Origin of the sequence: Bacteroides fluxus YIT 12057 (assembly GCF_000195635.1) — a bacterium.
GTDB classification, from domain to species: domain Bacteria; phylum Bacteroidota; class Bacteroidia; order Bacteroidales; family Bacteroidaceae; genus Bacteroides; species Bacteroides fluxus.
In genome coordinates this window covers 1-40,615 of sequence record NZ_GL882615.1, presented here as the reverse complement: position 1 = coordinate 40,615, position 40,615 = coordinate 1, and the positions used below count along the sequence as shown (strand labels likewise).

The 40,615-nt window shown below is 46.8% G+C and carries 41 protein-coding genes, 1 tRNA gene and 2 pseudogenes; 12 read left to right on the top strand and 32 right to left on the bottom strand.

Annotated elements, in window-relative coordinates:
• Both HMPREF9446_RS04315 and HMPREF9446_RS04310 read right to left on the bottom strand, forming a co-directional pair.
• The coding region (locus tag HMPREF9446_RS04315; RefSeq protein WP_009124200.1) for a nucleoside-diphosphate sugar epimerase/dehydratase at positions 1-545 on the bottom strand (545 nt) is incomplete at its 3' end.
• Positions 546-728: 183 nt separating this feature from the next.
• Positions 729-2,054: a PhoH family protein gene (locus tag HMPREF9446_RS04310; protein ID WP_039968537.1), complete on the bottom strand. Its 1,326-nt coding sequence runs from the start codon at positions 2,052-2,054 to the stop codon at positions 729-731.
• Positions 2,055-2,225: 171 nt separating this feature from the next.
• Between HMPREF9446_RS04310 and HMPREF9446_RS04305 the strand changes: the two genes are divergently transcribed.
• On the top strand, positions 2,226-3,479 hold the full coding sequence (locus HMPREF9446_RS04305; RefSeq protein ID WP_039968534.1) for a bifunctional folylpolyglutamate synthase/dihydrofolate synthase: 1,254 nt from the start codon (positions 2,226-2,228) through the stop codon (positions 3,477-3,479).
• Here the strand turns inward: HMPREF9446_RS04305 and HMPREF9446_RS04300 are convergent.
• From HMPREF9446_RS04300 to dnaN, 7 genes are all read right to left on the bottom strand, one after another.
• Positions 3,447-3,821 carry a RidA family protein gene (locus HMPREF9446_RS04300; RefSeq protein WP_009124197.1) on the bottom strand — a complete coding sequence of 125 codons (375 nt, stop codon included), beginning with the start codon at positions 3,819-3,821 and terminating at the stop codon, positions 3,447-3,449. The two genes, HMPREF9446_RS04305 and HMPREF9446_RS04300, sit on opposite strands and share 33 nt — an antisense overlap.
• Before the next feature lie 227 nt (positions 3,822-4,048).
• A complete protein-coding gene (locus HMPREF9446_RS04295; protein WP_009124196.1) occupies positions 4,049-5,749 on the bottom strand; it encodes a serine protease in 1,701 nt (566 codons plus the stop codon).
• Positions 5,750-5,846: 97 nt separating this feature from the next.
• The gene (gene rlmB, locus HMPREF9446_RS04290; protein WP_009124195.1) at positions 5,847-6,596 is read right to left on the bottom strand and encodes a 23S rRNA (guanosine(2251)-2'-O)-methyltransferase RlmB; all 750 of its coding nucleotides are present in this window, start codon (positions 6,594-6,596) and stop codon (positions 5,847-5,849) included.
• 83 nt (positions 6,597-6,679) lie between these two features.
• Positions 6,680-8,341 carry a DNA repair protein RecN gene (gene recN / locus HMPREF9446_RS04285; protein WP_009124194.1) on the bottom strand — a complete coding sequence of 554 codons (1,662 nt, stop codon included), beginning with the start codon at positions 8,339-8,341 and terminating at the stop codon, positions 6,680-6,682.
• Between the two features lie 71 nt (positions 8,342-8,412).
• On the bottom strand, positions 8,413-9,636 hold the full coding sequence (gene coaBC, locus HMPREF9446_RS04280) for a bifunctional phosphopantothenoylcysteine decarboxylase/phosphopantothenate--cysteine ligase CoaBC (RefSeq protein ID WP_009124193.1): 1,224 nt from the start codon (positions 9,634-9,636) through the stop codon (positions 8,413-8,415).
• Positions 9,637-9,656: 20 nt separating this feature from the next.
• Positions 9,657-10,427 carry a 3'-5' exonuclease gene (locus tag HMPREF9446_RS04275; RefSeq protein WP_009124192.1) on the bottom strand — a complete coding sequence of 257 codons (771 nt, stop codon included), beginning with the start codon at positions 10,425-10,427 and terminating at the stop codon, positions 9,657-9,659.
• Between the two features lie 138 nt (positions 10,428-10,565).
• Positions 10,566-11,690, bottom strand: a complete 1,125-nt coding sequence (dnaN, locus tag HMPREF9446_RS04270; RefSeq protein ID WP_009124191.1) for a DNA polymerase III subunit beta — start codon at positions 11,688-11,690, stop codon at positions 10,566-10,568.
• A gap of 164 nt (positions 11,691-11,854) precedes the next feature.
• On the opposite strand from dnaN, the gene HMPREF9446_RS04265 reads away from it, so the two are divergent.
• A complete protein-coding gene (locus HMPREF9446_RS04265) occupies positions 11,855-12,223 on the top strand; it encodes a DUF3127 domain-containing protein (RefSeq protein ID WP_009124190.1) in 369 nt (122 codons plus the stop codon).
• Positions 12,224-12,318: 95 nt separating this feature from the next.
• Here the strand turns inward: HMPREF9446_RS04265 and HMPREF9446_RS04260 are convergent, their stop codons facing one another.
• The 5 genes from HMPREF9446_RS04260 to HMPREF9446_RS04240 all read right to left on the bottom strand — a co-directional run bounded on the left by HMPREF9446_RS04260 (position 12,319) and on the right by HMPREF9446_RS04240 (position 17,754).
• Entirely contained in the window at positions 12,319-13,965 is a 1,647-nt protein-coding gene (locus HMPREF9446_RS04260) for a hypothetical protein (protein WP_039968552.1), read from the bottom strand.
• Between the two features lie 72 nt (positions 13,966-14,037).
• Entirely contained in the window at positions 14,038-14,802 is a 765-nt protein-coding gene (locus HMPREF9446_RS04255; RefSeq protein WP_039968529.1) for an MBL fold metallo-hydrolase, read from the bottom strand.
• Positions 14,803-14,843: 41 nt separating this feature from the next.
• Positions 14,844-15,845 (bottom strand): UDP-N-acetylmuramate dehydrogenase, encoded by a 1,002-nt coding sequence (murB, locus tag HMPREF9446_RS04250; RefSeq protein WP_009124187.1) that lies wholly within the window; start codon positions 15,843-15,845, stop codon positions 14,844-14,846.
• A gap of 85 nt (positions 15,846-15,930) precedes the next feature.
• Positions 15,931-16,779 (bottom strand): DUF4348 domain-containing protein, encoded by an 849-nt coding sequence (locus HMPREF9446_RS04245; protein ID WP_009124186.1) that lies wholly within the window; start codon positions 16,777-16,779, stop codon positions 15,931-15,933.
• A gap of 18 nt (positions 16,780-16,797) precedes the next feature.
• Positions 16,798-17,754, bottom strand: coding sequence for an NAD-dependent epimerase/dehydratase family protein (locus tag HMPREF9446_RS04240; protein ID WP_009124185.1), 957 nt, complete (start codon positions 17,752-17,754; stop codon positions 16,798-16,800).
• 155 nt (positions 17,755-17,909) lie between these two features.
• On the opposite strand from HMPREF9446_RS04240, the gene kbl reads away from it, so the two are divergent.
• Complete coding sequence (gene kbl / locus HMPREF9446_RS04235; RefSeq protein WP_009124184.1) at positions 17,910-19,097, top strand: glycine C-acetyltransferase; 1,188 nt, start codon at positions 17,910-17,912, stop codon at positions 19,095-19,097.
• A gap of 92 nt (positions 19,098-19,189) precedes the next feature.
• Here the strand turns inward: kbl and HMPREF9446_RS04230 are convergent, their stop codons facing one another.
• From HMPREF9446_RS04230 to HMPREF9446_RS04190, 9 genes and pseudogenes are all read right to left on the bottom strand, one after another.
• Complete coding sequence (locus HMPREF9446_RS04230; RefSeq protein ID WP_009124183.1) at positions 19,190-19,672, bottom strand: ferritin; 483 nt, start codon at positions 19,670-19,672, stop codon at positions 19,190-19,192.
• A gap of 164 nt (positions 19,673-19,836) precedes the next feature.
• Positions 19,837-20,997, bottom strand: coding sequence for a diaminopimelate decarboxylase (lysA, locus tag HMPREF9446_RS04225; protein ID WP_009124182.1), 1,161 nt, complete (start codon positions 20,995-20,997; stop codon positions 19,837-19,839).
• Between the two features lie 26 nt (positions 20,998-21,023).
• The gene (locus HMPREF9446_RS04220) at positions 21,024-22,343 is read right to left on the bottom strand and encodes an aspartate kinase (protein WP_009124181.1); all 1,320 of its coding nucleotides are present in this window, start codon (positions 22,341-22,343) and stop codon (positions 21,024-21,026) included.
• A gap of 74 nt (positions 22,344-22,417) precedes the next feature.
• The gene (locus HMPREF9446_RS04215; RefSeq protein WP_009124180.1) at positions 22,418-23,113 is read right to left on the bottom strand and encodes a cell division ATP-binding protein FtsE; all 696 of its coding nucleotides are present in this window, start codon (positions 23,111-23,113) and stop codon (positions 22,418-22,420) included.
• Between the two features lie 58 nt (positions 23,114-23,171).
• Positions 23,172-23,783, bottom strand: coding sequence for a bifunctional phosphoribosyl-AMP cyclohydrolase/phosphoribosyl-ATP diphosphatase HisIE (hisIE, locus tag HMPREF9446_RS04210; RefSeq protein ID WP_009124179.1), 612 nt, complete (start codon positions 23,781-23,783; stop codon positions 23,172-23,174).
• Between the two features lie 68 nt (positions 23,784-23,851).
• Positions 23,852-24,607: an imidazole glycerol phosphate synthase subunit HisF gene (gene hisF / locus HMPREF9446_RS04205; RefSeq protein ID WP_009124178.1), complete on the bottom strand. Its 756-nt coding sequence runs from the start codon at positions 24,605-24,607 to the stop codon at positions 23,852-23,854.
• 75 nt (positions 24,608-24,682) lie between these two features.
• Positions 24,683-25,414 (bottom strand): 1-(5-phosphoribosyl)-5-[(5-phosphoribosylamino)methylideneamino]imidazole-4-carboxamide isomerase, encoded by a 732-nt coding sequence (gene hisA, locus HMPREF9446_RS04200; RefSeq protein ID WP_009124177.1) that lies wholly within the window; start codon positions 25,412-25,414, stop codon positions 24,683-24,685.
• Positions 25,415-25,502: 88 nt separating this feature from the next.
• Positions 25,503-26,093 (bottom strand): imidazole glycerol phosphate synthase subunit HisH, encoded by a 591-nt coding sequence (gene hisH / locus HMPREF9446_RS04195; RefSeq protein ID WP_009124176.1) that lies wholly within the window; start codon positions 26,091-26,093, stop codon positions 25,503-25,505.
• Between the two features lie 79 nt (positions 26,094-26,172).
• Positions 26,173-26,367 (bottom strand): annotated as a pseudogene (locus HMPREF9446_RS04190) (ACT domain-containing protein); the annotation flags it as partial.
• Between the two features lie 361 nt (positions 26,368-26,728).
• Between HMPREF9446_RS04190 and HMPREF9446_RS04185 the strand changes: the two are divergent.
• Positions 26,729-26,802, top strand: a tRNA-Asp gene (locus tag HMPREF9446_RS04185).
• A gap of 180 nt (positions 26,803-26,982) precedes the next feature.
• On the opposite strand, the gene HMPREF9446_RS04180 is transcribed toward HMPREF9446_RS04185, so the two are convergent.
• Positions 26,983-27,861, bottom strand: a complete 879-nt coding sequence (locus HMPREF9446_RS04180) for a phage tail tape measure protein (RefSeq protein WP_009124174.1) — start codon at positions 27,859-27,861, stop codon at positions 26,983-26,985.
• 45 nt (positions 27,862-27,906) lie between these two features.
• Between HMPREF9446_RS04180 and HMPREF9446_RS04175 the strand changes: the two genes are divergently transcribed.
• The gene (locus tag HMPREF9446_RS04175) at positions 27,907-28,254 is read left to right on the top strand and encodes a hypothetical protein (RefSeq protein ID WP_009124173.1); all 348 of its coding nucleotides are present in this window, start codon (positions 27,907-27,909) and stop codon (positions 28,252-28,254) included.
• Positions 28,255-28,265: 11 nt separating this feature from the next.
• Here the strand turns inward: HMPREF9446_RS04175 and HMPREF9446_RS04170 are convergent, their stop codons facing one another.
• From HMPREF9446_RS04170 to HMPREF9446_RS18120, 5 genes and pseudogenes are all read right to left on the bottom strand, one after another.
• A complete protein-coding gene (locus HMPREF9446_RS04170) occupies positions 28,266-28,550 on the bottom strand; it encodes a hypothetical protein (protein ID WP_009124172.1) in 285 nt (94 codons plus the stop codon).
• Positions 28,550-28,858, bottom strand: a complete 309-nt coding sequence (locus HMPREF9446_RS04165) for a hypothetical protein (protein WP_009124171.1) — start codon at positions 28,856-28,858, stop codon at positions 28,550-28,552. Before HMPREF9446_RS04165 ends, HMPREF9446_RS04170 begins: the two co-directional genes overlap by 1 nt.
• 3 nt (positions 28,859-28,861) lie before the next feature.
• Complete coding sequence (locus tag HMPREF9446_RS04160) at positions 28,862-29,110, bottom strand: hypothetical protein (RefSeq protein ID WP_009124170.1); 249 nt, start codon at positions 29,108-29,110, stop codon at positions 28,862-28,864.
• A 61-nt stretch (positions 29,111-29,171) separates the two neighbouring features.
• Positions 29,172-29,606 carry a hypothetical protein gene (locus HMPREF9446_RS04155; RefSeq protein ID WP_245532240.1) on the bottom strand — a complete coding sequence of 145 codons (435 nt, stop codon included), beginning with the start codon at positions 29,604-29,606 and terminating at the stop codon, positions 29,172-29,174.
• A 156-nt stretch (positions 29,607-29,762) separates the two neighbouring features.
• Positions 29,763-29,966 (bottom strand): annotated as a pseudogene (locus HMPREF9446_RS18120) (hypothetical protein); the annotation flags it as partial.
• Positions 29,967-29,969: 3 nt separating this feature from the next.
• On the opposite strand from HMPREF9446_RS18120, the gene HMPREF9446_RS19275 reads away from it, so the two are divergent.
• From HMPREF9446_RS19275 to HMPREF9446_RS04130, 5 genes are all read left to right on the top strand, one after another.
• Positions 29,970-30,104, top strand: coding sequence for a hypothetical protein (locus HMPREF9446_RS19275; protein WP_262360185.1), 135 nt, complete (start codon positions 29,970-29,972; stop codon positions 30,102-30,104).
• 4 nt (positions 30,105-30,108) lie between these two features.
• The gene (locus HMPREF9446_RS04145; protein WP_009124167.1) at positions 30,109-31,413 is read left to right on the top strand and encodes a phage portal protein family protein; all 1,305 of its coding nucleotides are present in this window, start codon (positions 30,109-30,111) and stop codon (positions 31,411-31,413) included.
• A gap of 59 nt (positions 31,414-31,472) precedes the next feature.
• Positions 31,473-32,711, top strand: a complete 1,239-nt coding sequence (locus tag HMPREF9446_RS04140) for an LPD3 domain-containing protein (RefSeq protein WP_009124166.1) — start codon at positions 31,473-31,475, stop codon at positions 32,709-32,711.
• 98 nt (positions 32,712-32,809) lie between these two features.
• Positions 32,810-33,412, top strand: coding sequence for a phage virion morphogenesis protein (locus tag HMPREF9446_RS04135; RefSeq protein WP_009124165.1), 603 nt, complete (start codon positions 32,810-32,812; stop codon positions 33,410-33,412).
• Positions 33,409-33,876 (top strand): hypothetical protein, encoded by a 468-nt coding sequence (locus HMPREF9446_RS04130; protein WP_009124164.1) that lies wholly within the window; start codon positions 33,409-33,411, stop codon positions 33,874-33,876. Before HMPREF9446_RS04135 ends, HMPREF9446_RS04130 begins: the two co-directional genes overlap by 4 nt.
• Here HMPREF9446_RS04130 and HMPREF9446_RS04125 read toward each other — a convergent pair.
• Positions 33,863-34,102 (bottom strand): hypothetical protein, encoded by a 240-nt coding sequence (locus HMPREF9446_RS04125; RefSeq protein ID WP_009124163.1) that lies wholly within the window; start codon positions 34,100-34,102, stop codon positions 33,863-33,865. The genes HMPREF9446_RS04130 and HMPREF9446_RS04125 overlap by 14 nt on opposite strands.
• A 198-nt stretch (positions 34,103-34,300) precedes the next feature.
• Here HMPREF9446_RS04125 and HMPREF9446_RS18940 point away from each other — a divergent pair, with 198 nt between their 5' ends.
• Together HMPREF9446_RS18940 and HMPREF9446_RS04115 are read left to right on the top strand one after the other, a co-directional pair.
• Positions 34,301-34,492: a hypothetical protein gene (locus tag HMPREF9446_RS18940; RefSeq protein WP_009124162.1), complete on the top strand. Its 192-nt coding sequence runs from the start codon at positions 34,301-34,303 to the stop codon at positions 34,490-34,492.
• A gap of 134 nt (positions 34,493-34,626) precedes the next feature.
• Positions 34,627-34,836, top strand: coding sequence for a DUF4248 domain-containing protein (locus HMPREF9446_RS04115; RefSeq protein ID WP_009124161.1), 210 nt, complete (start codon positions 34,627-34,629; stop codon positions 34,834-34,836).
• 99 nt (positions 34,837-34,935) lie between these two features.
• Here HMPREF9446_RS04115 and HMPREF9446_RS04110 read toward each other — a convergent pair whose 3' ends face one another.
• Together HMPREF9446_RS04110 and HMPREF9446_RS04105 are read right to left on the bottom strand one after the other, a co-directional pair.
• Positions 34,936-36,918 carry a RagB/SusD family nutrient uptake outer membrane protein gene (locus tag HMPREF9446_RS04110; RefSeq protein WP_009124159.1) on the bottom strand — a complete coding sequence of 661 codons (1,983 nt, stop codon included), beginning with the start codon at positions 36,916-36,918 and terminating at the stop codon, positions 34,936-34,938.
• 22 nt (positions 36,919-36,940) lie between these two features.
• Positions 36,941-40,141 (bottom strand): SusC/RagA family TonB-linked outer membrane protein, encoded by a 3,201-nt coding sequence (locus tag HMPREF9446_RS04105; RefSeq protein WP_009124158.1) that lies wholly within the window; start codon positions 40,139-40,141, stop codon positions 36,941-36,943.
• Between the last annotated feature and the right edge of the window lie 474 nt (positions 40,142-40,615).

The following is a 40,615-nucleotide window of genomic DNA, read 5'->3' as shown; positions in this document are numbered from 1 at the left end:
CGCAGGCGGTAGTGGTTACGCAGGTTCACACGCAAGGCTTTGGCGATGTTCACGCCCGCTTCCTTGGCACCGTAGATGAAAACGTTGGCGCTGTGGGTACCGTCAAAGTTCATGGCCTCAAAGAACGTCTTGACAACCACACGGGAACAGGCCATCATGGCAAAGCTGATAATATAGGACATGAACAGCACGCTGACCGGAGCCTGATTGACATTCATATAACTCTCAGCCAAGACACTGGCAATCATCAGCAGTGCATACGACACCGTCAATGAAACAAAAATGCGCATGATATCCACAAAAGAGGAAAAACGCAGTACATTGGAGTAGGTACGGAAAACCCGGAAAAAGACAAGGTTGACAACAACCGTCCATAAAATCGTTTTATCAATAGTGGATGATTCCAGGAAAATGCTTCTGAAATCATATCGGAGTGCATAAGCCAGAAGACTGGATATGACGATGATAAATACATCAATCAACAGAATAGTCCATATCGGCAACACCTTTGCAGAAAGATACCGATGAAAAAAATTTCGCTTCATTTCGCTTGACAGTTTTGTTTTTAGGCGAGGCAAAGATACACTATTTTGGCAAAAGGGAGCAACAAATAGATAAAAAAATGTTATAATAAAAAATTATCGTCCGCAATGAAACTGTCCCGTCTTTTCCCAGAACTTGAGAAGAGACGGGACAGAAAGCTTACAAGCTACAAATTCTCACTCAACCTACATCAGGTTACTCGCCAGTTCGCTCAACTGGCTACGTTCACCTTTCACCAAATTAACATGGGCAAACAGGCTCTGGTCTCTCATGCGGTCTATCATATAGACAAGCCCGTTGGACTGGCTATCCAGATAGGGTTGGTCAATTTGTTGGATATCACCGGTAAACACCATCTTCGTACCCTCACCTGCGCGGGTAATGATAGTCTTTATTTCATGTGGAGTCAGGTTCTGGGCTTCATCAATGATACAATAGGTCTCACTCAGGCTACGCCCGCGGATAAACGCCAACGCCTCAATCACCAGTTGTTCACTTTTCTGCATATCCTCAAGGCGTTTTATCTCACTGGAATTGGAGGCGAACTGGTGCTTGATTACATTCAGATTATCGAACAAAGGCTGCATGTAGGGAGCCACCTTTTCATTGGCATCACCGGGCAGGAACCCCAAGTCCTTATTGGATAAAGCCACGATGGGGCGTGCCAGAAGAATTTGTTTATAGTCGGCCAATTTGCCAAGAGCGGCTGCCAAGGCAAGCAACGTTTTTCCGGTTCCCGCCTTACCCGTCAAAGCCACCAGCTTGATATTGGGGTCATTCAACACCTCGAAAGCAAAACTCTGTTCGGCGTTGCGCGGCTCGATACCATAGTTCTTGGTCTTGTTCACCCGGCAAACAGAATGGGTGAAAGGATTATAGCGGGCAAGCACACTGTTGCGGTCACTTTTCAAGACAAAACACTCATTGGGACGAACAATATCCTTGAAATCAAACTCATGGATGTCCAAACCTTCCTTTGAAGAATAAATGCGGTCTATCAAGGAAGGATCAACCCCTTCGAACACTTCACTCGACTTTTCGAATATATCTACATTCACTACCTTATCGTTGATGTAGTCTTCGCATAGCAGACCGATGGAGCGCGCCTTCATGCGCAAATTCACATCTTTCGTGACAAGGATGGACTTCATCTTCGGTTTCTTTTCCGCAAGCCAATCCGCTACAGCCAATATCTGATGGTCGGGAATACGCTCGGGAAAAGAATCCTGTACCCGGGGAGAATCTATCTTACCGGCTACCACAAACAGGCGTCCCAGGCCTTCGCCCAAGGGAGCGCCCTTAGTGAAAAGATTGTCATCGGTAATCAAGTCCAATTCGCGGACAAACTCACGCGCATTAAAATTAATCTGTTCGTTGCCTTTCTTGAACTTGTCCAGTTCCTCAAGGACTACAATGGGAAGATAGATGTCATTCTCTTGGAAATTCTTCAAACAATTATAATCGTGAAGGATTACATTCGTATCAATCACAAAGTTTTTCTTAGCTCCCATACTCGATAGATTTAAATAGTTTATATCTTCAGATAAGATAGGCTGCGCCTCATTAATAAAAACAAGCAAGCTTCTTTTGTATTGATTTCGGTTTACGCTATCTTTGTTGTCTCTAAAGATAAACAAATAATCGTGGTAAAAGGATCGCATCCTTGTTAAATATTATAAAAGATGGACTATCAGAACACTTTAACATACTTATATAACAGTGTACCCATGTTCCAGCAAGTGGGTGGCTCGGCATACAAAGAGGGACTGGAGAACACACTGGCTTTAGACGCGCATTTCGGGCATCCGCATCGTTCCTTCCGCAGCATACATGTGGCAGGAACAAACGGGAAAGGCTCCTGTTCCCATACCCTTGCCGCCATATTGCAGGAAGCGGGCTATCGGGTCGGGCTATATACTTCTCCGCATTTAGTGGATTTCCGTGAACGTATCCGCGTCAACGGGGTGTCCATACCGGAAGAATATGTCATCCGTTTTGTGGAAAAAGAGCGTGGCTTCTTCGAGCCTCTGCATCCTTCCTTCTTTGAATTGACCACCGCCATGGCCTTTCGCTACTTTGCCGACGAGACAGTGGATGTAGCCGTCATCGAAGTAGGGCTCGGAGGACGGCTGGACTGCACGAACATCATCCTGCCGGACGTATGCCTCATTACAAACATAAGTTTCGACCATACCCAGTTCCTGGGAGATACACTGGCGAAAATCGCAGGGGAAAAAGCCGGTATCATCAAAAAGAGAATTCCTGTGGTCATTGGAGAGACTACCCCTGAAACCAGACCCGTGTTTCTGCAAAAGGCGCATGAGGCAGGAGCTCCCATCTATTTCGCAGAAGAGAATGACCGTGAAGACTATCCTGGATTGGAATGCGAGTTGAAAGGGCTCTACCAGGCAAAGAATACCCGGACCGTACTCACCGCTCTCCCGCTTTTGAAAGAAGCCGGTTTCCACCTGGATGAGTCTTCCGTACGCAGTGGCTTTGCCCATGTCACCGAACTGACCGGACTGATGGGGCGCTGGCAGAAATTGCAGGATGCCCCTACCCTGATTTGTGACACCGGGCACAATGTGGGAGGCATCTCCTACATCGTGGAGCAACTCAGGCAACAGCCATACCAACACTTGCATATCGTAATGGGCATGGTGAATGACAAGGATATCCGGGGCGTATTGGCCCTGCTTCCCAAAGAAGCCACTTACTATTTCACCAAGGCCAGCGTGAAACGGGCATTACCGGAAACCGAACTGAAAGAACTTGCTTCCGGTGCCGGACTTCAAGGTTCCTGCTACCCGGATGTCCCTGCCGCCGTACGGGCTGCGCAACAAAAAAGCCTCCCGGAAGATTTCATCTTCGTAGGAGGCAGCAGTTTTATTGTGGCTGATTTATTAGCGAACCGCGATGCACTCAATCTCCACTAAGGCATCTTTGGGCAACGCTTTCACGGCAACAGCCGAACGTGCGGGGAAAGCACCGTCAAAATAAGTGGCATATACCTTGTTCATATCAGCAAACAGTGACATGTCTTCCAAGAATACGGTGGTTTTCACAATGTTTGCCATGCTCAACCCTGCTTCTTCGAGAATGTGCTTCACATTCTCCAAAGATTGGCGGGCTTGTGCTTCGGTACCTTCCGCCATCACACCGGTAGCTGCATCAATAGGAAGCTGACCTGAAACAAACACCATTCCATTGGCTTCGATAGCCTGGCTATAAGGACCGATAGCACCCGGTGCCTTCTGGCTGCAAATTACATTTTTCATTGTTTTCTAAATTTATTAAATTAATAATCAGTTTATTATGTGATCCGGTATAAAAAAGTTCCAAAGCGGATGCAGTATTTCAAAATACCGTGCATTTATTAAACAAATACACAAAAGAAATTCACTCATAACCTGTTTATACCTAGACTTAACTTTATGTGGAAAAAAGGGGGAGTTTCCCCAATAAAGGCCCTGCTTGAGAAAACAGAGCCTTTATTTTTTATTCCTTATTTACAATGCTTCTCAATCAATGCGTCCACATTTGTATCTCCCAATTCCTTCGCCTTGGCAAAGCTTGCGCAAGCTTCACTTTTCTGCTTCATCTGAATCTGCGCAATGCCCATCAAGCGGTAAGCTTCGGCATACTTCGGATCTACCTCCAAGGCAGCCTTCAAAACATTCAGCGCATCTTCGTTACGCCCTACACGAATATTGACCACAGCCAACTCTGCACGGTAGGTCAAGTCTTTCGGATTCAACTCAATGGCTTTTGCCAAATCGTCCAATGCACGCTGGTATTGCTTCGCTTTCAGAGCAGCCTGTTCACGATAATAATAGAACAAATCGTTGACATTACCGTTCACAGCCTTAAAGTAAGCATCGTAATCCAGCATGGCACTACGCGCCTGTCCGGCATTCATGCGGGCTTGCGCACGTTCCAGCAAATAAGGAGCCGCCGCTTCCGTATAGGGTTCCGTGAAACGGACCATACAACTGTCCATCAGAGCCAGCACTTCCTCAGCAGGCGCCTGCATCATTTCCTTGGTTTTGGCTGCACTGAAGAAAGTAGCGGCAGACGCGAGATTGGATTTATTCACCTTATCATAGCTTGCATAGGCTGCCGGATAGTCTTGCTTGGCAAACAAGATATCCCCCTCCTGCTGAACATAGACGGGAAGTTCCTCAATGGCAATCGCCTTTCTTATCTCTTCCAAAGCCTTGTCCAACGTCCAGTCCTTATAAACCTTTTCCGGTTTCCCCAATTGATAGTTATAAATCATCTTGGCACGGTTGAAGTAAGCATCATCTTTCTTTTGAGCCACCTCCAGAGCCTTGTCCATATCCGCTGCCACCTTATCCATAGACGCTTCATCCACCGACAGGTACAGCTGTTGGGAGGCACGGCGCAGATAGCCGTCGGCACTGTTGGGATACAGGGATATAAAGTCATTCAGCACTTCCATATATTTCTCCGGAGCCAATTGGGAAGAAGCCATATAAAGGAAGACCAACGCCTGTTCTTCCGTATCCGGCAAAGCTTTCTTGATGCCGATACCCTTCAATGCCATATCTCCGTATGACAAAGCGCTGACATTTTGTGCCATCGCAAAGTTGGCGTCAATGGCATAACAGACAGTAGCCGTATCTTGTCCGGATGATTTCTGGGCCAGTCCGAACACTTGCCCGTCGGCAGTCATTACCGGACAACTGACCATCTTATCCTTCAAGTGCATGTCAAGGGTATAATAGAAATACTTCTCGGCGATCTTGGCTGCCTCTTTTACCTTTCCGGCCGTATAGGAACGATCCTTCTGAGTTGAATATGGCAATAAACAGACCTCGGTATTTACTGAGGGAGAAGCAGTAGCCAAAGTCAGCGCAGGAACTTTCTTACCGGAAATACCTACACGGAACTTGACCACATCGTACATGTCGTCAGCTCCCATCACTGCTTCCACCGGCATCTGCACTCCCTCGGAATTTATTACCACAGCACGCTGCGCACCCTTAAACAGGCTGTAGTCCGACAAGGCAATTCCGTCTTCCGTCACAAAGAAGCCGTTTCCGGTATTCAGTATCTTATCTTCCCGGTCGTACGTTACCACCGAGAACACGGCACGCTTGGCTTTTTCCACCCATTTGGGTGCCTGAGCTACACCCCACTGAGCCAACAAACAGAGGGTGAGCGTCAAAAGTATCTTCTTCATATCTTCATTATTTATGCGCGGCAGTAGTTAAAGTAGTTATCATTCGTTTCTATCATTAGTAGTCAAGTAGTTAAGTACAATAGTCTATTCTACTTAACTACTGATTTGCATTATTTCTTTGTTTCACAGCTTCATATATCAAGATACCGGCAGCAACGGACACGTTCAGAGACTCGATGGTTCCCAACATAGGAATCTTTACCCACTCGTCACACAAAGCCAGGTTGTCATAAGATACCCCTTTGTCCTCAGCTCCCATGATAATACACATCGGTCCGGTATAATCCGCCTTGGTATAGTCATAATCCCCTTTTTCCGTAGCGGCTACAATATGGAAACCGCTGTCCTTGAGGAACTGCAAGGTCCCTTTCAGACTTTGTTCCCTGCAGACAGGCAAGGTATGCAAGGCACCTGCCGAAGTCTTCATCGCATCGGCATTTACGGAAACGCTGTTCTTGGCAGGAATTATCACCGCATCCACGGCGGCACATTCACAGGTGCGGGCAATAGCGCCGAAGTTACGTACATCGGTTATTCCGTCGAGCATCACAAACAACGGATTCTTGCCCTGCTCAAAAAGGAAAGGTACCAAGTCCTCCGTTTTCTGATAAGTGACTGAAGAGGTAAAGGCAATCACCCCTTGGTGGTTTTTACGCGTGATGCGGTTGATACGTTCTACCGGAACACGTTGTACAGGTATCAACGTTCCCTTCAAGACAGCAAACAACTCTTTGGACAAGTCACTCTGAATATCTTTCTTTACCAATATCTTGTCTATCTCTTTTCCTGCCTGAATGGCTTCTATTACGGCACGAACACCGAAAATCATTTCACTTTTATCAACCATGAGTCTATTTACGATTTAACAATTTACGATTTGCGACTGAGGTTTCTGCTACTCATCGCTTATAATTAATTACTTATAACCCGTCAAGTTCCTCCCAATAATGCTCTGGCATTATTCAGAGCGGCTTCGGTGAGGGTGGCACCACTCAACATGTGGGCTATTTCCTCTACCCTTTCATTATCCGTCAAACGGCGGATATGGCTATTGGTCTCTTTCTCGTTGTCCTGCTTATACACCTTGTAATGGGCACGTCCGCGGGCCGCTATCTGAGGCAAATGGGTGATACTGATCACCTGACGGTTACTCTCGCCCATCTCCTGCATTATATCCGCCATACGGTCGGCTATTTCACCGGACACACCGGTGTCTATTTCATCGAATACAATGGTGGGAAGTTTCACAGCCCCTGCTATCATTGCCTTGACGGACAGCATGACACGGGCTATCTCACCGCCGGAGGCCACTGAGGATATATTCTGCAGAGTGCCGTTCTTATTCGCGGAAAACAAGAAATTGACCGTATCGATACCATGCATGCCCGGCTCTTTACGAGTTCCCATCTCCACCTGAAAACGTACATTGGGCATACCTAACGGCACCAAGCGGGAAGCCATCTGCTTCTCTACCTCACGCGCAGCAGCGGTACGGGCTTTCGTCAATACAGCCGCTTGCTTCTTCACCTTATTATATAGGACATCACAAGACGCCTTCAACTTTTCAATATCTTCTTCCGACGAAGTAATAGCCGAAAGCTTCATGGCATACTCGTTTTCCAAAGCCAACAGTTCTCCGATGGTAGAGACACGGTGTTTCTGCTGAAGTGTATAAATCAGGTTCAGACGTTCGTTCACTTCTTCCAGGCGTGCCGGATTGAACTCCACTTCTTCTTCCTTACCGGAGATTTCCTGCGAAATATCTTTCAATTCGATATAAGTGCTCTCCAAGCGCTCGGCCAGTTCACCGGCTACCGGAAAAACATTCTGCAACCCGATCATGGTATTCAGGCAGTCTTTAAGTCCGGAAAGCAGACCGCCTTCATCCGAGTACAGGATTTGTCCGGCACGGTACAGCCCTGCCTTGATTTCCTCCGCATGGCTCAAAGTGTCCGCCTCCTGTTCCAACTCTTCCTGCTCACCCTCAGACAAACGGGCTTCCTCCAGTTGTTCCAACTGAAAGCGGATGTAATCTTCGTCCGCCTTATCCTGTTCTGCCCTTGCTATGATTTTTTCCAGATCGTACAATGCCTGTTTCCATTCCTTATGCACAGACTGATAGGCAGCCAAAACCTCTTCATTATGCGACAGGATATCCAACACATTCAGCTGGAAACCTTCCTTGTTCAATAACAGGTTCTGATGCTGGGAGTGTACGTCAATCAACAACTCCCCCAATTCCTTCATCTGTGCCAGAGAGGCAGGCGTATCATTGATAAACGCCCGGCTTTTGCCCGAGGCGTACACCTCGCGGCGAAGGATACACTCCTCTTCATATTCCAACTCATTTTCCTCAAAAAAAGGCTGCATACCATAGGCTGATATATCAAAACGAGCCTCAATAACGCATTTCGACGCTCCTGTCCGGATAGACTTCACATCGGCACGCTGTCCCAACAACAAGCCGATAGCGCCCAAAATAATGGACTTACCGGCTCCTGTCTCGCCCGTTATTACCGAGAAACCGCTGTCAAAATTGATATCAAGTTTCTCAATAAGTGCATAATTCTGTATGTAGAGTGAACGCAACATAATTTACGATTGAAAATACTGATTGACTATCTTGTAGGCTATTATTTTATCAATGATCAAACTTTCAATAATCAGCTTTTCAAGACTTCTGCCAGATGATCTACGATATCCACAGCCACTTCGGCCTTGGACTTCAACGGATAATCCTTCTTTCCTTCCCGGTCTATGATACTGATTTTATTTGTATCATAGCGGAAACCGGCTCCTTTGTCCTTCAAAGAATTCAATACGATGAAATCCAGGTTCTTCCGGTTGAGTTTGCCTTCGGCATTATGCTGCTCGTCATGGGTCTCGAGCGCAAAACCTACAAGAACCTTCCTTTCTTCCATGGAATTCTTCAAACCTCCTAAGGTGGCGGCAATGTCCTGAGTAGGTTTCAGCTCCAAGGTCATGTTCCCGGTCTTTTCCCGCTTGATTTTCTCGCCCGCCACCTGTTCCGGTGTATAATCGGCAACAGCCGCAGACAAGATAGCGGCATCCACATCTCCAAAAAGACTACAGGCAACATCATACATCTGCTGTGCCGACTCCACCGCATGATACTGGTACATAGGAAAATGAGTGGTCTGCTGTACCGGGCCTGCAATCAAGATGACTTTGGCTCCCCGGCCGGCACATTCATCGGCAAGCGCAAAACCCATCTTTCCGGAAGAATAATTACCTATAAAACGTACCGGATCAATCTTCTCGTAAGTAGGCCCTGTGGTTATCATAATGGTCTTGCCGACCAAATCCCCCTCTTTGGATGCGAAATATTGTTCCAGGTGGAGAATGATGTTTTCCGGCTCTTCCATACGCCCTTTACCCACCAGATGACTGGCAAGTTCTCCTGTACCCGGTTCTATGATATGGTTGCCATAAGAACGTAATGTTTCCAGATTCTTTTGGGTAGAAGGATGTGCATACATGTCCAAGTCCATAGCAGGAGCCACAAACACAGGTGCTTTTGCCGAAAGATAAGTGGTTATCAGCATATTGTCGGCTACTCCATTGGCCATCTTGCCAATGGTAGAAGCTGTTGCCGGAGCAACCAGCATGGCGTCCGCCCACAATCCCAGATCCACATGGCTGTTCCACGTTCCGTCACGCTGGGCAAAAAACTCACTGATGACCGGCTTACTCGTCAATGCGGACAGAGTGACAGGAGTAATGAACTCCTTGCCGGCAGGAGTAATGACTACCTGCACTTCGGCACCACGCTTTATCAACCCACGGATAATGTAACACGCTTTATAGGCAGCAATGCTCCCTGTAATACCCAATACTATTTTTTTCCCTTTCAGAGTATTTGCCATGATCAAAATTACGGATTACTTCATTTCTGTGTCATTTCGCGCAAGCGTATCTTTGTCAGCATCGCTTTGGTGTTCAGAGTAAAATCACTGTTCAGAATCCAGCTGTAATAACCCGGATCACGTTTCAGAACTTCCGAAACAGACATCCCCTTATACTTGCCGAAATTGAATACTTCCACTCCATTGTCATCATAAACCATGCGGCCCGCAAAGTCCACGTTCTTGTTGAAACTGGAATAGTCAGCAAGGAAAGCTACATCATTCTGCAATTCACCGTAACGGTCCAGCTGGGCCATCAGCACCTCATAAGTGGCACGGGTGTCGGCTTCGGCCGTATGGGCATCTTCCAGATTCTTGCCGCAATAGAATTTATAGGCGGCAGACAAGGTCCGTTGTTCCATCTTGTGGAAAATAACCTGCACATCCACAAATTTGCGACGGCTCATGTCAATGTCCACTCCGGCACGCAGGAATTCTTCCGCCAAAACCGGTATATCGAAACGGTTGGAATTAAAACCTGCAAGATCACAGCCTTCAATATCATTGGCTATCTTGCGCGCCACCTCCTTGAAAGTGGGACAATCTGCTATATCTTCGTCATAAATGCCATGTACGGCAGAGGATTCTGCAGGAATATGCATTTCGGGATTGATACGCATCGTTTTCGATTCTTCATTCCCGTTGGGATATACTTTAAGATAACAGATTTCAACAATTCGGTCAGAGTTGATGTTTGTGCCGGTAGTCTCCAAATCAAAAAAAACTATCGGATTTTTCAGATTCAATTTCATTGTTTTTTCGTTTTATAAGCTCTGGCTATGAGCTATAAATTATATGTTTGACTTACAAGCCACGAGCTACAAGTACCGTGCGGCATAATTGCGCAGCCACTTGTAGCTCGTAGCTCATAACCCGATTGCTAATATTCATCAGTCATTCAGCATCATCGGCATCAGCAGCATCAGCAAATCCTCGTTTTCTTCCTGCTCTACCGGAATGATGACACCGGCTCGGGACGGATCGGCCAATTCAATGATAACCTCATCGGCAGAGATGTTGTTCAGAATATCAATCAAGAAAGTAGATTTGAAACCGATGCTCATCGGGTTACCCGCATACTGGCAAACCAGCGTTTCTTCCGCCGAAGTGGAAAAGTCGATGTCCTGGGCAGAAATAACGATGAGGTTCTCCTGCATACGCAGCTTGATAAGGCTGCTTGCCTGCGATGAAAATATGGATACGCGGCGTAAGGCACCGGTCAACAACTGGCGGTCCACCGTCACTTTGTAGGGGTTATTTTGCGGAATAACCGAATTGTAGTTCGGATAACGTCCTTCAATCAGACGGCACACCATACGGTAGCTTTCCAAAGTGAACACAGCGTTGCGTTCATCAAACTCAATCGTTACATTGCCCTGTTCCTTAGGCAGCAGGTTCTTCATCAAAGAAGCCGGCTTCTTGGGCAGGATAAATGCGGCACGCTCGTTACCCTTGGCAGCCAATGTCTTACAACGCACCAACTTATGACCGTCGGATGCCACCATCGTGATGTCCTCCGTGGTAATGTCAAAATAGATACCGTTCATTACGGGACGGAGTTCATCGTCCGCCGTAGCAAAAACAGCACGGTTGATGCCGCCCAACAGAATCTGTGCATCCATTTCCACACGTACGGCATTGTCACCCAACATGGCCGACTGGGGAAATTCGTCTGCATTCTGTCCCATCAGACTGTACTTACCGTTCTGATACTGTACTGTTATTTCCAAAGAAGAGGTATTGATTTCAAAAGTCAACGGTTGCTCGGGAATTTCTTTCAAGGCATCCAACAAAGTTTTGGCAGCCACGGCAAAACGTCCGTCCATATCGCTTTCATTGACCTCGACCGTAGTAACCATAGTCGTTTCACTGTCAGATACAGTTACAGACAAAGTTCCGTCTTGCAGTTCAAAAAGGAAACAATCCAAAATAGGCAGCGCATTCTTCGAATTAATCACCCGGCTGATAGCCTGTAAATGACTGGAGAGCGCAGTACTTGAAACGATAAATTTCATATAATCTATATATTTAAGTTTTTATTTTGTCTTCTTATTTAAGCAACGGACAAAGTTAAAAAAAGAATTCCCTACGACAAAGAAATACAAAGAAAAAACAGCCGAATATTCGTCTCATATTACTAAAAAATTGTAACTTCGCAGCATCATTTAAAAAGAGAACAATGGAATTTACAGGAAAAATCATCGCTATACTCCAGCCCAGAGGCGGAGTTTCTAAGACCGGAAACGAGTGGAAAGTGCAGGAATATGTAATCGAAGACCATGGCCAGTATCCACGCAAAATGTGTTTCGATGTTTTTGGAGCAGATAAAATAGAACAATTCAACATTCAGATGGGTGAAGAATTGACCGTTTCTTTCGATGTGGATGCACGCCAATGGCAAGACCGCTGGTTCAACAGTATCCGTGCATGGAAGGTGGAACGTGTCAGTGCCGCCGCACCTGCACCGGGCGCCCCTATACCTCCCCCGGCACCAAGTGCCGCACCGGAATTCCTATCTGGAGACGCAAAGGACGATTTGCCTTTCTAAACCAGAAAGAATCACGATAACAAACAAGGCGTAAAATCCAAGGCACAAGATGCTTTTTCCGATTTTACGCCTTGTCTGCATACATCCAAACCGGATCAAGAGTCCTGCCCCTCTCCCTTATAGAGCAGCACGATATTAGGGTAAACCACCCCCTCCGTACATGTAAACTGTACGGCAAGCATGAATTTGCGGAAAAACTTTGCCTGGCGGAAAAATAAGTTCGGTATCAGCCGCACATACGTTTCCGGTTGCCGTAGCATTTCTTCCATGTCCACCATCATCACGAAGCTATATACCGGTGACAAGCTTCCTATCCCTTCTTCATAGACCTGCGTCCCGTCCAGCACATCGGAATTCTCTACAGCATCGATATAGGCAGAAAGACTGGGAGCATCGGGAGCCAGCAACAGGTTTCCCCTATAAAAACAGGCATAAGTATAAAGCGCAGACTCCGTAATACCCGTCATCTGGGTAAGCAACGTATTCCGCGGCAAAATATACTGGCGGAATCTTCTTGCCTTGGGATACCTGGCATATTCCGGATACAGCTGCGGTACCGGCGGTGCATCCTCCTCTTTGGGCGTCCTATTCAACAAGGATTGCAACCGGCGCTCGGCCGCACGTTCATCCTTCACAGGAATACTCATCACCGCGCAAGGCAGTTTGTTCAAAGTATCTTTCGACTGGAAAAGACAGGACATCACGCTCTCTCCCGCATAATCATGCAGGAAAGTCATCCATTCTTCATCACGCTTCTTGATATAATCGGAATAAATGGCCTTGGCATACTCCTGATAGGCCGTAAAACGGAATACAGCTTCTCTGTCCGAAAGCGCCCAATTGTCATAAAAGAATGTGGTGGAAGGAAGATATGTTCCTGGAAAACCTTCAATCGGTTTCTGCCGGCGCAAAGCGTTGATAAACGTCCGAGTGGAATCTTCGCCATGACTGACACCGGAACAATAAATAGCATTTTCATTGAACTTCATATCAAATTCGGCCCAACTGCCCAAGCGGGTCTGGGAACGGATTCCATCCGTAGGTTTCCCCATATCCACCTTCTTCATACGGACATATACCGTGGCCGCGACGTTGTCATGCTTACCCGCATGCATCGTACGGAAAGACCGGAGATGCATCAACGATTTCTTTTCACGGCGCGCATCAATCACCTGCTCTATAAGCCGCTTCTGAAAGCTGACAGCCAGAAAATCCGGTGTAAAGTAGGCAGCCAGGAAACGTCCGTCCGACATCGGATAAATCCGGATTTCCTCGCCTTTATAGTCAAAGAATCTAGAAGGGAAACTGCTGGAACAATATTTCCGGATAAAGGTTTCCACCAACTCATAATCACCCGAACCGAGGCTGCAATACAGGACTTGGTTCAGCGGGGTGTCCGGTTCATGAAAACTAATCAGCATCTTGTTCATTTCTCTGCTCAACCCGTGCGGGGTATCATCCATCAAGGTATATAGATGGTCCTTCAAATAAACAAAAAGCTCGGATACATAAAGATAGTGATTTTCCTTGCTGCAGTTCAGCTGGTTGATGTCGTCCACCAAATCTGCCATACGATCCGTTTCGAGTACGGCAATGGCATCCTGCGGCACCAGAGAATAAAGATTAAAATCCTGCTGGTTCTCTACCGCATTCATGCGGAAAAATGAATACACGCCAAACCCCGTACATAGCAGCACTACGGACAGAATGACAGCTATTCGTATGAGGAGTCGGAATTTCATGGCATTCATTCATCAACTTTTGGCAAAAATAACATTTTCTACTAATAAAACAAAACAAACGTTTCGAAAAGTTTAGAAAACTATTTCCTGTCCATCATAAGCCAAGTAGATATGGGGCGGCAACTGCTTGCTAAGCTCCACATGCAAACCCGCATGATGGCTCATGTGAATGAAATAAGTTTCCTTGGCACCAATACGTTCTGCAGCGACCAATGCTTCTGAAATACTTTGATGGGTGGCATGAGGCTGTAAACGTAAAGCATTTATAACCAGAACATCCAATCCTTTCAATTGTTCATAAGATTCTTCGGGCATCGTAAGCATGTCCGTAATATACCCCAAACGCCCCCCGATGCGGTATCCCAGGATAGGCAGTCTGCCATGCATGACCTGAAGGGGCAAAATCTCTGTCCGGTTAATATAAAACGGCTTGCCCGCTTCCACTTCCTGAAGATAGATACGCGGAACTCCCGGATAGACTTTGTCCACAAAACAATAGGGCATCCTCGCACGCAAATGGCCGGCGGTATAGGCATCCGAATAGACCGGTATCTCGCCAAAACGGCAGAACGGACGTAAATCATCCAGTCCGCCCGCATGATCGTAATGTTCATGAGTAATCAGCACCCCGTCAATCTTTTCAAAAGAAGACATTCGCAACATCTGTTCCCTGAAATCGGGACCACAATCAATCAATATCACCGCATCATCCGTATGCACGAACGACGATGCACGCAAACGGTTATCCCGCGGATCGGCAGAAGTACATACCGGGCAAGTACAGCCTATCTCCGGTACTCCCGTTGAAGTACCGCTTCCCAATATTCTCAGTTTCATACCTATATGAGTAGTTAGAGTAGTCAAAGCAGTTGGCTGCTTCAACCTATAAAGTTTACTTCCGGATAAATTTCAATCCCGAACTTTTCATATACCGAAGCTCTGACAGCATCCGACAAGAGTACTATATCAGCACCGGACGCACCACCCAGATTAACCAATACCAGTGCCTGTTTATCATGCACGGCAGCCGCACCCAAAGCCTTGCCTTTCCAGCCACAGCGGTCTATCATCCATCCGGCAGGAATTTTCACCCTCTCTTCATCCACATCGTAGTGTGGCATAGAAGGGTATTGCCGATGCAATGCCTCAAACTGCACACGGGGCACGATGGGATTCATAAAAAAACTTCCGGCATTTCCCAAGATTTTCGGATCGGGCAATTTGCTTTCACGGATACCAATAATCACATGGCGCAAGGTTTTTAAATCCACAGCCGGATATTTTGCCAACTCCTGACGGATAGTCCCGTAGTCCAACATATAAGACTCTTTCTTTGACAAGCAGAAATTCACATAGGTCACAAAAACCGACTTCATTTCCGGACGTTTAAAAATGCTTTTCCGGTAAGCATATTCACATTCCTGTACCCGGAAAACCCGTTTCTCCCCCAAAATGTTCACGGTTTCGACAGAAGTGACCAAATCCTTCACCTCTACGCCATAGGCCCCGATGTTCTGTACGGCACTCGCCCCCACCTCACCGGGTATCAATGACAGGTTTTCGGTGCCATACCAGTTATGTTCCACACAATATGCCACAAAATCATCCCATACCATCCCGGCACCGACGCGTACCCAGACCCGGTCTTCATCCTCCGCCGTCACGTCTATCCCTTTAATGCACGAATGCAGCACCGTCCCTTCATAATCCTTTATAAAAAGCAGATTACTGCCACTCCCTATATGCAGATAAGGCATGGTAATACTTCCTGCCACAATCCCCTCACACAGTTCATCTTCCGAACCGTATTCAAAAAAACTTGCAGCAGAGACATCAACACCGAATGTATTAGGAATCTTTTTTACCCCATCACCTATCATAAACTATAAACTTATAATATTTACGATTTGACGGTGCATAAAGTACAATACAGACTTCAATCGCAAACCGTCAAATCGTAAATACTTAAATACTTGTATCTTCGTATTTGTACAACTCCCATTCTCCTCCCCGTTTCCGGAAATAAAAAATGACGGAGTATCCATTGCCAATACCATTCACTTTCAATATTTTGGTATTGGACAAGTCTTCATTCTTCTGCCCGTAATTGATGTTAGACAGTTTATCCACAGGCATCACCGGACGGAAAGCATACCACTGATTCACATCAAGGGTAGTTTCCAGAATAGAGAATTCATCATCCGGATCAATGGTGATATACTGCAACGGATTACGGATGTGGCGGCTCTGGTACAGGCTATCGGTAACAAAACGGGTATAGAAGCTTACAAAGTCCTCATTTTCTCCTTCCTCGATATGGCGAAGGTTGATGGCCTCAAGCATCCACATGCCCTTGACACGCTGAAAGTAATACTTCTTCACCATACGGGTTTTCAGGAAAATCCATTCTACCTGTACAGCACTCAGTGCAGTATCACCTACCATATCCATATCACCCTCCTTGTCGAAAAGCATGGTATAATAACTCTGTTTCGTGAACAGATAGTCATGTTTCCAAAACTTCTCCTCTATCTTGGAAGGAGTATCCCCATTATAATAAGGTAAAGGGAAAACCGTCCTCTGCCTCTGCAAGGCATCATCCGAGGCATAGTTGAAGATAAAATCATCAAACAACTCGTCCGCCTCTATGGGTTCAGGCTCTTCCTTCACTCCCGCTTCCCGCAATGTATCGGCCTTATGACCGACCGAATCCACCATTCCCGTAATGGTAGTAAAGGGATCCATTTTCGTCTTTCCATTTCCACATGAAACCAACAAAGCGAACAATATGGATCCCAATAATACTTTTTTCATCTTTTACGGACCCTACGGTCACTTATTTAATTTAGCTCTTAATTTCTCAAGCATATCTACAGTCATGGACTCCAAATCATACTGCGGCACCCAATCCCATTCTTCACGGGCACAAGTATCATCCAGAGAATCGGGCCAACTGTCGGCAATCGCCTGTTTCAGCGGATCTATTTCATATACCATTTCAAAATCAGGCACATGCTTCTTGATCTCCTGATAAATCTGCTCCGGATCAAAACTCATGGAAGCGATGTTGAACGCGTTGCGGTGCTTCAGTCTTGCCGGAACCGCCTCCATCAAAGAAATCGCCGCATTCAGCGCGTCGGGCATATACATCATATCCATATAAGTACCTGCCTTCACCGGACATACAAACTTCTCTCCCTTGACGGCAGAATAGAATATATCCACAGCATAGTCGGTTGTGCCACCCCCCGGAGGAGTCACGTTCGAGATGATTCCCGGGAAACGCACCGCACGGGTATCAACCCCGTATTTCGTGTAATAATAGTCACTTAACAACTCAGTAGTCACTTTCGTCACACCATACATCGTACGGGGACGCTGAATTGTATCCTGCGGGGTCTTTATATGCGGAGTGGCCTCTCCGAATGAGCCGATAGAGCTGGGCGTGAACACGGCACAGTTGTACTCGCGTGCCACTTCCAATACATTCCACAAACCATCGATACCGATTTTCCATGCCATGGCCGGGCGGCTTTCAGCGACAACCGACAGCAAAGCCGCCAAATTGTATATCGTATCAATCTTAAATTGACGTACCACTACTTCAATAGACTGACGATCCGTTACGTCCGCAATGGCCGAAGGACCTGATGCCTTCAATTCTCCCTTAGGCATAGCGCTGGGAATATATCCGGCTACAACATGATCAGCACCATAACGTTTACGCAACTCCAATGTAAGTTCCGAACCAATCTGTCCGGTAGCTCCAATTACCAAAATATTTTTCATAAGACTTATTTAATAAGGTATTTATTAATATCGTGCGCAAAGATACACACTTTTTTTTCATATTTCTATCAAAAAGATATTGTTTATTCCAAGAAAAATGATGTCCTTTGCAAAGCATGTTCTTAACATGTATCACCATTAAATATTAAATCGCTATGTACGGTAAAATGCAAAACCATCTCAGCAAGACACTTGCTGAAATTAAAGAAGCTGGGCTCTATAAGGAAGAGCGCCTGATTGAAAGTGCACAACAAGCTGCTATCACTGTGAAAGGCAAGGAAGTGCTGAACTTCTGTGCCAACAATTATCTGGGATTATCCAACCATCCCAACCTGATTGCTGCAGCGCAAAAAATAATGGAACGCCGCGGTTATGGAATGTCATCCGTGCGTTTCATCTGCGGAACGCAAGATATCCACAAGGAACTGGAAGCCGCCATTTCCGATTACTTCAAGACAGAAGACACGATTCTCTACGCAGCCTGCTTCGATGCCAACGGCGGTGTATTCGAACCCCTCTTCACGGAAGAAGACGCTATCATCTCCGATGCCTTGAACCATGCTTCCATCATTGACGGTGTCCGCCTTTGTAAAGCAAAACGCTACCGCTATGCCAATGCCGACATGGCAGATCTTGAAAGATGCCTGCAAGAAGCACAGGCCCAACGTTTCCGCATCATTGTTACAGACGGTGTTTTCTCTATGGACGGCAATGTGGCTCCGATGGACCGGATTTGTGACCTGGCCGAGAAATACGACGCATTGGTTATGGTGGACGAATCTCACTCCGCCGGTGTGGTAGGTCCTACAGGACACGGTGTCAGCGAGCAATACAACACCTACGGACGGGTAGATATCTACACCGGCACTCTAGGCAAAGCCTTTGGCGGTGCTTTGGGCGGATTCACTACCGGACGCAAAGAAATCATTGACTTGCTGCGTCAGCGCAGCCGTCCTTACCTGTTCTCCAACTCATTGGCTCCAGGTATCATAGGTGCAAGCCTTGAAGTATTCAGAATGCTGAAAGAAAGCAATGCGCTGCATGACAAGCTTGTAGAGAACGTCAACTACTTCCGCGACAAGATGACTGCCGCCGGTTTCGACATCAAGCCGACCCAAAGCGCCATTTGCGCGGTCATGCTGTATGATGCCAAATTATCCCAGATTTACGCAGCCCGCATGCAGGAAGAAGGTATTTACGTAACGGGATTCTACTACCCGGTTGTTCCAAAGGAACAGGCACGTATCCGTGTACAGATTTCTGCAGGCCACGAAAAGGAACACCTTGACAAGTGTATTGCAGCTTTCATTAAGGTAGGAAAAGAATTGGGCGTACTGAAATAAGAGATCCATAACTAAAAAAAGTCCTGTAATATAAAATACATTACAGGACTTTTTTAGTTTTTGCCTATCTTCTATAAAGCTTCCAAGCAATATTATTTGCGCTCTCCCAATTTTACATCCACAAAGAAGATTCCGGTAGCGCCGGCTTTCTTAATCATATCTACAATACCGGCAGCGGTAGCTTCTTCTTCTACCTGCTCGCGAACAAATCCCCACAAGAAATCCTGGGAAGCCTTATCCTTTTCGGCAGCAGCCACATCAACCAGTTCGTCAACCATCTTAGACACGCGACATTCGTGCTCATACACCTGCTCGAACACTTCCAGCGGAGTCCCGAAATCATTGGGCACTACATCAATCTTATCCAATTTGGCCTTACCACCACGTTTAATAACATAAGAGGCCAATTCACAAGCATGCGCTTTTTCCTCGGATGATTGCTTCCTCAACCAAGAAGCCATACCGGAATAACCTTCTTTCTCCATATAGAAAGACATTGCCAAATACAGGTTTGAAGACCACATCTCAGCCGTAATCTGTCCGTTAATTGCGTTTTGTAATTTTTCTGTAATCATAATCGTATTTATTAGTTAAATTGAAATCATTACAAAAGTAACAACAACACATCAATTTTGTTCATCTAATAACATTTTTTATATAATAAATTACAATACTCCAAGTCAGACAGCGAAAGTCATTCCAGAGTGTTTACCGCATTAAAGCAGGATACAAAAAATTATCACACCAATTCTTCCGAAGTATATCCCTGCGGCAATTCCCGGCAGTTGTAACCGGACGCCATGATTTCACCGTATGCACCGGCGGAACGGAGAGCGATGAGATCGCCACGTTTTACACCGTTTAGGTCAATGGCCTTGCCGAAGACATCAGAAGACTCGCAGATAGGTCCTACCACATCATAAGTTTGCATTGGAGCATCCGAAGTGATATTCTCTATCTTATGGAATGCCTGATAAAGCGCCGGACGGATAAGGTCCGTCATACCCGCATCGAGGATGGCGAACTGCTTGTTGGTGCCTTGCTTTACATAGAGCACCCGCGAAATAAGAGAACCGCACTGTCCCACCACCGAACGTCCCAACTCGAAGTGAAGCGTCTGGTAAGAGCGCAACTTCAAATGTTCATCATAGGCGATAAAGTACTTTTTGAAATCGGGAATAGCCTGGCGGTTGGGATGCGCATAGTCAATGCCCAGGCCACCGCCCACATTGATGTGCTCGATACGGATGCGGCGCGCTTCAAGCTTGTCCTGCAACTCGTTGACACGATTGCACAATGCCACGAAGTCTCCCATGTCCAGAATTTGTGAACCGATGTGGAAGTGCAAGCCGATGAATTTGACATTATTCATTTCCCCGGCAACATCAATCACATGATCCATGTCCTGCATGCTAATACCGAACTTATTCTCCGCCAGCCCAGTAGTGATGTTTGCATGCGTATGCGCACCTACGTTGGGGTTGATGCGAAAAGCAACGTTGGCAACCTTGCCCTTGGCGGCAGCCAGCCCATTAATCACCTCCAGTTCGGGAACAGATTCCACATTGAAGCAGAATATATCATAGTCCAATCCTAAATTTATTTCCCAATCGGCCTTGCCCACCCCGGCAAACACGATCTTGCCGGAAGGAAAGCCTGCCTTGATGGCAGCACGTATCTCTCCGCCGCTTACGCAGTCGGCACCCAGACCGTTCTCGCGGATAATAGTAAGCACTTTAGGGTTGGCATTGGCCTTCACGGCATAATGTACTGAATAGTTGTCATACTTCGACGCTTCAGTGCGGATGCAGGAAAGCGTGTCGCGCAACACCTTCGTATCATAATAATAGAAAGGGGTACGCAACTCGCTGAATTTATTAATAGGGAATGTTCCTTTCATATAATAATTGTAATACAGGAAATCGTTTATTCCTCGTTGAACAGCGCATCGCTGAGCGACTGCAAAGCAGCTTTCTTATCACATTCACGGATAAGGAAAGAGATGTTGTAGTTGCTGCCGCCGAATGAAATCATACGTACAGGAATATCACGCATGGCATCCAGAGCCTTGGCCTCGAAACCTACGTTTTCCCATTCAAGGTCACCCACCACGCAGATAATGCACATGTCTTTATCTACAGTCACCGTGCCATACTTTTTCAAATCATCCAAGATTTCATTCAGATGTTTTATGTTATCGATAGACACGGACACTCCCACCTCGGAAGTACAAATCATGTCGATGGACGTCTGGTAACTTTCGAAAATCTCAAATACCTTACGCAGGAAACCGTGGGCAAGCAACATACGGCTGGACTTTATCTTGATGGCCGTAATGTTGTCTTTAGCGGCCACAGCCTTGATTTTGCCTTTTTCCGTATCGTTTGAAATCAATGTACCCGGAGCCGTAGGATCCATGGTGTTGAGCAAACGCACAGGAATGTTGGCGTACTTGGCAGGCTGGATGCAGGTAGGATGCAGAATCTTCGCGCCGAAATAGGCCAGCTCGGCAGCCTCTTCAAAATGGAGATGACGCACCGGAGCCGTCTTGTCCACGATACGGGGATCGTTATTGTGCATGCCGTCAATATCTGTCCAAATCTGAATTTCCGAAGCGTTAACGGCGGCACCTATCAAAGAAGCCGTATAGTCGCTTCCTCCACGTTGCAGGTTATCAATCTCACCGTATGCGTTGCGACAGATAAATCCTTGCGTAATGTAGATTTCAGCCTCCGGATGCAACTCCAGCTGCACCTGAAGCTTCTCCTTGATATAGATAGGATCGGGCTCAGCGTTCTTGTCCGTACGCATATATTCCAAAGCCGGAAGTAAAACAGACTTCACGCCACATTCCTGCAAATAGTAGTTCATCATGGCGGTAGAAATCAACTCACCCTGAGCCAGTACCACCTTTTCTTCAAACAAGGTGAAGAGATCTTTAGTGTAAGAACGGATATAGTCAAAATGAGATTTGATCAGTTCCAGGCCTTTCTGTTTATACTCCGGAGTAGCAAAAAGCTCATCAATATGCTGGCGGTATTTAGATTCCAGCTTGTTGATAATCTCGTTGGCACCTTCCGGATTCTTCTTGTACAGATAGTCCGAAATCTCAACCAATGTGTTTGTGGTACCCGACATGGCGGAGAGAACCACAATCTTACGTTCACCATCGGTAATCAATTTGGCAACTTCCTTCATTCGTTGAGCCGAACCTACAGAAGTACCTCCAAACTTTAAAACTTTCATTTTCGTTCCTGTATTAATTAGTTTATAGTTACAAGCTACGAGCTGTTAGCTACGAAGCTTTCATTTTTAATTCTTTAATTATCAATTTCCGCAGGATTGTATTCCGCCGTGACATCCGTCATCAGATGATCGGTACAGCGGTACACCTTTCCCGGAAACTCACGGAGCAACTGCAGATTGTGCGTTGTCATCACTACCAAGGCACCTGCCTCGCTGATATCATGCAACAACCCCGCAATGGCACGTCCTGTTTCAACATCCAGGTTTCCCGTAGGCTCGTCCGCTAGGATTATATCCGGGGAATTGAGCACGGCCCGCGCAATTACAATCCGTTGCTGCTCGCCACCCGAAAGCTCGTTGGGCAGTTTATACCCTTTGTTACTCATGCCGACCAACGTCAGCACTTCTTCTATACGGCCTTTAATCTCCCCCTTGTTTTTCCACCCGGTGGCCCGGAGTACAAATTCAAGATTATCATAAACCGTACGGTCGGTTAGCAGCTGGAAATCCTGGAAGATAATGCCAAGTTTACGGCGCAATTGCGGAATATGCTTACGCTTTATATGAAGCATGTCATACCCCATCACTTCGGCCTCTCCCGCTGCAATATCCAGTTCTCCGTAGAACGTCTTGAGCAGGCTGGTCTTGCCAGAGCCGACTTTACCTACCAGATACACGAACTCTCCCTTGTGAAGTTCCAAATTCACATCATTCAATACACACAACTCCTGCTGATGTATCTCTACGTTCCTATATTTTATCAGCGCCATTTATTAATTTTGAATTTTGAATTTTCTTAATTCTCAAATTCTTAATTCTTTAATTTAATCAGTGCTTCTTCCAGTTCACACTGTGGCGTTCTTCCAACTCACGGGCAAGATCCTCGATGCGGTAGCCTTTGGAAGTAAGCAACACAATCAGATGATACAGCAAATCGGCTCCTTCATAAATCAGACGTTCGTCCGTTCCGTTGCAAGCTTCAATAACTGTTTCTACAGCCTCTTCACCTACCTTCTGCGCCATCTTGTTGACACCGGATTCAAACAGGCTGGTCGTGTAGGATCCCTCGGGCATCTCTTCATGACGCTTGTCTATGAAATCTTGAAGAAGCTTCAGGAACATGACAGGCTGCTCGTTCTTTTCGCCCCAACAAGTATCTGCACCGGTATGGCAGACAGGCCCCACAGGATGTACCTGAATCAGCAGAGTATCTTTGTCACAGTCTTCTTTCATGGAAACCACATTCAAAAAGTTGCCACTCTCCTCGCCTTTCGTCCAAAGGCGATTCTTGGTACGGCTAAAGAAAGTCACCTTTCCCGTCTCTACCGTTTTGTCGTATGCTTCCCGGTTCATAAACCCCAGCATCAATACCTTGGCGGTATCTGCATCCTGTATAATTGCCGGAACAAGTCCGTTCATCTTGTCAAAATCCAACATCATTTTATTTACGATTTAGCTATTCACGATTCATTTTACTGCTTTAATGACCGGAGATTTATAATCCTCCCTTATTTTCTCATCGCAATTCCTTGGGCGCAAAGATACGATTTTAAATCGGGAATTTTAATTTCTCCGAAGTGAAAAACACTGGCAGCCAATGCAGCATCCGCTTTTCCTTCCAAAAACACGTCACGGAAATGCTCTTTTGCACCTGCCCCCCCCGACGCAATGACAGGTATGGAAAGCCTGTCCGCCAATACGGAAAGAGCTTCATTGGCATATCCGGTCTTTACACCGTCATGATCCATACTGGTAAAGAGCACCTCTCCCGCTCCACGTTCCTGCGCCTCTTTTGTCCAGGAAAACAGTTCCTTGTCCGTCTCCACACGTCCACCGTTCAGATAGCACCACCAGCCCTTCTCCGTCTGCTTGGCATCCACTGCCAGCACACAGACTTGCGAGCCGAAATGCTTGGCTATCTCATCTATCAATCCCGGACAGCGGATGGCAGAAGAATTGATGGAAATCTTATCCGCACCGGCATTCAGGAGGCGGTCCACGTCACCCAGCTCATGGATACCTCCACCTACGGTAAAGGGAATACTGATATTGGCAGCAATGCGTTTCACCAGCTCAGTAAAGGTTTTCCGTCCTTCAAAACTGGCCGTGATATCCAGGAATACCAATTCATCGGCACCCTGCCCGCTATAAGCACGCGCCAATTCAACCGGATCACCCGCCTGGCGCAAATTCACAAAATTGGTTCCTTTCACTGTCTGCCCGTCTTTGATATCAAGGCAGGGAATAATTCTTTTCGCTAACACAACGAACTGATTTATGATTTATTACTTATTACTTATGACTCGATTTATGATTAACCGCTATACCGCATGAATAAATCATAAATTACAAATCATAAATCTTTCCAATTCCTTAAAACTGATACGGCCCTCATACAAAGCCTTGCCGAAAATGACGGCAGGCACACCGGCAGCCTCCAGCATACGTATGTCATCAGCACAACTCACTCCACCGCTGGCAATCAGATACAGCCCCGGATGCCGTTCCAATATTTCCTTGTACAAAGACGTGGAAGGACCCTGCAGCATCCCGTCACAACAGATATCCGTGCAGATTACCTTCCGTATGCCTTTCTCCACATATTCCTTGAGGAAAGGGAACAGTTCACAAGCACTTTCGTCTTTCCAGCCGTTAACTGCAATCTTGTAATCTTTCACATCAGCACCGAGAATCATTTTCTCCGAGCCATACATCTGCAGCCAACGGCAAAATATTCCGGGATTCTTCACGGCAATGCTGCCACCCGTCACCATCTGCGCGCCATTTTCAAAAGCGATGATTAAATCTTCGTCACTCTTCACGCCACCTCCAAAATCAATAATCAAGGAAGTGCGCGAGGCAATCTGTTCCAATGTACGGTAATTCACCACATGATGCGAAGCCGCCCCATCCAAATCAACCACATGAAGGCGACGGATGCCGTGAGCCTCCAGTTTTTTGGCTACTTCCACCGGATTCTCGTTATACACCTTCTTACTGTCGTAATCGCCTTGGGACAGACGTACACACTTTCCACCGATAATATCAATGGCAGGTATCAGTTCAATCATTCTATTTTCGGTTTATTCCCTATGGTCATGGCGCATTTCTTGTCCTTAACACATAGGTACGTTGATGATTTACATTTTTCGTATTTCCTCATAACTCCAAAAAATTCCGCAAGATGCGTTCGCCTACACTCCCACTCTTTTCCGGGTGGAACTGGGTAGCATAATAGTTGTCCTTGTGCAAAGCGGCACTGAACGGCAGGATATAATCCGTCACGGCTGCCGTGCAGTCATTGACCGGAACATAAAAGCTATGCACGAAATAGACAAACTCTTCTTTCGTAAAGCCTTTGAACAAGTCGCTATCAGTCTGCGTAATGGTATTCCATCCCATGTGCGGAACCTTGTCTTCATGCCTGCGGGAGACAAAACGCTTCACATCGGCATCAAAGATTCCAAGTCCATCGACATTACCTTCTTCCGAATGACGACACATCAACTGCATTCCCAGGCATATTCCCAATACCGGTTGGCGCAATTCTTTTATCAGTCTGTCCATGCCTCCTGCCTGCAAAAAACTCATCGTGGTTTCCGCCTCGCCAACACCGGGAAATATCACTTTGTCGGCTGCGCGCAACACCGCCTCATCTGCCGTAATGACCGCCTCCACCCCCAAACGTCTCAAAGCGTAATCCACCGAACGGATATTACCTGCATTGTATTTTATGACCGCAACTTCCATCAATTATCCTTTAATTAAATATGACTGTTCTATTTTTATATGCCAGCACCTTGCGTTCAATATGTTTTTGAACCGCACGGTCTGTCTTTTCTTGAAGTATCAGGAAATCCTGCAATTCCCACTCAATACGCATGAAAAAGATATCCTCGACATGATCTATATATTGATTCAGATAGATAATATTCCCCTTATTTACCGTTATAAAGTCTGTCACTTCCGCCAAAATCCCCGGTCGGTCGGGACAATGAAGTAACAGTTTAGCCGTTTTCATCATTCTAAAATTCCGTTTTTACTGTATTTAAGTTACAACATTTCCGTTTTGAGTTCGCAAAAATAACGATTTATTGCAAATCAACGAACTTTTCAAGCAAGAAGTTTAAAAGATGCCTCAAAATGTTTCGTTTTCTCCAAGAATAGATTTTCCTGCAAGCATTAGAACCTCTCGAAAGCGAATTTCTAAACAATCGTTAAATAGCAACTTTTTTCATTCATACAATCTTCTCAATATGAGGATATAAGACAATCACAGCAAAATCGCATCAAAAAAATATTCATCACAGGTATTGCAGATTCCAAAGAAATACCTACCTTTGCAACCGCAATCGAGAGAGATAGCAATGATAAAATGAAATAATGGTGCGTTAGTTCAGTTGGTTAGAATACATGCCTGTCACGCATGGGGTCACGGGTTCGAGTCCCGTACGCACCGCAATAACATTCCAAAGTCCTTGAAAGTCAATCACTTTCAAGGGCTTTTTTCTTGGGGTCTCAATCGGGAGACCAATCCGATGACACACCGTGATGCGTTCTGATACATTGCGGTTTGCTGTAAACCACCCTCTTATTATATTCCTGTCTGCAAATAGCCTTTTCCCACAAATTACTGTGTTCATGCCTTGTTCTGGGCTTCTTCCGTTTCACTTGAAGAGGTACATATCTTGTAAATACCTACAGCCAACGCAGCAGCGGATGCGGCCGCTATCAGATAAGGGCTGGATGCAATGGCGATGTTCATCAGGCGTATCGCCCCCGTAGTGGAAGCTATGGCGGCACGGGCGGTGCTGACTTCGGCAGTATTGCCTGTTACTCCTGTTGTAGTAGCGAATACGGCCATCAGTTCATCAATACTGATGCCCAGCTGTGAAGCACTGCCACTGACACGGGGCAATGCGGCCGCTAATTGTTCAAAACTAGTTACACCGTTCTTGGCGGTCTTCTGTATCTTGTCCTGAATGCTTCCGGCAGTATCCCATTCCAGACCGTAGTTCTTGATGATGGTGGAAGTGACCGTGACCGTTTGCCCCAAATCGGCGATGCCACCCACGGCAGCCTTGCTGCTTTGTTCCAGGAAACTGATCCAGTTGTCTTCGGGTACACCGTTCGAGATAACCTGATACAGGCCACCGGCCAGTTCCTCACGAACCATGGGAATGTTCTTGCTCAGTTCCTTTACACTATCGGTCAACGAATCGAGATTTTTCCCCGTTTTACCTGCCATGGTATTGGCTGCACGCATGGACTTGTCAAAACTGTCATACCCCCCGGCAAGGCTTTGAATACTACTATTGAGCTGGTCCGTAGCATTGATGAACATATCCCAGTTAAGGTTCTTCATCGCCATATTCTGGATTTCATCCGATGCTTTCCTGGCTGTTTCCGTCACACGTTTCACAGCCGAGTCAAAAGATTCGGCATCAACGGTCAGATCATGGAAGGTATCTTTGCCGTCAGTCCTAATTTTTAGCTTGAACTCTACCTCGTTTGCCATTAATTCTTTATATTTGCACTGATTTACGGGCTAAATTCAGTTACTATGGTTTATGTTTTTTTTATATCGGTCACATTCATATTCTCACTGGCAGGATATTTGCTTTATACGGGCAAACATTTTGCATCAGGCACAATCCTTCTTTTGTTCGGATTGGGGCTTTTCTTTTGCCTGTTGAATGCCGGGATTCATGATTGCTTTTCATTTGAGACTTCCTATCTGATTGAAGACTGGTTAAAATATATATGGCCTCTCACTTCACTTGCCCTTATCGTAAAAGCCTTCAGAGACAATTCCCGTTATGATAAGGAAGAAGCCTGCAAGCGTGAGGAAGAGCGCAAAAAACCTATCGTTCTTAAATTCCGGATAACCTCTACTACAGTAGAAAAATAGTCTATTTCCTCTTATCCTTCCACCCGTTTCTTCAATTCTTCAAACCGATCCCGGGTGCTTTCTACCGCCAAGGATAGTTTCTCTTGCACGTCCCAACTGAACCTGCACACGTCCGTCACCTTCAGCGCCTTCTTGCTATAGGGTTGCAACACGCAGCAAGCCAGGAACCGGGCACGCTCCCAGGGGTCGCGCATCTGTGTCTGCTCCCAATGCCGGCTGATGCAGAAAAACTCGTGGGGAGTACAGTTACAGAAGTCGGTCAGACTCATTCCCATACTCCCCACGGCTAGTCCCATCAGTTCGTCAATGTCGGCGGGGGTGTCTCCTCCGTCTTTTTTTTTGAGCCGTCGCCTTGCAGGGTTTCGGCAAAGCCGTTGAGCACGGCCATGTCCAGACCGTCGGCAAAGGTGTCGATATCCAGGAGGAATTCCACCCCGTCGGCATTACAGGCGCTTGCCACGCAGCAGAAGAGGAAAATGATCATCAGGTCCACGTCCGTACCCATTTGGCTTACGTCCGTGCCTGTCTCACGCTTGAAGCGGCGCATAGCCCCCATGGTCATGCGCATGGGGTACTCTTTTCCATATACCTGAATCTTCTTCATCGCTTATTCCTCCACGGTTCCGTCCACTTTCGTGTCGTCTATGGCTACCGATCCGGTATTGTCGAAGGTGGCGTTGTAGGTGGCGTCGTCGCCTGCCGGCGCCGCTTCTTCTATTGAAGCAACAATGAAGCTGCCACTCATATAAGGCGCCTTTTCGCTGGCAAGGGGTTTTACAGCACGGTCTTTCGTTTCACTGGTATAGGTGGTAGTATGGCTGGTGCAATGTCCGCACGCCTTCTCGCCGATGGTCATCAGCAGGTCACTACCGTTTACATATCCTTGTTTGCCATAAATTCATTTACAATTTTAAGATTTACAATTTGGCTGCGCCACTTCTTCTTTTTAAGTAGCGTTTAATCAGCATTAAAATGAGAATCAAAAGGGCGATTCTTCCCGCACATATCTGGAACCATTGCCATCCGGTGGGTTCATTGACTACCTTCGGAGGAGGTTCCTCCACTTTTTCAAGCAGTGCGTTACGGATGCGGGTGTTCTCTTCTTTCAGCAGGATAACCTGGCGTGCCAGGCTGTCGCAGGTGGCGGTCACTTCTACTGAATCTTCCGATATCCGCGTCACATTCACCGTCGCCTGCCCGCTGCGCCGGCTAAAGCCTGTGCCCACCGGTATCGCTTCCAGCATCCCGGTCGGGAAGGTGGTCTGCGCCACGCTGGGCGGTACGGGTTGCTGTATCAGCGCGAATCCTTTTACGTCCTGCAGACTGTCGCTTACTTGGGTGGATGCCGTCATCCGCCCCGGACCTCTGCAGCTCGTTGTGGACAGGGCAATCGTTCCAGTGACGACAAGAAGTAGCGCGAGCCACCGTGCGGTCCAGTCGGGCGATGGCCCGGTAAAGTTTTCTGTTTTCATTGATAGCGTTCAATAAGTCCGAACGGAGATTCTAGGAATATCACTTTCGCTCAAGTCCTGGACAGGGATGGGATACGTCGTGTTGTTTATCAGCACGTCCGGGTCTCCGCCTATATCCACCATACTCACTTCTACCAGCCTGCATTTGGTAACGGTGGGACGTGTCTGCCCGGGTTTCAACAGTTCGGGGGCATCACTCAGAAGATGGGCTACGAAATCCGGGAAAAGCGCTACGAACAAGCCTTGAAGTACCTGAAGGATATACAGGCAGGAAACGTAACTCCGGACATCCCGACCCTCACCGGTCCCAAAGGAGAAGAGGACTACCACAACCCCGTGCGTTACGGGTCGGCCGAAAAGAACAATTATATCTGGTAAGATTATGGCAAACAACTATAAGAAACAAAACCCGATGAAGATAGGTAAAGTAAACCTGTCCGACCCACGGGAAAGGCGACGGGTTGGCAAAGTATCGGTAGAACTGCAACTGCAAACCGAAGCGCTCACCAAGAAAGACCTGCGCAACTGGCGCAACGCCTGGCAGCAAGCCATCAATGTGGAGTACCCCAACCGGGTGACGCTGTATGATATTTATGGCGATGTGGATGTGGATATGCACCTCACCGGCTGCGTGGGGCAACGCAAGGGCTATGTCATGAACAAGAGCTTCCGCATCGTGAACCGTGCGGGAGAAGAGAACCCCGACCTGACCAGCCATCTTCGAGTCGCCCTGGTTCAAGGAGTTCATGCGCCTGGCACTGGACAGCATCAACTGGGGCACTCGCTCATCCAGTTGGGCGACATCATCGTGGTGGATGGCGTGCCTGCTTTCAACAATGTGATGTTGGTTCCGCGCCGGCATGTAATACCCGAATACGGCGTGCTCGTTATGCGCCAGCAAGAAACCTGGCAAAACGGATTCGACTACCGCCACTCCGACATGGCCGACTGGATTGTAGAGGTAGGCGGCACCCACGACCTGGGACTTTACTTGAAGTGCGCCCAGCACACCATCCCGAAAAAGAATGTTTGTGCCTTCTGGGACATGTTCTCCGAAATCTTCGGCATCCCCTTCCGTGTGGGTAAAACCACCAGTCGCGACGCCAAGGAGCAAAGCCGCATCGAAAAGATGCTCGGCTCGATGGGTGCGGCAGGCTGGGCGCTCTTCCCCGAGGGTACGGAGATTGAAATCAAAGAATCCACCCGTGGCGATGCCTACAATGTGTTCGATAAACGCATAGAACGTGCCAATTCCGAAATATCCAAAGGGGTGCTGACGCAAACCATGACTACCGACAACGGCGCCAGCCTTTCGCAAAGCGAGGTACACAAGGAGATGCTGATGAACCTCATCAGTACCGATGCCGACATGCTGCGCGATATAGTTAATTTCCAGCTCATCCCCAAGATGATAAAGCACGGATTTCCGTTGCGCGGCTACCGCTTCGACTGGTACGAGGGCATTGACTTCACACCCGAACAGCAAGTGCAGTACGAACAAATGCTGCTGGGTGAGTTCGAGATAGACCCGAAATATTTTATTGACAAGTACAACGTGCCCATCATAGGCAAGAAAGAAGCCGCTCCGGTGGTGGTACCCGAAATCCGTCCGAATGGCAACCCGAAGAAGAGGAAGGATAAAGAGAAGCAGGAACTGGTAAAGCCCGCCGCGCCTTTTTTCGACTAAGCCCTTCCGATTACGAAGGGCTGCACAGCCGGGCGCTGCTCACTTATTTTGGTGGTAATATGCCGCTTGCATCCGATGATGAAGAGGAAACAGATGTAGACACGGCAAGCGTGGAAGCCGGCTTCGTCCTATTGATGGCATGGCTGCACCGACAAACGGAGTTCAGTCCCGAAATGCTGGCTACCGAAGAGGTCCGGCAGTTTATTCGCACCCATGCCGCCGTGCTCGATAATGCCGTCGATTACACTATCCGCCGGCGGCCGCTGGATGACATCAGCGTGCAACGCCTGAAGGAGTCGAATTTCGTATTCTCCGGTTACAAGACTTTTCATGAACTGAACGAAACGTTTCCCTCGCTACTCGATGACGATGGCACTCGAAAGCCGTTTGAACGTTTTTTAAAGGATGTTCAAACAGTGAACGAGAAATACAACCGGTTATATCTGAAAGCTGAATACAATTTCGCCATGTCATCCGCCGATATGGCAGCCAAATGGCAATCTTGGTGGACGGATGAAGACCGGGACCGCTACCTGCTGCAATACCGTACCGTAGGCGACAAACGGGTGCGCGAGGTGCACCGGGCACTGCATAATGTCACGCTGCCCATCACTTCCAAATTCTGGGATGAATATTTTCCTCCCAACGGATGGAACTGCCGCTGCACGGTGGCAAGAGTACGCCGGGGCAAGTACCCGGAAAGTGACGAACACCAGGCGATGTTGGCTGGCAGCCAGGCCACCGCGGGAAAGCACCAGGAGATGATGCGGTTCAATCCCGGCAAGCAGATGGCATGCTTCCCGTTCTACAATCCCTACACCATCAGCAGGTGCAAGGACTGTTCCGACAGACCGGGCACGCTCAAACTGGCCAAAGTGCCCGACAATGAGCTATGTGCAGCCTGCAAGGTGGTGAGGGAGATGAAGAAATCCAAAGAAAGTTTGCAAGAGCAAAGAAAAGAAATACGAGAGTGGGCAAGAGAGAACTTGGCAGGAAAGACAACTGTTATTTGCGGCATTCAATCTCCGGTAGAATTTACCATGAACGGCATTAAGGAAACATTGAACCAGCCTCATAAGAAACCTTCTGCCAAGAATATGGCCTTAATGGATATTATTTCACTGCTGAAAGAAGGTACTTATATAAAAGAGTGTCCTGAAGAAAAAGGAAATCCAATGGTCAAGAAATACCATTATATCAAGATAGAAATAGCAAGTGAACCATCTTATGCCATTATCCGAGAACTGAAGGATGGAAGAGCACAATTTTATTCCATTGTAGAAAAGCTAAGAGAGTGATTAAAGCCTTTAGTGAAGGATGTGCAATCCAACCCAGTACTTTAACCACTCTCTTTCATATCACAAAGATACAGTTAATTCTTTAATAAACAAACATTATGCCCCAAAATTCAGACATAACCAAGGAGCTGGAACGGAAGGTGAAACGCTTCATCCGGTTGACACTGAAGGATATTAGAGTGGACTTGGAAGAGGAGTTTGACCGAAACTTTGAGCGTGAAGCCTTCTTCAACGAAGCTTGGATGCGGAGAAAACACAACGATGACGAAAGCCGCGGACTGCTGACGCAAAGCGGAAAATTACGTCACAGCATCAAGAAAGAAGCCACTACCACCGACCACAGCGTTATCTTCACCAGTAGTGTGCCATACGCCGCCATTCATAACGAGGGTGGTACCATCACCGTGACCCGACGAATGAAAAAATACTTCTGGTACCGCTACCTGCTTATCATGGGTAGTAAACGCAATCGACCGGACAAAGACCCACTTTCCCCAAAACTACAACGCAAAAAGAATGGAGAGTTGCGCAACAATAAGAAGAACCTAGAGCTGACCGAAGAAGCTAAGTTCTACAAATACATGGCCCTAAAGCGTGTAGGCAGCAAGATAGTCATCCCCAAACGCCAATTCATAGGCATGCACCCCGAAGTAGAACGTATCATTCAAGAAATTATAGAAACTAACAGCAAAGAATTATGAGAAAATTCCTTTACCTCAGCATCATCGAGAAGCTGAAACAACTCACAGACCCGCATGGGAACCCAGTTATCCGCACCTTCGACCTCTGGAACGAGCAAGTAGAGTTCATCGAACAGGAAGAAGCTTTCGACACTCCCGCCGTCTTTATCGAATTTACACCTGTGAAATGGAATACCCTTGGCGGTGGCGTCCAGCGTGCCGAAGTCACCATCCGCCTGCATATCATCAATGGGTGGGACGGCAGTGCCCGGGACGGCAGCCTCTATCAGCAGCAAAGCCTGGACCGCTTCGACCTGTTGGACCGCATCGACCATCACCTGTTCAACTTTGCGGGTAGCAACCGGCAGACGGACTTCAACATGTTCCGCCGTGTGGGAAGCAGCACCAACCACAACCACGAAGAACTGGTAGAGGATATCAGCGATTACACATGTATGGTGATGGATGCTGTCAGAAAAGAGTGAGTTGTGCCCGCATCTCCTGTTGCCGGGCTATGATGCGCGGATCTGCGCTGGCATTGATGATATTGTAGAAAGTCTTCTCGCAGATATGATACTTCGGCCAAATGTAGCGGCGAAGGATTTCACGGTTGCTCAGTCCGCTCCGCGAATACTCGTCGTATATGCGCACGATGTCTTTCACCCGAAGCGCATAGCTGCAACCTATAATCTTTGACCGGTTTTTCTTCATATATCCCGAAAACTTTTACTGATTACCCTGAAACTGTCTGATTACCCGCTACAAAAATAATTATAAATACACATTAATGCAACTTATCAGACCAAAATGCACACAAACAGACTTGTCTCCGCCTGTTTACACCACCTTTGCAGTGTCAATTCGCGAAACGACACAAGCAAATAATTAATCATTAAACTTAAAAAAACAATGAGTGTAAACTATTCCCTTGCTCACATGAGCACCAAGCCCGGCGTTGAGAACGCCCCAAAACTCTATTACGCCAAAGCGCAGGCTGCGGGCGAAGTGACCATGGACGAGATGGCGGAGGCAACACCGGAGGCGGCGGCTCCGACGGTGACGAGAACGACAACCCGCTGGGCTAAGAAAACTACTACGTAGTAGCGCGGCAACTACTACCAAGTAAATGACCAACTACCCGTAAGTAGCCGACCGGTTACTTGCGGGTAGTTTTTTATGCCGCCGCAGCGCGGCTTTTCATTCTTTCATTATTAATTCTTAATTTGCAAAGCACTATGAACGCAATCTACATGAGTGACCTGGCACAAGCCTACTTCCCCAACTCCACGACCCGTAGCGCATCGGCACAGCTGCACCGCTGGATACAACTGAACCCGGAGCTGCAAACCCGGCTGGAGGAACTGCACTACAAGCCCCGGCAGCGGGCATTGACGCCGCTGCAACACGAGGCGATAATAGAGTGCCTGGGAGAGCCGGGGGAGTGACCATCTTACTGATGCCGGGAAGATGGTACAAAAAAGGAGGTGTGTCAAAATGCACACCTCCCTATCGTCATGTAAACAGCCCTATCTATATTCCGTCTTTTATTCGTTTACCGTAGGCCATCCCGGATTCTGCGTCAATTGTTTATTTAACAGTAGCTGTTCAGTAGGAATGCAATAAAGATAATACTTGTCATCCCAACCCTTGCCTTGTACTTTAGGACTCGGCTGTACATAGATATAACCTTCGGTCAATGTTTCATCCTTCAACCCGGTCGCTTCGTTCAAAATGCCATTTGTATTCCTATTGTATAATTCATCATTTTTGCTCCACCACATACCTTTTTCCTGACGGTTGATAAAATAAGGAGCCTTGGCCCAACGGCGCACGTCGTAGAATCCGAATCCCTCTCCCATCAACTCCACGATACGCTCACGACGAATCTCCCACAACAGAGGCGGTACTTCATAATCGTCCATATTGCCGGTCCAGTGTGGATTGTTGCCTTTATCACGGTTCGGATCAAAACCGGCATCGATATCAGCTACTGTCATATCAGCCACACCGGCGCGCTTACGCAGTTTGTTGATGGAAAAATCTGCTGCCGCTTGATCAAATTGCCCCAGTTCGCAAGCTGCCTCAGCATAATTCAGTATAGCTTCTTCCACTTTAAAGATCGGCTTGTCTGATTCGCATATGGACGAATTGTTGTTGCTTAACTCCCAACAATTGTAGTTTTTCCATAAATAGTATCCGGAGGAAGTGTTGCAGGGACCGTTATCCCCTCTCAGATTAGGCATTTTTTTGATAAGATTGCCCGCGTTCCAGTTACTGATAGGCAAGCGTTTCATTTGTCCCGCCGTGCCCGGATTCGCAACAGTCACATCAGCTCCCATAATATCTATAAACTTACGATATTTGGAATCCTTTGTATTGTATCCCCATTTACAATTTGGATTTTCCACAGGCTTGTTCTCGCCTCCTTCTATAACAGAATAAGGTGGGGTCACCGTATGGTAGAGACGCGGATCACGGTCGGTAAAGATGTCATAAATATCCCTGCTTCCCCCTTTATACTGCGTGTTGTTGGCATTGGCTATAGGGAGGCCGTTTTTCGTCAAATACATATCAGCCATATCCTGTGAAAGTTGGTAAACGGCTTGGTCATTGCGCTCACGGAAATTGAACATGGAGGTCAAGTAGTTGGTTTTGAATTCCCTATACAGTATAACCCCGGGTACATCGGCCAAATCAGGAGAAGTCCACATCTCTCCATACCCGGCAGCCGGCTGCCCGTCTGTTCCTGTATAGAGAGCAGGGTAGGTTTCTATCAGCTCTTTGGACACACGGACACATTCTGTCAAGTATTTTTCAGCGTCACCCAGCTTATGATACTTCCTCCAGGTTCCTTCGCGTAGCGCAAAACGCGACAACGCCATCTGTACACATGCCTTGTTAATGGCATTCTTTCCATCCTGGCTGGTAAAGTCACCTATATGTTCCTCCGCCCATTTCAATCGTGTCAGGATATTGTCTGCGACCTCGTCCCGAGGCGTACGAGGTCCATAAGGCTCATCGGTATCCGGGTTCAGCACCTTGTCAATCCAAGGCACATCACCGAAGCGGTTAATTAGTTCCATGTACCAGAATGAATGGAAAAAATAACCAACGGACTGCCAGTGCTCTTTTTCACTGGTGGGCATAGCCGAGTTTTCCAGACCTTTCAGCATAAAATTAATCCGATAGATATAGCCAAAATCCCAACCGTTTCCGGAAGAAGACGGACCGACAGCCTGGAATGCATAACTGTTATACCCTCCCTCAGCACGGCTAGACAGATAGCCGGCGTTACGGTCACCGTTATAGACAGAGGCATATCCGTGACCATTCGGGGAAGTCGCAATGGTAGTATTGTACAACATTTCGTAACAAGGCCACATATAGGCTTGTACCGTCTGGTAAGAATCGAAAGCCGTTACCTCGCTGATGGTGGTGGTAGGAGCTTTGTCCAAAAAACTGTCGTTGCAACCGGCGTTGCCCAAAGCAAGTACCGCAATAGCTGTATATTGGATAAGTTTCTTCATGATCAATCTATTTTTATTTTTGTTAAAGGGTTACATTAAAGCCGAATGAGACGGTACGATAAAAGGGATATCCCCAGCTGAGCCGTTCCGGGTCGTACCCGTCCGGCAATGAACTGATAGTTGCCAGATTCTCTGCGCTGACAAACAGTTTTAGACCGGAAAGTGATATTTTGCTGACCAGCGTGCGCGGGAAAGTATATGCCAAAGTAACATTTTTCAGACGCATATAGGCACCATTCTGCAGGTACTTGGTGGAAACACGCTGGTTAGAACCGGCATTCTGCATGTTGTCGTAGATACGGTACAATGATGCATTCGGGTTTTTAGCCACCCAATATTCACGGTCGTTTTCGGTATATTGCCCATTACAGCTTCCCATTGGTTCCCAATAATTAGTTTGGTTATAATATACGGGATAATAAGCTTTCCCACTACCTCCGAATGGAAAAAGAGACATGCCTCCGATCCATACGTCACGTTTGGCGGTTCCCTGTAAAATAGCACTTAACGAGAATCCCTTGTAACTGACCCCTAAATTGACACCGAAGTTATAGCGCGGAGTGCTGTTTCCGATTACTTTCTGGTCACCCGGACTGCTCACCGTGTTCAAGCCGCTGTTAATCTGATTTTCACCCCGATCGTCATTCAGGTTGACAAACTTTTCATCACCCGGACGGGGATTGACACCTTCAATGGAGGGAACCCCCTCATTCAGTTTCCATGACCCAGGAGCGTCAAAATCATCAATGGTATAGTAACCGTCACTCACATACCCCCAGATTTCTCCCAAGACACGTCCTTCATAGTAAGCATTGTTTGTGAAAACTTTATCTTCGTTGTTGGTATATTTGGTAATCTTTGATTTATAATCATAGAGATTGAACCCTACATTGTACTTCCAATCTCCAATCTGATCCCGCCAGTTTACAGCAACCTCCCAACCACGTGTACGCATGTCGGCCGCATTTCTCATCGGAGCACTTGTACCGACTACGGCGGGCAACTGGATGCCGGCAATCAACATGTCACGAGTGCTCCGTTGGTACCAGTCAAACGTCATTTGCAGACGGTTGTTAAGCAATGAAGCATCAAAACCAAAATCAAGGGTCTCAACGGTTTCCCAAGTAAAAGAATCAGAAATTAATCCAGGAACAGTGATGTAGGTTATAAATTCACCGTCTTTCAACCAATAATTGCTGTTGCCTACCGGTTTCATGGTAGAGAAATACTGGTAGTTGGCTATGTTCTGGTTACCGATCTGTCCCCATGAGGCGCGGAGTTTCAACTCGCTGACATAGTTCTGTATCTTTTCCATCCATGATTCCTTGGCTATGTTCCAGCCTAGAGAAAAAGAAGGGAAGAAGCCGAACCGGTCATTCTTGGGAAACTTGGAGGAACCGTCATAACGTCCGTTGGCCTCAAACAGATAACGGTCCTTATAACTGTAGTTGACACGATAAAATGCACCGCGGATAGCATAGTCTTCGTAAGAATTGTTGGTAATCACCTGTCCCGTGGCACTGGTGAAGGAGGGAGCGCTTGGGGCAATCATGTCATGCGCTTCAACTGTCAGCCATTTGTTCTGCTTACGCTCCTGGTTGAACCCACCCATTACTTTGAATACATGGTTGTCCTTGATATTGAAACTATAGGTTCCAAATATATTCAGTGCATTATAATCCACGTGCCCCTCACTTTGGTACAGATAATCAGAAGTGGTGGAGACATTTGAGCCCAGCTGTTCTGTAGTGTATTCCCATTTTTTCTGATAATAGGAATCCTGGTAGTTCTTGCGATCATAAGTGTATTCTCCTACAACCTCCAATCCCTTAAAAGGGCGCAGGATAGTACGTAGATAGACACGGGCATTGTCTGTGTCGGTCAGCCACGGATTGTTGATGCGGATTTGATTTTCCGGAGTAATAAGAGGCAGGTCCTTACCTATACTGGTATTTACTGAACCGGGCATAATGCCTGAAGGATAGAATGAAATATGGTTCATCGCATAGATACCGTCACCTGACCCTTGAGGCTGGGAACGGTCAGCCACGGTGTAGCGGATGTCTGCTTCCTGTGTCAGCCAGTCGGTAATCTCGGCACCGAGGAAAGAAGAAATGTTCTTGCGCATATAGGTATCCTTGCTTTCAATCAATGGACCATCCTCTTTTGTGAGACCAGCACTCAGGCGGTAGCGTAACTTCTCCGTCCCTCCGGTTGCAGTAAGATTGTGGGTCTGCATGAAACTGGTTTCTTGGAATGCTTTATAAACATCCTTTTCATTAAGGTAATACGGTGCACCGTCTTCACCGATATAGATACCGTCTCCGACAGTAGGATAGTCTCCGGGATTTTGTTTGTAGCCGGCAAGATATTCACGCCATTTGGACACTGAGCCATTTCCTGCATAGTATGTCTCAGAAAAACCTGCTGCCTGGTAAGCTCTCAAATACTCATCCAACGAAGCCTGTCTGGGACTGTTGATAGAACTTTGAAAGCCGAAATTGGCATTGTAGTTCAGAGAAAACTTATCCCCTTTCTTGGCTTTCTTGGTAGTGACCAGGATGACGCCTGCCGCAGCACGCGCCCCATAAATGGCTGACGAGGCAGCGTCCTTCAGCACGGTAACACTTTCAATATCTTCAGGATTCAGCAGGTCAATCTCACCTTCAACATTGTCAATCAATACCAACGGGTTCATGCCGTTGATAGAAACCGTACCACGGATGTTGAACGTTTTAGACTCACCGGGTGAGGAGCCACCGCTTACGGTAAGTCCCGGCATGGAACCTTGCAATGCATTTTTTACGTTGGTCACGGGACGATCTCCCAGCACTTCGTCCATTTTCACCTGCGATACTGAACCGGTCAGATTGGCTTTCTTCTGTGAGCCGAATCCTACTATCACGACTTCATCCAAAGTTTGCGTGTCTTCCTTTAAAATCACTGTTATAGGAGCGCCGTTCCATATAGTCTCTTCAGAAATGTATCCGATGAAAGAAATCAGAATGACATCCCCCTTGTTGACATTGTTGAGTGAGAAATCACCATCCAAACCGGTAATAGTACCATTAGTTGTCCCTTTTACTACTACAGATGCACCGATCACAGGTTCACCGTTCTGATCCACCACAGCACCTTTGCATACATCATTCTGTTGTATCACTTTGATGCCTGTTGCATGTGAGGCAACAGCAGCACCGACAACTCCCGTAGAGGCTCCCATAATTAACAACGTTAGGCAGGCTGAACTAAATTGTTTTAGCATAATTGTGTTTTTTACATTAATAATAAGGTTAATTGATACACTTTCCAAGTTCTTTTAGAACTATACTTGACGTGTATATTTCTCTTAAAAGAAAACCAAGAAGGATAGTAAACATCGATTGAGACATAGAAAGATATCCATCGTTCTACCGGAAAATATATTTATTCTGCTACATCCATGGCTCTATATATTCTTTTATTGATTTTAACGTAAGTTTGTCATAAGCCAACCACTTACATAAATATAATTTATCAATGTGAATAAAATGGAAATTAGGAGAGACATCTATTTATACATAAACAGTATATGCGAATTGATTAGAAAACATTTTCATTAAATATGTTTAGATAATGAAAATATTATTATATTTGCAGCGGATATTATACTTTTATAAGTAGAGTTCTAAAAGAACTTGGAAAGTGTATCAATTAA

What these genes read in the sequence shown, in the direction of transcription:
- HMPREF9446_RS04125 (WP_009124163.1), bottom strand. Translation starts at nt 34,102, where the DNA reads ATGAAGAAAAACCGGTCAAAGATTATAGGTTGCAGCTATGCGCTTCGG.
- HMPREF9446_RS04115 (WP_009124161.1), top strand. Translation starts at nt 34,627, where the DNA reads ATGAACGCAATCTACATGAGTGACCTGGCACAAGCCTACTTCCCCAAC.
- HMPREF9446_RS04300 (WP_009124197.1), bottom strand. Translation starts at nt 3,821, where the DNA reads ATGAAAAATGTAATTTGCAGCCAGAAGGCACCGGGTGCTATCGGTCCT.
- HMPREF9446_RS04140 (WP_009124166.1), top strand. Translation starts at nt 31,473, where the DNA reads ATGCCGCTTGCATCCGATGATGAAGAGGAAACAGATGTAGACACGGCA.
- recN (WP_009124194.1), bottom strand. Translation starts at nt 8,341, where the DNA reads ATGTTGCGTTCACTCTACATACAGAATTATGCACTTATTGAGAAACTT.
- HMPREF9446_RS04245 (WP_009124186.1), bottom strand. Translation starts at nt 16,779, where the DNA reads ATGAAAAAAGTATTATTGGGATCCATATTGTTCGCTTTGTTGGTTTCA.
- HMPREF9446_RS04105 (WP_009124158.1), bottom strand. Translation starts at nt 40,141, where the DNA reads ATGGGAGCCTCTACGGGAGTTGTCGGTGCTGCTGTTGCCTCACATGCA.
- HMPREF9446_RS04130 (WP_009124164.1), top strand. Translation starts at nt 33,409, where the DNA reads ATGAGAAAATTCCTTTACCTCAGCATCATCGAGAAGCTGAAACAACTC.
- HMPREF9446_RS04215 (WP_009124180.1), bottom strand. Translation starts at nt 23,113, where the DNA reads ATGGCGCTGATAAAATATAGGAACGTAGAGATACATCAGCAGGAGTTG.
- HMPREF9446_RS04260 (WP_039968552.1), bottom strand. Translation starts at nt 13,965, where the DNA reads ATGAAATTCCGACTCCTCATACGAATAGCTGTCATTCTGTCCGTAGTG.
- HMPREF9446_RS04240 (WP_009124185.1), bottom strand. Translation starts at nt 17,754, where the DNA reads ATGAAAAATATTTTGGTAATTGGAGCTACCGGACAGATTGGTTCGGAA.
- HMPREF9446_RS18940 (WP_009124162.1), top strand. Translation starts at nt 34,301, where the DNA reads ATGAGTGTAAACTATTCCCTTGCTCACATGAGCACCAAGCCCGGCGTT.
- HMPREF9446_RS04145 (WP_009124167.1), top strand. Translation starts at nt 30,109, where the DNA reads ATGGCAAACAACTATAAGAAACAAAACCCGATGAAGATAGGTAAAGTA.
- HMPREF9446_RS04220 (WP_009124181.1), bottom strand. Translation starts at nt 22,343, where the DNA reads ATGAAAGTTTTAAAGTTTGGAGGTACTTCTGTAGGTTCGGCTCAACGA.
- HMPREF9446_RS04175 (WP_009124173.1), top strand. Translation starts at nt 27,907, where the DNA reads ATGGTTTATGTTTTTTTTATATCGGTCACATTCATATTCTCACTGGCA.
- HMPREF9446_RS04265 (WP_009124190.1), top strand. Translation starts at nt 11,855, where the DNA reads ATGGAATTTACAGGAAAAATCATCGCTATACTCCAGCCCAGAGGCGGA.
- HMPREF9446_RS04155 (WP_245532240.1), bottom strand. Translation starts at nt 29,606, where the DNA reads ATGACGGCATCCACCCAAGTAAGCGACAGTCTGCAGGACGTAAAAGGA.
- dnaN (WP_009124191.1), bottom strand. Translation starts at nt 11,690, where the DNA reads ATGAAATTTATCGTTTCAAGTACTGCGCTCTCCAGTCATTTACAGGCT.
- HMPREF9446_RS04180 (WP_009124174.1), bottom strand. Translation starts at nt 27,861, where the DNA reads ATGGCAAACGAGGTAGAGTTCAAGCTAAAAATTAGGACTGACGGCAAA.
- lysA (WP_009124182.1), bottom strand. Translation starts at nt 20,997, where the DNA reads ATGAAAGGAACATTCCCTATTAATAAATTCAGCGAGTTGCGTACCCCT.
- coaBC (WP_009124193.1), bottom strand. Translation starts at nt 9,636, where the DNA reads ATGGCAAATACTCTGAAAGGGAAAAAAATAGTATTGGGTATTACAGGG.
- murB (WP_009124187.1), bottom strand. Translation starts at nt 15,845, where the DNA reads ATGATAGGTGATGGGGTAAAAAAGATTCCTAATACATTCGGTGTTGAT.
- HMPREF9446_RS04295 (WP_009124196.1), bottom strand. Translation starts at nt 5,749, where the DNA reads ATGAAGAAGATACTTTTGACGCTCACCCTCTGTTTGTTGGCTCAGTGG.
- HMPREF9446_RS04255 (WP_039968529.1), bottom strand. Translation starts at nt 14,802, where the DNA reads ATGAAACTGAGAATATTGGGAAGCGGTACTTCAACGGGAGTACCGGAG.
- HMPREF9446_RS04310 (WP_039968537.1), bottom strand. Translation starts at nt 2,054, where the DNA reads ATGGGAGCTAAGAAAAACTTTGTGATTGATACGAATGTAATCCTTCAC.
- HMPREF9446_RS04275 (WP_009124192.1), bottom strand. Translation starts at nt 10,427, where the DNA reads ATGAAATTGAATCTGAAAAATCCGATAGTTTTTTTTGATTTGGAGACT.
- HMPREF9446_RS04170 (WP_009124172.1), bottom strand. Translation starts at nt 28,550, where the DNA reads ATGGGACTAGCCGTGGGGAGTATGGGAATGAGTCTGACCGACTTCTGT.
- hisH (WP_009124176.1), bottom strand. Translation starts at nt 26,093, where the DNA reads ATGGAAGTTGCGGTCATAAAATACAATGCAGGTAATATCCGTTCGGTG.
- HMPREF9446_RS04160 (WP_009124170.1), bottom strand. Translation starts at nt 29,110, where the DNA reads ATGACCATCGGCGAGAAGGCGTGCGGACATTGCACCAGCCATACTACC.
- hisA (WP_009124177.1), bottom strand. Translation starts at nt 25,414, where the DNA reads ATGATTGAACTGATACCTGCCATTGATATTATCGGTGGAAAGTGTGTA.
- HMPREF9446_RS04230 (WP_009124183.1), bottom strand. Translation starts at nt 19,672, where the DNA reads ATGATTACAGAAAAATTACAAAACGCAATTAACGGACAGATTACGGCT.
- HMPREF9446_RS04305 (WP_039968534.1), top strand. Translation starts at nt 2,226, where the DNA reads ATGGACTATCAGAACACTTTAACATACTTATATAACAGTGTACCCATG.
- rlmB (WP_009124195.1), bottom strand. Translation starts at nt 6,596, where the DNA reads ATGGTTGATAAAAGTGAAATGATTTTCGGTGTTCGTGCCGTAATAGAA.
- kbl (WP_009124184.1), top strand. Translation starts at nt 17,910, where the DNA reads ATGTACGGTAAAATGCAAAACCATCTCAGCAAGACACTTGCTGAAATT.
- HMPREF9446_RS04165 (WP_009124171.1), bottom strand. Translation starts at nt 28,858, where the DNA reads ATGAAGAAGATTCAGGTATATGGAAAAGAGTACCCCATGCGCATGACC.
- HMPREF9446_RS04135 (WP_009124165.1), top strand. Translation starts at nt 32,810, where the DNA reads ATGCCCCAAAATTCAGACATAACCAAGGAGCTGGAACGGAAGGTGAAA.
- hisIE (WP_009124179.1), bottom strand. Translation starts at nt 23,783, where the DNA reads ATGATGTTGGATTTTGACAAGATGAACGGACTTGTTCCGGCAATTATA.
- HMPREF9446_RS04110 (WP_009124159.1), bottom strand. Translation starts at nt 36,918, where the DNA reads ATGAAGAAACTTATCCAATATACAGCTATTGCGGTACTTGCTTTGGGC.